Raw genomic sequence first — 57,671 nt, forward strand, 5'->3', positions numbered from 1 at the left:
TTTCGCGGTCGCCACCGGCCACATAAGCACCCACGCTGATCAGGTCGCGGGTCTGCTGATAACGCGACCACAGTTGCTTGAAATGCTGAGCCCGGGCCATGTGCTCGGGGCTGACCACGGCAGGCATGACCCGGCTGATGGAGGCTTCGATATCGATGGCCGGGTAATGCCCCTCTTCGGCCAGACGCCGGGATAGCACGATATGGCCGTCGAGCACACCCCGCGCGGAGTCGGCAATCGGGTCCTGCTGATCGTCACCTTCCGACAGCACGGTGTAAAACGCGGTGATCGATCCACCGCCCTTTTCGGCATTGCCGGCGCGCTCGACCAGTTTCGGCAAGCGTGCGAAAACCGACGGCGGATAGCCCTTGGTGGCAGGCGGCTCGCCGATGGCCAAGGCGATTTCCCGCTGGGCCTGGGCGAAACGGGTCAGGGAATCCATCAGCAGCAGGACATTCTTGCCCTTGTCGCGAAAGTATTCGGCGATTCGTGTGCAATACATCGCCGCGCGCAGACGCATCAGCGGTGCATCATCGGCTGGCGAGGCAACCACCACCGAGCGCTTGAGGCCTTCTTCGCCGAGGATGTGTTCGATGAACTCTTTCACCTCACGGCCCCGCTCACCAATCAGACCAACGACGATGATGTCGGCCTCGGTAAAGCGCGTCATCATGCCCAGCAGCACACTCTTGCCCACGCCCGTACCGGCAAACAGACCGAGACGCTGGCCGCGACCGACCGTCAATAAACCGTTGATGCAGCGAATGCCGACATCCAGCGGCTGGCTGATCGGGTCTCGCTTGAGCGGGTTGATGGTCGGGCCGTCCATGGGCACCCAGTCTTCGGCCTTGATCGGCGAGCGACCATCCAGCGGGCGACCGGCGCCATCCAGCACGCGCCCCAGCATGCTCATGCCCATCGGCAGGCGACCGGTATCGGCCAACGGCACAACCCGCGCGCCGGGCGCGATGCCGGCAACGCTGCCCACCGGCATCAGAAACACTTTGCCACCGGAAAACCCCATCACCTCGGCTTCGACTTCGACCGGGTGATGACTGTCATCGTTGATCACCATGCAACGACTGCCCATAGCCGCACGCATGCCCTCTGCTTCAAGCGTCAGGCCGACCATGCGCAGCAAGCGCCCCTCCACCACCGGCTGGGCAGGCAGGCTGATCGATTCGGCGTACGAGCCGAGCCGCTTGCCAAAACTGGTGCGTTCAAGGCGCATCGAGAGTGTCCGCTTCAGATTCTGCAGTGCGGGAGGCGCTGGCTGGCGAGGTCTCCAGATCAACACTCAAATCAGCCGCCGCAGGATGGGTGACCTGCTCGTGCAACTGATCGTGCATCTTCGAGATCGCCAGCGCGATGCGGGTTTCGACGCTGGCATCGATTCGGCTGTGCTCGGTTTCGATCCGGCAACCGCCCGGCAGCAGGTCTTCGTCTTCGACGATTTTCCACACCTTTTCATGACGCTCGCGCATGGCCTTGACCAACAGGAAGTCCTGAGGATTGATGAAAATTCGCAGGTTCTGTGCGCCCATCGGCAGCAGTTTCAGTGCATCGCGCAGCACACTGGCGATCTGCCCGGAATCGGTGACCAGTTCGCGCTGAATCACCTTGCGGGCGATGTGCTCGACCAGATGAATAACGGCCTTTTCGATCTGTGTGTCCTGCTCGGCGATCGGCTCCAGCAGATGCCCCATCAGTTGTTCGAGACTGGCGATTTTCGCCGCAAGTGCAACTTCAGCCTCTTGGCGAACCTTGAGCTGGGTGCTGTGAAAACCCTCTTTTTCACCGGTGGCAAAGCCTTCGTTCCAGGCTTCCTGGCGGATGCTTTCCAGTTCTTCCAGGGTCAGCGGCTGAACTTCGTCCAGCGGCACCTCTTCCATCTCGACCGGTTCATCGACAGGGTCCGGCTCGGGTTCAGGCTCGGGCTCCACATGCGGGTCGAAGCTGGGCAACGCCCAGATATCGAGTGACCCGGCGTCCTTGGCGCGAATGAGGTCGCTGGCCGATTCTTTATTGGAACTGGACATGAGTCGGCTGGATCCTTAGATCATTTCCTCGCCACCTTTGCCACCGAGTACGATCTCGCCGGCCTCGGCCATACGACGCGCAATGGTGAGGATTTCTTTCTGGGCGGTTTCCACATCGCTGACACGCACCGGCCCCTTGGCTTCGAGGTCGTCGCGCAGCAGTTCGGCGGCACGCTTGGACATGTTCTTGAAGATTTTTTCCTTGATCGCCTCGTCCGAGCCTTTGAGCGCCAGCACCAGCACGTCCGAAGACACTTCGCGCAACAGCGCCTGGATGCCGCGGTCGTCCACATCGGAAAGGTTGTTGAAGACAAACATGAGGTCTTCGATCTGCACCGAAAGGTCTTCGTCGACCTCGCGGATCGAGTCCATGAGCGCGCCTTCGATGGAGCTGTCGAGGAAGTTCATGATGTCGGCCGCACGCTTGATACCACCCAGGGTAGTACGCGACGTGTTGGCGTTACCGGAGAACTGCTTCTCGAGAATCTGGTTGAGTTCTTTCAGCGCCGCAGGCTGCACGGTGTTAAGCGACGATACACGCAGAATGATGTCCAGACGAACCTTGTGGTCGAAATGCCCGAGCACTTCGCCAGCCTGGTCGGCATCCAGGTACGCCACCACAATGGCCTGAATCTGCGGGTGTTCGAAACGGATCACGTCAGCAACGGCGCGGGGCTCCATCCACTTGAGGCTGTCCAGGCCGCTGGTATTGCCACCCAGCAGAATCCGGTCGATCAGGCCGTTGGCCTTGTCCTCGCCCAGTGCCTGAGTCAGCATTTTGCGGATGTAACCATCGGAACCGACGCCAAGGCTGGTCTGATCGCCGACGATGTCGACAAACTCGCTCATGACCTCTTCGACCTGCTCACGATGCACGTTGCGCATCTGAGCCATGGCCACGCCTACCTTCTGGACTTCCTTGGGGCCCATGTGCCGGAGCACCTGAGCCGCATCGGTTTCGCCCAGCGAAAGTAACAGTACAGCCGCTTTTTCAACTTTCGAGAGTTTGGCTACCATGGCTCGTTCATTCATCAGTGTTGATCCACTCTTTCACAACCTGAGCCACACGGCCAGGGTCCTCAGCTACCAGGCTCTTGATCGCATTCAGCTGTGCGTCATAGCCTTCGGTCGGGCTTGGCAGCAAGATGCTCTGCGGACCGCCCAGACTTACCCGATCGTTGGACAACTCGCCGTCCAGACCGCCCATGCCACCGAGTTCGGCGTCGCCACCACCGAACGCGGCCAGTTGTTGCTTGCTCTTGCCGTTGGTGATGTTGTTCAGCACCGGACGCAGCACGCCGAACACCAGGATCAGAATGAAGATCACCCCGACAGCCTGTTTGACGATGTCCCAGAACCAGGGTTGCGAGTAGAAAGACGCCTCAGGCAACACTTCGGCACGTTCGCTGGAGAACGGCACGTTGATCACACTGACGCTGTCACCACGGCTGGCATCGAAGCCGACCGCATCCTGCACCAGACGCGTAAAGCGAGCCAGATCCGTGGCGCTCCACGGCGCACGACTGACTTCGCCGTTGGCGGCATTGGTCTTGACCATGTCATCGACCACCACAGCGACCGACAGACGGGTCAGACGCCCCTGCTGCTGCTTGGTGTGGCTGATGGAACGATCTAGCTCAAAGTTCTTGGTCGACTGTACGCGCTTGTCGGCCGGAAACGGTGCCAACGCGGGCTGACCGGTCGCCGGGTCCATGATCTGTTGACCGTTGGCATCGAGTAATGGCTGACCGGCTGCGATTGGACCGGCAGCACCGGCAGCGCCACCGCCGGCAGTTTGCGGAGCGGTCGCCGGACCTGGCGGCTGATTGCTCAGCGCCCCCGGAACGCCGCCCGAGCTCGAACTGCTGGAGCGCTGTTCATTGACCGACTGCTCGCTGCGCAACGCAGGTTGATCAGGGTTGAAGCTTTCGGCGGTCGATTCGACGGCGCTGAAATCGACCACCGCCGAAACTTCGGCCTTATAGCGATCATTGCCCAGGATCGGCTGCAGAATGTTTTGCACGCGCTGAGTCAGCATGCCTTCCATGCGCCGGCTGTAATCGAATTGCTTGCCCGCCATGGTCAGCTCGGAGTTTTCCGCCTGATCGGACAGCAGTGTGCCTTTCTGGTCCACGACCGTGATCTGCGACTTGCTCAATTCAGGAACGCTGGTGGCCACCAGGTTGATGATGGCCAGCACCTGACTGGGCTCCAGCGAGCGACCGGCGTACAGCTCGACCAGCACCGAGGCGCTTGGCTTGCGGTCATCACGGACAAACACCGAGCTTTTCGGAATCGCCAGGTGCACACGCGCACCCTTGACGTTGTTCAGAGCCGAGATGGTACGGGCCAGTTCGCCTTCCAGACCACGACGATAACGCGTGGCTTCCATGAACTGACTGGTCCCCAGACCCTGATCCTTGTCGAGGATTTCAAAACCGATATTGGCGTCGTTCTGTACCACGCCCGCCTGAGCCAGCTGAATGCGCGCACGCTGCACGTCATCGGATTTGACCAGCAGCGCACCGGAATTGGGTTCGACGGTGTAGACGATGTTCGCTGCCGTCAGGGTGTCCATGATCTGTTTGCTGTCCAGACCCGCCAGACTGCCATAAAGCGGACGATAGTCCGGCTGCTGGGACCAGAGCACCACGGCAAAGCCGATGGCCACGCTTGCCGCCAGACCGACCATGAGGCCGACCTGACGCAGCATGGTCATTTCAGAAAGATTTTCCAGAAAAGACAAACCGAACAACGGTTTCTTATCGGAAGCGCCTGCTCGTGCAGGAACAGGATCGGCTGTTGCTTCGGCCATGACTCAGTACGTCCCTTAAACCGGCATCTGCATGATGTCTTGATACGCCTGAACCAGTTTGTTACGAACCTGGGTCAACGCCTGAAAAGACACACTGGCTTTCTGCGACGAAATCATGACGTCGGTCAGATCAATCCCACTCTTGCCCACTTCGAATGCACTGGCCAACTGGCTGGATGCCTGCTGGGTCTGCGCGACCTTGTTGACGGCCTGACCAAGCATGTCGGCAAAGCTGCTGGCTCCGGCTTCCTGCGGACCGGACACGGGTTTGGGGGCAGACATGGCATCCATCTGCATGGCCCGCATATCCAACATCAAGCGATTAAATTCAACACCTTGGCTCATGGACGTTTCTCTCGTAAGGCCCGCAAATTTTTGACACTCATTCAGCGGATACAGAAGACATAGCAACAACGGTGCCAGCTAGATGGCGGCAATTAGCCATACCCGCTACAGATGTCATGTCGCCTGCCATGAAACGGCTCTGGACCGGGCCTGCGGTCCAGTCCGTTTATATTTTCGGGGTTTAGCGGTCAGGCAGAATATCCAGGTTCGCAGACGCTTGTCCGCGCGCCGTCTCGCGGGTCAGGTGGCGAACAGATAGCCTTCCACATCCATCCCGGCGTCGCGCATCTGGGCCAGTTTGTAGCGCAATGTACGCGGGCTGATACCCAACCTTTCGGCAGCCTCTTTGCGCCGCCCGCGCTCGGCGCGCAACGTATCGATGATCATCTGAAACTCCCGTCGCTTCAGATCATCGCCGAGTGCGCCGACGGACTCTGCACCGCCGGAAGGATCCGCGACCGATATGACAGGCAGTGCTGGCACCGCCGTTACCGTTGCCGCAGGCGCCACATTGGCGACCGCGCCGGCAAGGCAGAAATCCTGCGCCTGAATCACCCCGCCCTGCTGCAGAATCAACGCGCGCTGCACGGCGTTGTCCAGCTCGCGCACATTGCCAGGCCAGGCGTAGCTGATCAGACACTGCTGCGCCTCGGTAGATAAACGCACCGGCGCGTGCTTCATTTTATTGACGTGCTTGGCCAGCAAGCGCTCGGCCAGCGGCAGAATATCGGCAGTCCTTTGACGCAAGGCCTGCCAAGCCAGCGGAAACACCGACAGGCGATAAAACAGATCCTCACGAAAGCGCCCCGCCGCCACTTCGCCCGCCAGATCGCGATTGGTGGTGGCCACGACACGTATGTCCAGAATGATCGGTTTGCGCGCGCCAACACGCTCGACCTCGCGCTCCTGCAACACGCGCAGCAGTTTGGCCTGAAGCGCCATGGGCATTTCGGAGATTTCGTCGAGCAGAATCGTGCCGCCTTCAGCCTGCTCGAATTTGCCCGCCTGCGCCGCGATGGCGCCGGTAAACGAGCCCTTCTCATGACCGAACAAGGTGGCTTCGAGCATGTTGTCCGGGATCGCCGCGCAATTGATCGCGATAAACGGTTTATCGGCGCGCGGTGAGTGCTGGTGAATGAATCGCGCCAGCACTTCCTTGCCGGTCCCGGACTCGCCGGAGATCAGCACCGTGGAATCACTTTTTGCCACACGGCTGGCGAGGTTCAGCAACTGGATGCTGGCGGGCTCGACCGCAATTGGCCCATCGCTGTCCGCAGGCCCGAGACGGCCCAGCGCATGCCGGGCGACCAGTGCGATCAGCGCCTTGGGCTCAAAGGGCTTGACTAGATAATCCGCCGCCCCCTGACGCATCGCGTCCACCGCTCGCTCGACAGCACCGTGCGCGGTCATCAGCAACACCGGTAGCTGCGGGTGCCGACTGCGCAGCAGGCTCAACAACTGATGACCGTCCATGCCCGGCATGTTGACGTCACTGATCACCAGACTGAAAGGCTGCGCATCGGCCGCGACCAGCGCTTCTTCGGCAGAACCGACCGCCTGATAGCCGTAACCTGCCAGCTCAAGGGTTTCCCCCAGTGCTTCGCGCAGCGAACGGTCGTCCTCGACCAGCAACACCTTGATCGACATCATTCGTTACCCAGAGGGCTGGCCGCCGGAATCAACGGCAAGCTGACAATCGCACAGGTGCCACGGCCGACCTGCGACAGATAATGCACACCGCCCTGATGCGCTCGCGACACGGCAGTGACAACTGCCAGACCCAGCCCGGTGCCGGTGGTCTTGGTGGTAAAAAAGGGTTCACCGATACGCGCCAGTGCGGCCTTGTCCATACCGCTGCCGTTATCGCTGAAGGCGATGCGCAGCGTATTGCCACGGCTGTAGGCATGAACTTTCAACAGGGTTCGACCGGCGCTGGCCTGGACTGCGTTTTCAATCAGGTTGAGCAACGCGCCGACCAGCGTGTCGCGGTTGCACAGCAGCTCGCCGTCAATGCTGTCGCACTGCCAGCGCACGGCTACGCCTTGCAGATGGGTAGCGGCCGCGTTCTGCAATGCCTGGAACAGCGCGCCCGGCGCCATGCGGTCGGTCAGCGGCAGTTCGCCACGCGCGAACACCAGCATGTCGCGCACCTGGTGCTCAAGCTCGTGCAAACGGTCCTTGAGCCGTCCGGCAAAGCGCTGCTGGGTTTCCACCGGTAATTCCTGCTCGGCCAGATGGCTGGCGTAAATCATGGCCGCCGACAGCGGTGTACGAATCTGATGCGCCAGAGAAGCGACCATCCGCCCCAGCGACGACAGGCGCTCGTGACGGGCCAGCTGTTCTTGCAGACGGCGGGTTTCAGTCAGGTCATTGAGCAGAACCAGTTGCCCAGGCTCGGCGTCCAGCGAACGAGTGGCAATGGACAGCCTGCGCCCGTCCTTCAATGAAACTTCATGCCCGTCGTCTTCACGCGGCGCGAAGCAGCGGTTGATGACATGGCGCCAGCGCATGCCCAGCAGCGGCTGCCCCAGCAGATCGATGGCCGCCGGGTTGGCCTCACGGACCACACCCATGCCGTCGATGACGATCACGCCGCCCGGCAACAGATCGAGCAGATTCTGCAGGCGATTGGCCAGACGCTCTTTTTCCGCCAGTTCCTGCAAGCGCTGAGCGCCGGCATAGGCCAATTCACCCTTGAGCTCGGTGACTCGCGCCTCCAGCACTCCGTAGGAGTCCGTGAGTTGCGCCGACATCTGGTTGAATAGCGAGAACGCCTGTTCAAGCCCCTGACGACTTTCCAGCTCCGGGGAATACGGAGCCTGAACAGCGGGGGCGGAAGTCAGTTGCGCGGCCTGGGACATAGTTCTGCTCTCTTGTGGCGGACCGTCAGTAAACGGTGTGTCACAAGAGACTTAGCAATCCTCGTGCCGAAAAAAAAACCCTGAAAATTCAGAGGCTTGATTTTTGGCACTGAAAACCGACGTCAATCCTCCGCCTGTTCGTCACCCTCACGACGGCTCATGCCGTACTTGCGCATCTTCTCCACCAGCGTGGTACGACGAATCCGCAGACGTTCGGCAGCGCGGGCGACAATGCCGTTGGCATCATCCAGCGCCTGCTGAATCAGGCCCTGCTCCAGACCACCGAGGTAGTCCTTGAGGTCCAGCCCTTCTGGCGGCAGCAAGGCACCGGACGCGAAGTTCGGCGTGTGGTTGTTGATGGCCACACGCTCTTCGATGTCGCTGCGCAGGCTGTCGACCATCTGCTCGTCTTCATCATCGACGTAGCGAAACTTCTTCGGCAGCTCCGCCACACCGATCACGCCATACGGGTGCATGATCGCCATGCGCTCGACCAGGTTGGCAAGCTCACGAACGTTACCCGGCCAGGCATGCCGGCACAGCGACATGATCGCGGCCGAATTGAAACGGATCGAGCCGCGCTTTTCGTGCTCCATGCGCGAGATCAGTTCGTTCATCAGCAACGGGATGTCTTCGACCCGCTCACGCAGCGGAGCCATTTCAATCGGGAATACGTTGAGACGGTAATAAAGGTCTTCGCGAAAACTGCCGATCTCGATCATGTTTTCGAGATTCTTGTGCGTCGCGGCAATGATTCGCACGTCGATGCTTTGGGTCTTGTTGCTGCCCACGCGCTCAAACGAGCGCTCCTGCAGCACGCGCAACAGTTTGACCTGCATCGGCAACGGCATATCGCCGATTTCATCGAGAAACAGCGTACCGCCGTTGGCCAGTTCGAAACGCCCGGCACGGCTGGTGATGGCGCCGGTGAAGGCGCCTTTTTCATGGCCGAACAATTCGCTTTCAAGCAGCTCGGCCGGGATCGCACCGCAGTTCACCGGCACGAACGGCGCGTCGCGACGCTTGGAATGGTAGTGCAGGTTACGGGCAACCACTTCCTTGCCGGTCCCCGACTCGCCGAGAATCAGCACGCTGGCGTCGGTGTCGGCCACCTGCTGCATCATTTGCCGCACATGCTGAATCGCGCGACTGGTACCGACCAGGCTGCGAAACAGATTCGGCTCACGATGACGACCACGCTCGCGAGCCTGATCGTACATTTCACGATAGACCTGGGCACGGTGCAGGGAGTCGAGCAATTTGCTGTAGCTCGGCGGCATTTCCAGTACGGAAAGCACACGCCGACGCAGATCCTCCGGCAGCTCGACCGCAGCATTTTCGCTCATCATCAACACAGGAAGGAACTCATCCCACGCTGCGATGGTCTTAAGCAGCCCTTGCAGGGTGCCCGGTGCGCTGACGCTACCGACCAGTACGCACAGCACTTCCCGCGTGGAGGTCAGAGAGCCGACCACCTGCTGCCAGTCCTGGCTTGAGCAGGAAAGGTTTTCTTCGCCAAGAAAATTCAGGATGACCGCCAGATCCCGGCGGCGCTGGCTATCGTCATCGATTAGCAGAATCTTGATTTCACGCCACATGCAATAGCAACTTCCCTAGGGAGACGCTGATTTATTCTAAAACCCAGCTGTTGCCCCCAGATAAATCAAGGCCTCCAGAGCGTTGCAGGGACGAAAAATCGAATAAATCAGCGTCTCCCTAGTCAACTCAATGCCCACCAATTGGGACAACTTGGCAATCTCAGCAGATATAAACCTTGAGACGCCAGAAAATAGTAAACATCACTAGTTAAGTCAAAAAAACGGACACAGTCAAATTTATGGCGAAAATCTCGTCCAGCAATAAAAATGACAATTAAACATTAACCGAAGAGATGGTATACCTTCGTCGCATTTTTGGCATTGTGGATTTTCGACATTTCATCGACAACGGCTTGACGCTCGCCGGTTGCAACATCGATTAATTGTCTGTAAACGCCCAGCAGCTCTTCAAGGTTGCTGCGCAGTGCCGGTTCATCGGCAGGCGGCTCGCCCACCGCCGCGTCGACACACTCACGACAGGCCTGATCAAGCTTGCCGATCGCCTCCCAGTCGCGCTCGGCCAGTGCACCTACCAAGGCTTCACGGGTTTCTTCGATACGCTTGAGCGCAGCACTCATTTTTATTCTCCTCGAAAGCAGCAGGTTATTGCAGGGTACCGATCGCGTCCCAGCCTTCCTTGACAGTGATCAGCAAGCCTGCGACCTCATCAAGAATCTTCTGATCGTTACGGGCACTGGCCTCGGCCAGGCGCGCCATCATGTAGTGATAGAGGCTGTCCTGCCTGACCAGGCTTTCGCTGGGCGTGCCCTCGAGGTTCAGCCCTTCGCGCAACCCGCCAACGATGCCGATGGCCTTGCTGATGAACACACCCTTGTTGGCGAAGTCGTTGCGCGCCATTGCGCCTTTAGCCTGAGCGATGCGGTCAAGGCCACCTTCCATCAGCATCTGCACCAGACGATGAGGGCTGGCTTCCGAAGCCTGAGCCTGGGCGCCGATTTTTTGATACTGCCGCAACGCTAACATCGGATTCATAATGACCTCGAGACGCACTCAGAAAGTTTGATACTCAGGCTATCGACGTACAGCGCCTAAACTTTAGCCCAAAAGCAAGAACCCGACGCAGGGTCGGGTTCTTGGCACTTCGGTAAAAAGGCTTATGACGCGCTCTTTTGAGCGTTCATCGCCTCGAAGATCGACGTGATGCTACTGCTCGACGCTCTGAGCTGACCGACCAGCAGGTCCATCTTGTTGTACTTCGCCTTCAACACCTCAGTCAACGAGGTGATACGCAGTTCCAGCGCTTCCTGATCCTTGGCCAGCCTTGCATTCACCTTGTTCAGACTGGTCGTCTTGGTGGCCAGAATGCCATCGGCCTTGGTGTAGGGTTCGAGCGCTTTACTCATGCGTGCGATCAAACCGCCATCCACCAGCGTGCCGTCAGCTTTTTTAGCGCCGGTGCCATTAAACAACGCCTGGATCTGCCCACCAAGCTTTTTGTCGACCAGTGCCGTGGTCAACTGAGCTGTATCCAGTGACAACTTGCCGTCAGCCTGTTGGGTCTTGATCCCCAACTGAGCGAGAGAGCCAAGACCGGAATTCGATGTGGCGGTAGCAATCTGGTCACGCACCGCTGCCAGCAAGCCACGCGGCGTCGCATCACCGGTCAGAGACGCAGGTGTAAAGGCACCGTTGGCAGCGACAGAGCCCTTGGTCAAAGAACCGACCAGCGTGACCAGAGTATTGTAGGAGTCGACGAAAGACTGCAGCGACGTCTTCAAGCCTTCGGTATTGGTGGCCACCGTGATAGTGGTGGTTGACGCAGCCGCTGTACTCGGCGCAATCAGATCAAATGAAAGACCGGAAATAGCGGTGCTTACTGTATTCGTCTTGCTGGTCAGGCTCAGACCATCAATAGAGAACACGGCATCCTTCGCCACATCGATAATCGCTCCCGCACCAGGAATCGGATTACCACTTGCATCGGTCGCCGTACTGGTGTCCTTCATCAGCTTGGTGCCGTCAATGTTCAACGCTTCCTGGCCCGCTGCACCCTTGACCGATATATCACTGCCCGCGCCGGTAGTGGTCGAACTGAACACCAGCCTTGAGCCGTTGTTGTCATTGATGATGTTGGCAGTAATACCTTTGCCCTGCAGCGACGAGTTGATCTGGTCGCGCACCTCTTGCAGGGTGGAAGCCTGACCAATCTCAACCTTTTGGGTAGTGCCATTCTGAGTGATTTCCAGAGTACCACTCGGAATGGCACTGGCTTGCGCCGAAGTAAGCGCAGCTGTGGAGACCTTCGAAGCAGAAGCCAGGTTGGTGACATTAATGGCATAGGTGCCATTGACGGCCGTGTTGCTCGCCGTGGCCTTGACCATTGCATCGTTGGATGACGTAGCGGCAAAACCCTGAAACGCAGGCGTGCTGCTACTGAGCGTATCCAGAGTCTTCTGGAACGCGGCAAGTGCGGACGTCAGCTGGCTAACGCCTGACAGCGACGCTTTGGTAGCAGATGTCTGCTGGTCGATCTGGGTCTGTTTCGGCGCTCTTTCAGCCGCCACCAGCCCTTCGACAATTGCAGTGATTTGCAGACCTGACCCCAGGCCTGTGGTAGGTACAATCGGACTTGCCATGGTGCTTCTCCCTTCAAAAATGTCGCGGGCCGTACTGCCTTTTCAAGAGGCTCGTAACCCGACAACAAATACCGTACCGGCGATCAGGCCTTGGCGCGGAACAACAAACTGTTCGCATCACTCAGGCTATCGGCCAGTTTCAGGATTTCTGCATTGGGAATCTGTCTGACTACTTCACCGGAGTCGCTTGCAATCACCTTGACGATCACTTTGCCAGAGTCTTCGTCGATCGAAAACTCAAGATTACGATTCACCGTATGAAAGAATTTCTGGATATCCTCGGCGGCCGCCTTGACCTTGGCGTCGTCTGGAGAACCTTCTTTATCCTTAGGCAGATCAGAACCTTTACTTTCGGCCGTGGCAGCAACACGCTCTACGGGCCTGGCATCGGCAGGCTTATCGACCGACGGGTCGGCCACAGCAGCCTGACTTGCCGGTTGAACGGCCGGATAAGACAAGGTCAATTTCACACTCATATCCATGACCATCACCTCTGAAAGTAAAAAAGCGAGAGAGCACTGTTAAGCACTCCCCCGCTAAAACTCATGCCGATATTACTGAAGCAGTTTCAGTACAGCGGATGGCAGCTGGTTAGCCTGCGCCAGAACAGAGGTGGAAGCCTGTTGCAGAGTCTGTTGCTTGGTCAACTGTGCAGTTTCAGCAGCGAAGTCGGTATCTTCGATACGGCTCAGTGCCTGACTGGCGTTGGCGTTGATGTTCTGCAGGTTGGAGATGGTGCTGGTCAGACGGTTTTGTACAGCACCCAGATCGGAACGGGTGTTGTTGATGGTCGACAGAGCCGAGTCGATTGCAGCGATCGCGGCGGAGAAGTTGGTCTCTGCAGCAGCACTGTTGGAACCGACGATGGTGATTGCCGAACCGACACCCATGGTGTTTGCGTCAAAGCTGGCGCTCAGAGTGACCGAAATCTGGTTCGAAGCGCCGGAGTCTGCACCCACCTGGAAAGTCATGGTGCTGGCCGAACCGTCGAGCAGGTTCTTGCCGTTCAGGTTAGTACTTTGAGCGATACGGGTCAGTTCCAGACTCATCTGCGCGAATTCTTTGTTCAGCGCATCACGACCTTCTGAACTGTTACTGTCGTTTCGCGATTGAACAGCCAGTTCACGCATACGCTGCAGAATGCTGACCGACTCTTGCAGTGCACCTTCAGTGGTCTGCACGATCGAGATGCCGTCGTTGGCGTTTTTCATTGCCACTGTCTGGCCGCGGATCTGCGAAGTGATCTTGGTTTGCGTTACGCTACCACCAGCATCATCCGAGGCGGTGTTGATTTTCTTACCGGTGGACAGACGCTCCATCGATTTCGACAGTGCGTCAGAAGCGCGGCCCAGGTTCTTCTGGACGTTCAACGATGTTACGTTGGTGTTTACTGTTAAAGCCATGATGAATTCCTCGGTGGTTTGGTACTACGTGGCTTCCGGCCCCTGCAAGCTGCCGGGTGTGCCTAGAGAACCTTCGTAATAGTTATCGTCGCAATAGCAGGTTGCTTGAGTGTTTTTTTTTAATATTTTGCCATCACACTGCCACCCCTTATAAAACAAGGGCTTGGCGCATAAGCACACGCCTGGAAAGCGAGAAATTCATCAATACTAAGAAGGGAGGACAAGCAGGGTCGTCAGGGACCAAAGTTCAAACTGTGACGTGGTTCACTCTTTAATATAAAAGCGCCTGAGGAATAATCCGCAGGCGCTTTTTTGTGGGGCTTTGTCGACTCAGCCTTTATAGATAATGGCAGACCCCCAGGACAGTCCTACCCCAAAGCCACTCAGGGCGACCCGCTTCCATGAAGAGCCCAGCACGTGCTTTTCAATCAGCAGCGGAATGCTCGAAGACACGGTATTGCCTGTCTCGACCATGTCTTTGAGAAACTTCTCGGGCTTGTCCTCGAAACGACGCGCAACGGCGTCGACAATTGCGGCACTGCCCTGGTGAATGCAAAAGGCATCGATATCATCAGGCGTCAGGTCCGACTCGGCCAACAGCTCATGCAGATGCGCAGGCACTTTCAACAAGGCAAAATTGAACACCTGACGGCCGTTCATGAAGAAAATGCCGTTGCTGACCTTGAGGTGCGGCGCGCCGGAACCGTCGGTGCCGAACTTCGCCTTGCCCAATTGCCAGTCAGCGCCCTCGCCCATCCAGGTGGCGGTGGCCGCGTCGCCGAACAGCATGGTGGTGTTGCGGTCTTCCGGATCGACAATTTTCGAATACGGGTCGGCGGTGATCAGCAGACCGTTCTTCAGGCCTGCCGCCTCCATGAAGCCTTTGAGCGCATAAATACCGTAGACATAGCCGGAACAACCCAGAGAAATATCGAACGCGGCGACATTGGTCGACAGGCCCAGTTTGTCCTGGACGATGGCCGCGGTATGCGGCAAACCTTCCTCGTCGCCGTTCTGAGTGACGACGATCAGCACATCAATGCTTTCGCGCTGAAGCTGCGGGTTGTTGGCAAACAGCGTATTGGCCGCTTCAACGCACAGATCGGAGGTTTCCTGGCCAGCGTCTTTGCGCGGCAGGAACGTGGAGCCAATCTTCCCGAGGATGAAGTCTTCATCCTTGCCGAATCTGGCGCCTTGAGCGTAGTTATCAACACCTGCAACAGGCACGTAACTCGCTATGCTTTTAATGCCAATCATCATGGCTTCCCGATGAGTAAACAGGTCATTTTCCGTCCTGACAAAATCAGGGCGCTACCGAATAGAGGTGATTTACAGACATTTTCAGGGCGCTTGGCACGTTAAAGCAAGTCAGGCGCATGTCGCTCCCTGTAACACACTACAGTGAAGATGCACTTTATGACCTGCAGGTCACTCCAGTTTGCATGCTTTGCGTCAATTTGCGTCGGGGAAAAGCGCGCGCGAGCCTGACAGGCGGCCCCTTGCGAAGAGGTTTGAAAAGCAGAGAACCGGCTGCAAAGCAGCCGGTTTCACACGCGCAGGCGGCTCAGCCAGCCAGAGTGAAGCCCGGACCGTCGAGATCCAGATTGGCGTTGTAGGCTTCATCCTGGGCGAACTGCGCCGACCATTTGTCCATCAGCGCAGCGCGCGCGTGCTCCGGCGCATGCACGACACCGGAATGCACCACCTGAACATGCGGCGTCCACACGGTGAGGTAACCGGCCTGAGCGGCCTTGAGGCACAGATCCACATCGCCCAGCGCTTCAGCGAATGCGTCCTCGTCCAGCCCGCCCAGCCCGTTATACAGTTCCTTGGCAATCATCAGGCACGCCGATGAAACGGCGGAATAATTCTGCTCCACCACCAGGCGCTGCATGTAGCCGGTGGATGTCTTCGACTCGCCGACAAAGCCAGAACCTACGCCGCCATTAAGGCCCAGAATCAGGCCGGCCTGTGTCACCGCGCCTTCACGGTCAACCAGCTTGGCGCCCACCACACCCACTTCCGGGCGTTGCGCCTGATTGAGCAGGGATTCGATCCAGCCGACGTTGACGATCTGACTTTCAGCATCCAGCAGGATCAGGTATTCGCCCGTGGCTTCCTGACTGAGCAGATTGCGCAGGGCCGCCGGGCTCATGCGCTGCGCGGCGCGGAGCACGCGCACGCGACCGGAAACCTGTTCCTGCCTGTCGAGCCAGGTCGACAGTTCGGCAGACGTGCTGGCGTTGTCACCGATCAGCACTTCGTAACGCTGATAGCGGGTCCGTTGCAGGACGCTTTGCAGGCAGCGTTGCAAGTCAGCCAGGTTGTCCTGGCTGTGCAGCAGGATCGACACCTGTGGCCGATGGGTGTGGCGATAATCGATCTTGTAAGTGCCGGGCTGCACTGAAGTGACTTCAGCCTGATAACCCCGCTTGCCAAGGTGGCGCTTGAGCGCTTTCTGTTCGTCGGGATTGTCTTCCAGCGCAGGGGCATCACAGATCAGCAGCGGCTCGCTCAGATGGGCCAGGCCGCTCATGCCGCCCAGCTCGATCAAGCGCAGCAGCAGATCGAATTCCAGCGCCTTGGGTAATTCACGCGAATAGCCGCCCGCCTCCACCAGCACATCGCAGCGGATCAGCCAATGGCGTGCCATCAGGGCGGGCAGGCTTTGCAGCAGGTCCAGATTGAAACCCGGGCGGAACACCGGGGCCAGGGTGCCGTTGGATTGACGCTGGATTTCGTCGACCGCCACCGCGCGGCACTCGGCCGCGTCAACCAGCTCGGCACTGGCCAGCAACAGGCCGCTGCGGGTGAACTCTTCACCTGCCTGGGCCAGCATCAGCCAGTCGCTGGGGGACTGTTTGATGATCTGATTGATCTTGTCGACGTAATTGCTTTCGGTGACTTTCACGAAATGCAGGGTGTTGTGCAATGTGGTGACTGCCGGCAACTCTCCCGTCGTGAACACCACCACTTTGAACGCCTTGTAATGGCTGTTGATCAGGCTGTCGAACGTTGCCTGGAGCTTGAACATGTCTGCGTCCAGGTCCAGCAGCAAAATACCGATCTGCGAGCCGGCCGGTGCACTGGCGAGCTTTTCGGTGATCTGCTTGACGGCGTCAGGGGTCGGATTACGCGAATCGAGCCAGTTGAGAAGCCGGCCAGAGGCCATACCATCGAGCAGTCGGCCGTTGTCAAAAGCGCAAGCGGCCTGCAAACGCTCACCCCAGGCAGAAACAAGCGCCAGCTGCTCCTCGCTGTGTTTGTCTTCTTTGCTGCTGCTCAGTTCTCTGGCAAGGCTCTGCACGAGGCCTAGATTGAACGCGTAGGTCTCGTAGGCCTGCCACAGACGGCTGAGTTTCGTTTCAGCATCCGGGTTGCTTTGCTCGCGCAGCAATTCGGCCTGTTTGAGCAGAGCCGCTTCAAGCGCCTCCATCTGCAATCGGCCTGCCGGCATGACGTGAATCAGGAATTCGATGTGGGCCAGCTCGTCGAACAGTGGCTGGTTGTAAAACGGCAATTCAACGAACTGCCGAGGTTCGAACAACGCGTCCGACTGCTCAAGGGCAACGTTCCAGACCGCGCTGATGAGTTTTTCATCCGCCTGAAACCCCTCAGTCTTGAGACGTTCCGCCATGGCAGCGAGCCCGGCCAGGATGTGCTGTACGCCTTGCGTGCCATTCAGGCCCGATTCGTCGCCCAATACCGAAACCAGTTTCTTGGCAAATGCCTCTCGGGTCGCCTTGGCTTTGGGATCAACATGCCTGACCGCAGCGACAATGCCAGCGCCATGGCGCTGCTCTGCGTCCTTGCCCGGCGTGAAATGCAGCGCATACGGAATCGGCAGAATGCGCAGGCGCGCAGCCGCCGCCAGATAACTCATGTGACCGATTTCCTGCCAATGCAGCTCGGTGTCTTCAGCAACCGAAGCGAACCACTGCTGCGCCAGTTCAGTCCGCGTCACTGCGCTGAGCAACGACAGGCCCTGGCCCATGAAACTCGACACGCGCTCGCCAGCGTCATCGGACGCATAGTCTTCGCAGGTCTTACGATCGCGACGGAAATAATCCACTTTATCGACATGGGCTTGATAGTTCAGGCTGTAGCCCTGACAGGCGCCGTAGGTCTGATTGGCTTCAAGAAAGCTCAAAGCAGCATTCAATGCGTCTGCCAGCAGGAAGCTGTCGACCGGCGCCTGGACCACGAACGGTGTGGTGACATGCTTGAGGCCCTCGGCAATCCTGGCGCTGAGGCTGGCCTCGGTCAGCGCTGGGTGCTGCACATAAAGCAGGCCGGAGGTGCCCGCAATATCGGCATCCGGCTGGCCGGATGCGTCGACCACCACCACGCTGCAGGGAAAGTCGCTGTAATACTTCAAGGCGCGGCGCAGAAAATCCGGCTGCTCCTTGGCCACCAACAGCAAGGTCAGACGCTGATTCAGAGCGGTGTGTTCATTTCCCGAATGGTTTTGCATGATCTTTCCTTATAACGAATCGAGTGCGCCTTCAACCCGCAGCAGGCGTTGAAGCAAGAGCGTAACGTGGCGCCAGCCAGCCATCCGCTGGCGCGTGATCAAACGATCGGATCAGTCCGGCAGCCAGCCGTTAGCCCAATATTGCAGGTTTTCACCGCGCAGCATGAAGTCGCGTAACACGGTCTCGCACAGTTCGTCGCCCATACGGTAACTGGCATCGGGATCGGAGAGGTGCATGCGAATCGCCTGCAACCACTCGTCCGGGCTGTTGGTGTACACGCGGGTGGCCGGCAGATGGCCGCGATAGGCCTCGGTGTCGGAGCAAATGACCGGGTAGCCGCACGCGCCGTATTCCAGCAGCCTGAGATTACTTTTGCAGTCGTTGAAGATATGGAATTCCAGCGGCGCCAGTGCCAGATCGAGATTCAGGCTGGCCAGCTTGGCCGGATAGGTCTTGAGGCTGACCGCAGTATGAAATTCGTGAATGAAGGGCTTGAGGATATCCGGGCACATGCCGAAAAACACCCACTCCACCTCATCGGCCAGCTCACGTACCACATCGACAATCAACTCCAGGTCGCCCCGATGGCTGGTGCCCCCGCCCCAGCCGATACGCGGCTTGCCGGAACTGCGGCGCTGACTTCTGAGGTTGCTCCACAGCTGGGTCGCCAGCATGTTCGGCACCACCCGGATATCGCTGTGCATGCTCGACAGCACCTCGGCCAGCGGGTGTGTCGACACCACCACACGGTCGCACAGGCCGATACCCTTGCGCAGCATCGCACCGATATTGTCGGGCATGTTGCGCCTGTGCTCGTTGCGCTCGGGTACATCGGCAATGTAATCGTCGAGTTCGAAAATACGCATGGCGTTCGAGTAGTTCTTTGCCAGCTCGATATCCGGAACCTTGGCTTCGGTGTAGCGGCCCTGAAAGACAATCACGTCGGGAGACTGGCGCTCTATCTCTACCGGCGATGCAGTCTCGTAGGTCATGCGACCCACTACCCGCCCGGCGGCCATCAGCTCCAGCAGTGGCTGGCTGACCCGGTAATGCCCCACGGCCGAAGAGTTGACCGCCATGCCGAGAATGGAAGGCAGATGACGGCTGCAGAACGGATCCCAGCCCACCAGCAGACCAGGGTTAAGAGCGAACGACAGCGTTTCGTTGAGATGCAGGTTAGGGTTGTACGCCTCATCCCTGGCCATTTTCGGCAACCATTTCTGGAAGAACGATTTCTGCTCGTTATCCAGCGCCTGACGAGATGCCTCGTTGCGTTCAGCGGCAGCAGGCTCGGACAGTACCAGTGCAGAATCGGGTGTGCCGACGATCAGGTAACCCTCGCGCCTGACCCGCAAACACAGGTCCAGATCCTGCAGGCCCTGAGTGAAGGTGGCGGCTTCCATCTGGCCCACGGTGTCGAATACTTCTTTGCGCACCATCAGGCAATTGCCGCTGACCGCACTCCAGTTCTGCGTCAGTTGCAGACGCTGCATATAACCGCGCGCCTGCGCCGGAAAGTTGATGAAGGGCCGCCCGGCCAGACCGTCCATGCCCATCACCATGCCTGCGTACAGAATAGTGCCTTGCGGGTTGAGAATACGCGGGCCAACGATGCCGACTTCCGGGCGCTGAGCATGGCTGACCATTCCCTGCAGCCAGCCGGCCTGATAAATAACGGCGTGCGGGCTGAACATCAGCAGGTAGTCACCACGGGCATGGCGGGCAGCATGGTTCTGCGCCGCGGCTTCGCTGCCCGCGTCAGACAACGAGAGAATCTGCAGCTTGTCACTGCCCAACTGGCCCATTGCTGCAAACCAGGCTTGCGCCTCGGCGCTTTCGCTGGCGTTGTTGACGATCAGCACTTCGTAATGCGGGTAGCTTGTGTTGCTGAGAAGACTGTCCAGACAGCGTTCCAGAGCAGTCAACTGATCCCTGGCGGTGATGATGATCGACACCAGCGGCAGCGACGGATGCAGGTATTCGACGCGATTCAGCAGCGGCAGATGATCATGGTGAATCACATGCTCCCTGCCGATACGCGTCAGGTGCGCCGATACCAGCGGTTCGTTGTGTTCGATGACCTGAGGCAGCGACAGCCAGTCGGCAAACGCCAGGCGCGATTCGACCTGAACTTCGGCGATGTGCTCGATGGTCTGTGGCCCTGCACCCTCGACCAGACGCCAGATGACATCATGCGGGGCCAGTTCATCGTGGGCCGGATCGAACCCGCCCATGTCCAGCAAGTTGCGGCGTTCAAATGCCAGCGTGCGCCCGACATAAGGATAGGCGCGCAGCAGGTCGAGATTGAAACCGGGTTTGAAAATCGGCTCTCTGGATTCGTCGTCGACCAACGCCCCTTCATCGCTGTAGATGCACAACAGGCCGGAGGTCTGCGCGATGCGCTCGGCCAGCACCAGCAGCGCAGGCTGCGTCAGGCGGTCGCCGGCCCGCAGCAGATAAACCCAGTCGGCGCTGTCCAGCAGCGGCAATACGTCATTTAACTGCCGCGACCAGTCTGGCTGCAGAGAGAAACGCAGCACCTGCGGGTCATCAACGTTAGCATTGGTCAGCACGACTACTGAGTCGGCGGCGTAATCCTGTTCGGCAATGCTGCGCAACGTGATGTCCAGCCCTTCGACGTCGCCCTCGGGATCGATGATCACCGGGACAATGCGCGGCTGCCAGGCCCAGCTTCCGATTCGTCGCTCGAGCAGCTTCTTTTGCGGAGCAGAAAATTGGCGGCACGACAGCCACTCGGCGTACAGTTCTGCGTAGCTGTCACTGCGGCTGCCGACCCGGCTCATCATGACGCCTTGACGACTGGCCATCACCCCATAAAGGCCGACCTCATCCCACTCGCGCGGCTCTTCGAGCGCCATTCGCAATGGCAGGAAACGAACCCAGCCGTCGGCAGGTGCGCCTTCGCCACTGCGTGCCTTGAGCATTTCGTTCAGCCAGCCCCATTCGGTGGTAGCTTTTTGCAGCATGTCTGGCCGACTACTAAAGCTACCCGGGTATAGCCGCTCGACGCTCTCCACATTGTTCAGCACAATCAGGTTGCCACGTCGCAGCAGGCAGATAAACAGCGTGAAATCCAGCAATGCGACAAAGCCCTGTCCTGGCACAGCAAGGGACGGCAGGTATTCCAGCACGTCGGCACGGCGCATCAGCGCGCCGCTGAAACCGCCCAGGTAGTTGCGTGGCGTGCGCTCGAAAATCGCCAGCATGTCCTCGCCTTTGAACACGGCGTCGTACGGCACCAGACCGACGTTTTCCATGCGCGCCGGCAGTACATAATCATCGACGTCCACCAGATGGCGTTTGCTGACAACCAGCTGAACATCCTTGTACGTATCCAGGGTTTGCGCCTGATGCGCAACGCAATGGGTGTAGAGGCGGTCATCATCGCAGAGAAACTTGATGTACTCGCCATCAGCTTCTTCCAGGCACTTGAGCAGATTCCCTTGAAAACCCAGACACCGAGGGTTGCCCACGTAACGCGCACGATCACTGCCCGCAGAAACCAACTCGTCAAAAATCACTTTGATCTCATCGGTACGGCAATCGTCACAGACAATGATTTCGATATTGCTGTAGGTCTGGTCCAGAGCACTTTGCAGCGCAGCACGGAAGAAACGTGGATTGAGGGCGGGGATGACGATACTGACGAGGGGGACTGAATTCACTATTACAGACTCGTGAGCGGCGGAGAACCCGCCAGTCGGCCGGTCCCCCTCACCGCTGATAAAAGACGGCGCATGCTCAACGTCAGAACTCAAAGCTGACTGAACAGGTTCAACTTGGACAGCAGGGTAAACACCTGCTGAGACGCATCGAGCATGGTCTTCTGCAGCGTCAGCCGGGTGGTCGCCTCGACGATGTCTGCGTTCACGTAAGTGCCCTGCTCGATCGTGTTGTTGGCTTTGAGCAGCTCGTTGGTGGTCCCCTGGGCACTCGCGGCAAGCTGGCGCGCGCCGCCATTGGCACGCGCGGTGGAAGCTTGCGCGATGCCACTGGTGATGTTGCCCAGCGCCGAGTCCAGTGACGCCTTCATCTTTTGTGTCGCCACCAGATCTCCGTCAACTGGCGTCGACAAGGCTTTGATCGCCGCCGTCAGTGTATTGAGGATGTTTTCGTTCTGGTGAGTACCAGACTCCACAATGAACTGATCACCGGCGGCAGGTGTACCGCTGAGGTTGAAATTGACCCCGGAGGCGTTGGCCGTAGAGCCGCTCATCGTGCCACTCGATACCGGTTTACTGCTGCTGGTCAACGGTGATGCAAACAGATCGTAATCGGTGGCGCTGGTGAACTTGAGAATTGCGCCGCCGGTAGGGAAAGTATTGTTGAAGGCCGTCCGGTCAGCTGCCGTGTTGCCCACGGTCGAACTGCTGACGTTAGCGGTAGAGGTATTACCGGCACTTCGCGACGTCGAAACGCTGTCTGGCGTCGAAGACAGTTGATAGCTGCGATTGGTCAGTGCAGCATCAGCCGTGGCTTCCGACACTCTGTCAGCCGCTGGCAGGTTGACGTTGAGGGTCATTTCGACACCGCGAAAGGTAAACGTCTGCGCCTCGAACGTGCTGTTGCCAAACTTGCCGGCAGACGACGCGTCGGAGCTCACATCAGTGCCGGTGGAATCGGTGATCTTGAATTGCGTACCACTGAGGAAAGTCAGTGTGTAGGGTTCGCCAGCCTGATAACTCGAGTTATAGGTCGGGGTCGACGTCACCTGGCCAGCACTCAGGCCGATCTTGCCGTCATCGGTCGCCGGGGAAATCAGTGTCGCAGACGTGCGCGTGCTGTTAACCGACTGCTCGAATGCTTCGTAGCCCGTGGTGTTACTGGCCATTACCAGACCATCGCCGACCGCCAGGTTGACGCTGGTCTGATCGCCTTTGTAACTGTAAAAGCCATCGGCGTTCAACGAGTAAGGCGGCGTCGAGGACTTGGAACCGGCCAATATATATTGACCATTGGCGTCCTTGCTGTTCATGAGCGCCAGAAGCTGACCCTGATACTGTTTGAGCGACTCAGCCTTGGTGAGACGTTCAGAGTCGGTATTGACGCCGTTGGACGCCGATATGATCTCTTCACGAGCAGACTGCATCGTATCGATGATACTGGTCAACGCCGTCTCGGTGCTGACCACATTGGTGTTGATCGTGCCTATGTTGGCCGCGTACTGGGTCAGCATGGAGTTCTGCTGAGCCAGTTGCAAAACCCGGGAGGCACCCACCGGGTCGTCGCTCGCCGTATTGAGCTTGATACCGCTGGAAACCTCTTCGCTGGTCTTGTTGAGGTTTGCGTAGTTACGCTGATAATTGGTGTTCGTGGCTTCGTAGAACTGGGTAGTCGAGATACGCATGGCTCACAATTCCTTAAAGGCTGTTGATCAGCGTGCTGAAGATGGTTTGTGCCGCCTTGATGATCTGCGAAGAGGCGGTGTAATACTGCTGATACTTGATCAGGTTGGACGCTTCTTCATCGAGCGACACGCCCGACACCGAATCGCGTGACGCCTTGGCCTGACCGACAACGGCAGCCGTGGCCGTGACGTCGTTCTTGCCCTGACTCGCCAGCGTGCCGACCACAGAAACCAGGTCAGCGTAGGAGCCGGACAGGCTGGTACCCGCGCCGCCATTGGCGACGCCGACGGTCTTGGCGGTCTGCAAGCCGACCACTGCCAGCGCATTACGGTTGTCGGACGAGCCCGAACCGGTGATGCCGACGCTGAACGTATCGTTGACGACCGGCGAGCCGGAAATGGTCATTTCCAGTTGAAACGCAGTCTTGCTGCCGGGCGTTGTCGTGGTATCGGTGTAGCCGACGTTCAGTTTGAGCGTGTTGGTCTGCCCCTGAATGATCGAACCGCCCACAGCGTTACCGTTCTGATCGAGCACTGCGCCGCCACTCGCATTGATCAGGCTGTAGCTCTGCACGCCAGTGCTGCTGACCGCGCCCATCACCAGCTTCATGGGGGTGGAATCTTTGAGCGCGTTGCGCAGATCGGCGGTTCGGGTGCTGCTGTAAATATCTGACTTGGTGTTCAGTACCGGCTGGGTAAAACTGCCGGTGCCGGCGTTGCTGGCACCCGCTGTCGCCGTCAAAGGCGCGGCGGCCGCAATATCCTTGGCGTCGGTCATGACCACCGAGATCCCCGACGCGCCAGTGCGTGTCGGTATGACCTTGAAGCTGTCGCCGGCCGCCAGGGTATTTCCGTTGAGGCTCACACTGAAACCGTCGAACTGCTTGGGCGGATTGTCACTCAACGCACCGGCACCGACGCTCTCGCCATTAGGCAGGCGACGCACCGTAAAATTGGAGGTGTCGCTGAAGGTGACTTCGTAATCGTCGGCCGTCAGCTTGCTGGTATCGCCAATCGTCACATTCAGATTGCCGGAGCCAAGACTGTTGGCGGTCTTGCCGATGCTGCGCTGAGTGATCGCATCCGCACTGTTGATGCTCGAATACAGGTTCGAACCAAAATTGCCCTTGCTGTCGATACCCTGGTTCAACTGGCTGTTGACCTGGTCCGAGAGCACCATCGCTGTACGGCCGAGCTCGTTGGTCGCCGGCACCAGCACTTCGCTGCGATAACGCAGCAGACCGCCAATCGAGCCGCCAGTGATGACCGAGGTCACGTCTGTCTGGGTCTGGCCGTAGGCAACTTGCACATTGAACTGCAACGGGTCGGAAGGGCTGGGCGAGGCCGACATCTTGTAAGACGTCCCGCCACTCACCAGTGATTGCCCGGTGCCCGTGTAGAGATCGTAATTGCCGTTGTTCTCGACAACCTTGACGCCCACCAGCTCATTGAGCTGACGCACCGCTTCGCTGCGTGAATCCAGCAGCGTATTGGGTGTGGAATTGCCCACGGACGCCTGAGTGATCTGTTTGTTAAGGCCCGCCACCGTGTTGGTCAGCTCATTGACCTGCTTGGTGAAGGTGGTGAGCTGAGCGTTGACGTTGTCGTTCTGCGAGGACAACTGCGATGCGACCGAGTTGAAACGCGCACTCAATGCGCCCGCCTGGGTCAGGAACGACGAGCGATCCGAAGCCTGGGTGGCGTTGGTAGCGATGCCCTGCATTTTGGAGAAGAAGTCTCCCAACTGCACGGCGACGCCCGACGCATTGTCGGACAGCAAGGTATCCGTCTTGCCGGCCTGACCGGAGTAAGCGACAGCGTCCGCGCTGAGGGCGGTGCTCGATTGCAATTGGGTGTCCAGATAGCTGTTGTAGATGCGACGTACGTCAGACAGCGTGGTGCCGGTGCCGAGGTAGCCGACACCCTGCCCCAGAGCGATCTGCGCCGACGCTGTGGTCAGTACCTGCTGACGCGAGTAACCCGCGGTATCCACGTTGGCCGTGTTGTTACCGATGGTGTTGATCGCAGCGCTACTGGCATTGATACCTGAGAGCCCAATTGAAATCAGCGACATGATTAAAACCTTATAAAGTCGTGGAAGAGCCCGTTGCAGCGGCGTACGTCTGGTAACTCTTCATCTGCTTCGCAATCTGCGAAATCTTGCTGGCATAGTCCGGGTCGGTGGCGTAACCAGCCTTCTGCAATTCTTTTACAAACTGTTCCGGTTTATCGGCCGAGTTGACCACTTCTTTATAACGATTGTTGTTCTGCAGCAGACTGACCAGGTCGTGGAAGCTGTCGGCATAGGAGCCGTAGGAACGGAAGTCCGCCGTTTCCTTGACCATCTTGCCATCACGGAACTCACTGGTGATGGCGCGTGCTTCTGCACCTTTCCAGCTGCCTGCGGCCTTGATGCCGAACAGGTTATGACTGCTGCTGCCATCCTGTTGACGCATGATCGATTTGCCCCAGCCGGTTTCCAGCGCAGCCTGCGCCACCAGCATGACCGGGTCGACGCCGATCCGCGCTGCGGCTTCCTTGGCCAGCGGCAGCATGGTCTCGACGAACTGATCGGCGTTGCTGAACGCACGCTTGGCCGGCGCCAGCGGTGGCTGGGCCATCGAGCGCACGTATTGCGGCGCAGGCGCCAGGTTGGGGTCGAGCGTCCAGTCGCCATTGTTGCCTGTGATGCCGGACGCCGCGCGAGCCGGTGCAGGGCTGTTGCTCACAGCGGTGGCCGCCGTAGGTACGATGCCGGCCAACAGCCGATCGGTCAGCTTGCTCGGCAAGGACAGACGACGCGAATTGAGCGCCGCCATGTCGTTGCGGCCTTCGCCGGTAGCCGACGCAGCGGTAGCCACCTGATCCGCCGCCGCCGAGCGCGTCGCCCAAAGCGGACGCTGGTAAATACTGGTCGCCAGACCGGTCTTGGCAGGTGCCGCGTCTGTCGCCGTTGCAGCCTTGGCGGCGTCGGCCGGATCGGTCGGGGCGGCGTGGTGGATACCCTTGTCTTTCGACAACTGACGCATCAGCACGTCCTGCAGACCAATGCCGTTGCCACGGGTGGACAGCGTGACCGCCAGTTGCTGGTCATACATGTCCTGATACTGCCGCGTCGCCGCGGTGTTCATCGGGTTGTCCTTGGCCAGCACTTCGTTGGCCGAGCGCATGGCCTTGAGCATCTGACTGACGAACAGCGATTCGAACTCGCGGGCCACCTTCTTCTGGTTTTCCACACTGTCCTTGTCGCCATGCTTCAGCGCCGCCAGACGGTTGACGTCGGTGTAGGCACCGGAGTCGACCGCTGAAGAAATTCCGCCCTTTGGCATGTCCATGCGCGAGTCCTCAGATGACGATCAGGTCGGCTTGCAACGCGCCGGCCTGTTTCAGGGCTTCGAGGATGGCCATCAGGTCGCCGGGCGCAGCGCCCACCTGATTGACCGCACGAACGATCTCATCCAGCGTGGTGCCTGGACCAAACTTGAACATCGGGTGCAGCTCTTGCTGGGCGTTGACCCGCGAGCGCGGCACGACCGCAGTCTGACCACCGGACAAGGCGCCCGGCTGGCTGACAATCGGGTCTTCGGTGATGGTCACGGTCAGGCTGCCGTGTGTCACAGCAGCCGGCGAAACCTTGACGTTCTGGCCGATAACGATCGTGCCGGTCCGCGAATTGATAATGACCTTGGCAGCGGTCTGACCCGGATCGACTTCCAGATTCTCCAGGATCGACAGGTAGTCGACACGCTGGCCCGGATCGAGCGGCGCAGTCACACGCACCGAACCGCCGTCCAGCGCCTGAGCAACGCCCGGGCCGAGCAAATCGTTGATCTTGTCCACGACGCGCTTGGCAGTGGTGAAGTCGGAACGGTTCAGGTTCAGGGTCAGGGTGTTGCCCTGATTGAAGCCGCTCGGTACCGAGCGCTCGACCGAAGCACCACCAGGAATACGCCCGGACGACGGCACGTTGACGGTGATTTTCGAACCGTCACGACCTTCCGCATCGAAACCGCCAACCACCAGGTTGCCCTGAGCGATGGCGTAGACGTTACCGTCGACACCTTTCATCGGCGTCATAAGCAGCGCACCGCCGCGCAGGCTCTTGGAGTTACCGATCGAGGAGACGGTGATGTCGACCGTCTGACCCGGTTTGGCGAACGCAGGCAGGTCCGCGTACACCGCAACCGCCGCGACGTTTTTCAGCTGTACAGTGCCGGAACCGGCGGGCACCTTGATACCGAACTGCGACAGCATGTTGTTGAAGGTCTGCAGCGTGAACGGCGTCTGGGTGGTCTGGTCACCCGTACCGTTGAGCCCCACCACCAGACCGTAGCCGATCAATTGGTTGGCCCGCACGCCGGAGATGCTTGCGATGTCTTTCAGGCGTTCGGCGTGGACGCCGAACGCTGTGGACAACAACAAGGTCGCCGCTATCAGTTGCTTGAGCTTGATCATGTTTATCCCGCTATCAGAAAGGGAACAACGGGCTGAGGAAGAACCGGTCGAACCAGCCTGGCTGGCTGGTATCGGCGAAGGCTCCGGTCCCCGAATAGGTAATACGTGCATCGGCAATACGTGTGGACGACACGGTGTTGTCAGTCGCAATGTCATCGGCGCGAACCAGCCCGGCGATCCGTACCAGTTCATCGCCGGTATTGAGCGTCATCCACTTTTCGCCGCGTACCGACAGAATGCCGTTGGGCAGCACATCCGCAACCGTCACGGTGACCGAACCGGTCAGGCTGTTGCTCTGTGCGGCCTTGCCATCGCCATTGGTGGTGCGAGCACCGTTGTAGCCAGCGTTCAGGCTCAGGTCGTTACCGCCAATCGGGTTGTTGGTGGTCAGCCCCGAACCGAACAGCGAGGTCAGGCCGATACTGTTGGTGCTGTTCTTGGACATTGCAGACGTCGCCGCCTTGCTCGCCGCCATACGCTCGGAAAGCGTGATGGTGATGATGTCGCCGACCCGGAACGCTTTGCGGTCGCCGTAGAGATTCTGCTCGAAGCCGGCCTGATAGATCGCGCCATTGTTCGAAGCCGCCGACATGGGCGTGCGTGGTAACACCGGAGCGTAATAAGGGTCATTGGGCTTGGCCGTCGGCGCAACGCAGCCAGACAGCAGGGTGATCCCGCACAATGAAGCGATCAACACTGAAAAACGCGGAACACTAAGGCGCTTCATGACACTTGAAACCTCGCGGTGTAACAGGCGCTTATCAAGGCGCCCCTTCGGATTGAGCGGTTTTGCCGGCATCAGCGCCTTACAGGTTCTGAGTCAGGTTTTGCAGCATCTGGTCAGCGGTAGAGATCACTTTGGAGTTCATCTCGTAAGCGCGCTGAGTGGTGATCATGTTGACCAGTTCTTCGACGGTGCTCACGTTGGAGTTTTCCAGGGTGTTCTGCAGGGTCGGACCCAGGCCGTTGAGGCCCGGCGTGCCGATCTGCGGCGCGCCGCTCGAACCGGTTTCCAGGTACAGGTTGCCGCCGATGGCCTGCAGGCCAGCCGGGTTGATGAAGTCGGCGGTCTGAATGTTGCCGATGATCTGCGGCGTGGCCGTTGCGCCCGCCAGGGTGACCGACACCGTACCGTCCTGGCCGACCGTAAAGGTCTGCGCAGCCTGCGGCACGACAATCGCAGGCTCGAGCGCGTAACCATTGGCGGTCACGATCTGGCCATTGGCGTCGAGGTGGAATGTACCGTCGCGGCTATAGGCCACGGTGCCGTCCGGCTGAGTCACCTGAAAGAAACCGCGACCGTTGACCGCCAGGTCCAGCGGGTTGTTGGTGGTCTGCAGGCTGCCGGCGGTGAAGTTCTTCTGGGTACCGACGATACGCACACCGGTACCCAGTTGCAGGCCGGACGGCAGCTCGCTGTCCTGAGTGGACTGAGCACCTGGCTGACGCTTGATCTGATACAGCAAGTCCTGAAACTCGGCCCGATCACTCTTGAAACCTGTGGTCGAAACGTTCGCCAGGTTGTTGGAGATGGTGGTCAGGTTGGTGTCCTGAGCGGCGAGGCCGGTTTTGGCGACGTATAGTGCAGGAAGCATGTGTGTTCTCCTCAAGCGCCGGTTTGTCGGCGCAAGCTGTCATTGATTAGCCAAGTTGCAAGACGCGAGCCATCGACTGATCGTCTTCTTCGGCGGTCTTCATCATCTTGACGTGCAATTCGAATTGACGGGACAAGGCCAGCACTGAGGTCATTTCCTCGACTGCGTTGACGTTGCTCGCCTGCAAAAAGCCGGATTCGACCTGAACGGTGGCGTCTACATCGGCAGGCCGACCGGTCTTGGTGTGGATCAGGCCGTCAGGGCCCTTCTCCATGGTCTTGAGGTCCGGTTTGACCAGCTTGATGCGGTCGACCTGGGCCATCACCTGCGGGCTCTCGCCCAGCGAGCGAATGCTGATCGTGCCGTCAGCGCCGATCTCGATCTGCTGTTGTGGCGGCACGGCAATCGGACCGCCGTTGCCCATTACCGGCAACCCGCTGCCGTCGCGCAACACGCCCAGGGCGTCGATGTTCATGCCGGAACTGCGGGTGTAGGCTTCGCCACCATCGGGCGTCTGCACCGCGATCCAGCCATCACCCTTGACGGCGATGTCCAGCTCGCGGCCGGTCTGAACCATGGCACCGCCGGAAAAGTCAGTCCCCGGACGTTCGCTCATGGCATAGGCACGCGACGGCATAACCTCGCCAAACACCGGCATCGAGCGAGCCTGTTCAAGGTCACGCATGAAACCGTTGGTCGAGACGTTTGCCAGGTTGTTGGCGTGAGCCTTCTGCGCAATCGCGTTTTCGGATGCACCGCTCATGGCGACGTAAAGCAACTTGTCCACAGTCTTCCTCCTCCGACAGACGCTTGCCGCCTGTAGCTGTTCTGAAAGGGTTAAAGCAATTTTTGAACCAACTTGTCAGGCTCGATACAAATGCTTGATTTACCAGCAAAAACAGGCACTAAGCGTTTACCTCTCGGCAAAGTGCCACCCAATAGCGGCGGCGGACTGCCGCCCACCTCACGCCAACCCCGACGCAACGCCAAAAAAACTTCGCAGATGCACGCAGACAACCTGAGTGACAGTGATAGTCTGCCTGTCATCACTGACCTCAGCGGGTAATCGCCATGTCTTTTCGCGGCTGCATTGTCGGCCTCGTGGCAGCCAGCCTGACCACCCTCGCCCTGCTCGCCCAGGCTGCGCCTGCGCATTACTACAAATGGCAGGGCGACAGCCGGATCGTCTGTGCCCAGACCAGTCCGGGTCCGGGCTGGAAACAATTGAAAGGTCACTTCATCAAGGCCGACTGCTCGATCTGATCAAGTGGACTGAATCAGCGTCTGCATCAGCGTGACTTCGGTGGAAATCGCCTTGGAGTTGGCCTGATACGCCGTCTGCGCCTGAATCAAGGCAATCAGCTCATCCGCCAGCACGACATTTGAACCTTCCAGCCCGCCACTGACGATGCTGCCCAGCGTACCGACGCCCGGCCTATCGTATTCAGCTACCCCGGAATCAGCGGTCGCTGTCCAGCGGGTATCGCTGCGCGGTTGCAGACCGTGGGGATTGGCAAAACTGGCGAGCACGACCTGCCCGATGTCCTTGGTCATGCCGTTGGTGAAACCGGCCCGCAAAATGCCGTCGCGCCCGACGTCCAGACTTTTCAGCTCCCCCGCCGAGTTACCGTCCACGTACGCTGAAGAACGTGAACTGGCGGCGTTGTGCTGAAGCAGATGGGTAAAGTCGATGGTAATGCCGTCGGCACTGCCCGCCGCCCCATTGGCGATCCAGCGTTCGCGACTTGTGCCTGGATCGACCACCATCGTCGGCGACCAGCCCGTGAGCTGCAGAAGACTGCCATTGCTGCTGCTCAGGCCGGGGCTGCCGGTCAGCGACGCCACCGAGCCATGGGCATCGAACACGATATTGGCGGTCAGCGGCGTTGTGGATTCAGGCAGTTGCGGGTTTCGGTCGTCAATCAGCACGTGCATGCGCCAGCTGTTAGTGCCGTCTTTCACGAAATACTGTTTCAGCTCATGCGCATTGCCCTGGCTGTCATAGATCTGATTGCCGAACATTCTGCTGTAGGTGTTCAGGTCTGCGGGGTTGAAGTCCGGAACCGGACGGTGCATGACCGCATCGGCTGGATCAAGCAAACTCACCCCGGCATCGTCCAGCGGCAACGAAACCACCCCGCCGTTGGCAGAACCGTTTGCCATCCACGCGCCATTGACCTCCTTGGCCGGCACCCAGCCCTGCAAGGCAAATTCGTTGTCCGAGACTTTGCGCAGGTGCTGGCTGTTGCCGCTGTACGACAGCGAGCCGTCCGGCTTGAGTTCGAGGCTGACCTGCAGCGGCGCCACGCTGTCGGGATCTACCGGGTTGCGCCCATCCACCAGCACATGCATGGACCACCGGTTATCTTCGGTCTTGACGAAGTACTGCTTGAGTTCATGATCGGCGGCGGGCACCGGACTGGCCCCCGCATCCTGAATGGTACGCGTGGTGACCCGCGTGTAGCTCGCCGGGTCGGCCGGGTCGAACGTCGGCAAACGGGCGAGCGAAGGCAGCGAGGCATCCAGATTGATGTTTTCAGCCACGCGGGTCGTGGCCCGGGCGGCGACGTTAGACGTGTCGATCTGCAAGTCCGTGCGGATCCCGCGGATAATCTCGCCCCTGTCACTCGCGGCATAACCCTGCAAGCGCCCGCCGTCGCTGTCGACCACGAAATTCTCGGCATCTTTCAGAAAGGCGCCGGCCCGCGTATATGCCAGCGCGCCCTGATCACTGACCACGAAAAAACCGTTGCCCTGAATACGCATGTCCAGCGGATTACCGGAGCTGATAACGGTTTCACCCTGATTGAAATTCTGCTGCACCGAGGCAAGCCGCACGCCATCCCCGACAGCATTAGTCCCAGCCCCCAGTTGCGCAGATGCATACAACGCCGAAAACTGCGCACGCGACGACTTGAAGCCCAGTGTGCCGACGTTGGCAATGTTGTTACCCGCTACTTCCAGCCTTTTGTTTGCCGCATGAATACCGCTGATCGCTGTATTGAATGACATGAGTACTCCCTTGCCTTGACGGCAATTCATAGAGGAGATTTATTCTCACATCATCGTGCGTAGGACGTTTCCAAGTAGGTTGAGGGAGCAATCTGTAACTTTGAGTTCTGCTCAAATAACAAACTACCTTTATCCATCGCCCATAAAAAAGCCCCTTTTTACAGAGGCTCTTTTACCAGTGGCAAACGACGCTTGTTACGTCATCTGAATAGTGGTCTGCATAATAGTGCTTTGTGTCGAGATGGTTTTCGCATTTGCCTGATAGTTGCTCTGCGCCTTGATCAGGTTGACCAGTTCCATGGTCAGGTCGACGTTGGACTCTTCCAGCGCCTGGCCGGTGATGTAACCCAGCGTGCCCGACTGAGGAGCGCCGCTGACCGGAACACCCGAGGCGAACGTTTCACGCCAGTTGGTGCCACCGGCCTGTGCCAGGCCTTGTACGTTAGCAAAGCTGGTCAGTGAAGTTTGGCCGATCACCTGAGACTTGCCGTTAGTGTAAGTGGCGAACAGATTGCCGGTCGCGTCGACGTTCATCGCGCTGAGCTGGCCGGTGGCATAACCATCCTGATCCTGCTTGAGCAAGCCCGACACCGAAGCGGTCTGGGTGATGTCGGACATGTCCAGCTTGATGGACGCTGCGCCAGTCGCGCCATTCGCTGCCCAAGTGGCTGTCGTGCCCGTACCCACCTGTACGCCCGGCACCCAGTCACTGACCGAGAACGTACCGTCGGCGTTGAACTTGACGTTGGCGCTGTCGGTTGGAACGGCACCTCCGGCGGTGGTGACCAGGTTGCCCGACGAATCGAACGTCAGGTCATTCTTGTCCGGCGTGGTGGTCGTCGGGTCGGAGATGCTGCGCCCGTCCATCAACGAATACATCGACCAGGTGTTGGTGCCGGTCTTGACGAAATACTGATCCAGGGTATGAGCATTGCCCTGAGTGTCGTAGGTCGGGGTGCTGTATTTGGTGTTGTAGCTCTTGGTGTCGGTCGCGTCAAAGGTCGCAACGGACGGCAAGGCAGTCGTCGAATTCAGGTTGGCCGAGTTGGTGATCGTGGTCGTCGCCTTGGGCTCCAGGTTGGAGGAATCCACACGCAGATTGCTGAGCGCGCCGGTCACGACATCGCCGTCGGCGTCAACGTTGTAACCTTGCAACTTCATACCGCTGCTGTTGACGACAAAGCCTTCCTTGTCGGTGTGGAATGCACCGGCACGAGTGTAAAGCTTCTCGCCGTTGTTGCTGAGCATGAAGAAGCCGTCGCCATTAATCGCCAGGTCCAGGCTGTTGGCCGTTCCGGTGGTCAGGCTGCCCTGCGAGAACTGCTGGGAAACGGCGGCAGTCATGACGCCGCTGCCGACGCTGCTCTTGCCCGATGTACCACGGATCGACTGAGCGTATTGATCAGCGAATTCAGTCCGCGACGATTTGAAACCGGTGGTCGCCACGTTGGCAATGTTGTTGCCGGTAACGTCGAGACTCTTGTTTGCAGCATAGAGCCCACTAAGGCCGATATTGAAAGACATGTTTCACTCCTGCGCCGTAGCGGCTCTACAATCCGATGGTTTGAACTTTGGACAAGGCAACACTGCCACTGGCCAAATTAAGCGTTGTTTCTGCACCATTGACACCCAGCGTGACACTGTTGACCGTGGCGGGCAGGTAAGTTGAAAGTTGTGTGTTCTTGCCGTCGATCGCGCCTTCAGCCTTGAAGGTGTAAGTACCCGATGGCATCGCTGTACCGCTTGAGTCCGTACCGTCCCAGGCGAAGCTGGTGGTGCCGGCTTTCTGCGCACCCAGATCGACACTGTCGACCAGATTGGATTGCGCGTCGTATATTTTGACCGTCGTCAGCGAACTCGCACCCGGCACCACGATCGAGCCGGTCAGGCCCTTGGCGGTGTCGACGGCAGTGCTACTCGAGTCGATGATTACCGAACGCCCCACCAGTGACGAGGCCTGCAAGGCCTGAGACGACTTGTAGCTGCTGGCAATCGTGTCAACCGTCGTCGTCAGGTTCTGCATGCTTTCGAGGCTGCTGAACTGCGCCAGCTGTGCCACGAACTGCGTGTTGTCCTGCGGGTCCAGAGGGTTCTGGTTCTTCATCTGTGTAACCAGCAGTTGCAGGAACGAATCCTTGCCCAGCGTGCCGGTAGAGTCTGTCTTGGTCGGTGTCGGGTTTTGCAGCGTATTCAAAAATGTCGATAAAACGCTGTTTGATGTAGTGCTATCAACGGCCATAACGTTCGCCTTCTATCACTGACCGAGGGTCAGAACCTTCTGCATCATGGATTTAGCGGTGTTCATGATTTCAGCGTTAGTCTGGAACGAACGACTGGCGGAAATCATGTCGGCCATTTCTTCCACGACATTGACGTTGGGGTAATAGACATACCCGTCCTTGTCGGCAGAAGGATGATTAGGCTCGTAGCGCGCTTCGAGGTTGGAACTGTCTTCGATGATGCCATTGACCTGAACACCCTGCCCGGCTTCACCCTGATCCTGGAACAGCGAACCACCTGTCGATTGCTGCCCCTGCATCACGGTGGCGAACACCGGGTGACGGGCGCGGTAAGTCTGGTCCATGCTCGAGGACACGGTCTCGGCGTTGGCGATGTTACTGGCCGTGGTGTTTAGACGCGTGGTCTGGGCACTCATGGCGCTACCGGCAATGTTGAACACATTGGCTAGTGACATGGATTATTCTCCGCGAAGGGCTGCAACCAGCCCTTTGAACTTGCTGTTGAGCAAGGTGAAGCTGGCCTGAAAGCCCATGGCGTTCTCGGTATAACTGGCCGTCTCGACCTGCGAGTCAACGGTGTTCTGGTCCAGCGAAGGCTGCGACGGCGTGCGATACATCAGCGTGCCATCGTTATTCCCCATGCCCTCGGCTTCGATATGACGGCTGTTGGTCTTGTTCAGCGCGAAATGACCGTTCTGGGTCTTGTCGGTTTCGGCAGCCAGCACCGAAGAAAACTCCAGATCGCGAGCCTTGAAGTTCGGGGTGTCGGCATTGGAAATGTTGTTGGCCAACACCTCTGCCCGCTGCGCCCGGAAGTTGAGGGCCTTTTCATGTATGCCTAGCGCTTTATCGAAGCTGATGCTCATTTCGGGAAACCTTTGCCGGTTGACCTGATTCTGTTGTTACTGACAAAGCAATCGGCGTGCCATGTTGCAAAACCCAATGTTTGCAAGGGTTGCAGGCAGTACAGAAGTAGCCATGCCAGAAAAGCGGCAAGGCATTTCCGCTGTGGAGAGGCAAAGCGGCAAGGGCGGTGCCGTTTTTTTGCCAGTATCGGGCAGGACTGAAGATGGATCGTTCTGCCATTGCGCTAGGGAGGTGTGACAATGACCGATATACTCGGGCGCTCAGGGAACAGGTATTAAAGGGAGCTTTATCTTGATCGACTCGATTGGCATGAACAACAAACCGGGCGTCGATATTTCAAAAACCGCTACGTCGCCCTCTTCTATCGGCCCGAATACTGCTCGCGCATCCGCCGCCGTTTCAGGCGAAACGCTAGCGTCAGGCAAGTTGTCTTCCCTGTCCGTGCAACTCAGCGAAAGCGCAACGCGTGCGGCGTCCAGAGATGCGAGCCTGAGTCATAAAGAGTTGAGTGAGAAAGCCAGCCAGCTGACCGAACAACTGGTCGGAAGCAGCTACGACATCAATAAAGCCAGACATGATGCAGAAGTTCCGCAGAGCAACGACCCTGACCGCCTAGAGCGCGCCAGGAACGCTACCGGGTTCATCCACGGCAGTGAAAAAAATCCGTTTTCAGGCATGCCCCGAGACCAGCTTTCACTGATCGCCTATGACGAAAGTGACCATTTTACCGTCAACGAGAAAAAATCGGCCTGGCTGGAGTCATACCGTCAGCAACGCGTCTGGCGCCAGCAAGTTGTGGCTCAAGGAAGCGCGGAATACAGCGCGACCGGCAAACTGACTGATTTTTACACCTCGGTGCTCGACCACTATAAAGGGCTTTCAACCATCGAGCAGTCGCAATACCCCTCCAGCTATGCAACAAAGCTTCAGGACTGGATTGATCTGGACTACAACTACAAAACGAGCACGGCTGAAGGTAATACTGATGCCACAAGCCTTCTGGACAAGGTCCTGAATCCTGAAAGTGAACTGTTTAAAAGCCAGGGCGATGGCGGCCTGTAACGGCATAGCCAGACTGAACCACGCGCTCTTCGAATGAAGTCCGGGCGCACCTGTTCAACCGCTTGCCCGGACAACACCTCAATCAGAGCCCCAACTCACTCAAGCCCGGATGTTCATCCGGCCGACGCCCCAACGGCCAATGGTATTTGCGCTCGGCTTCGGTGATCGGCAGATCGTTAATGCAGGCAAAGCGCCGTTGCATGAGGCCGTTCGCGGCGAACTCCCAGTTTTCGTTACCGTACGACCGGAACCAGTTGCCCGAGTCGTCGTGCCATTCATAGGCATAACGCACGGCAATGCGGTTATCGGTAAAGGCCCAGAGCTCCTTGATCAATCGGTAGTCAAGTTCCTTGCGCCACTTGCGCTCGAGAAAAGCCTGCGCCTCGGCGCGTCCGTTGACGAACTCACTGCGGTTACGCCAATAGGTGTCTTCGGTGTAAGCCAGCGCAACTTTCGCCGCATCGCGGGAATTCCAGCCATCCTCGGCGCCGCGGACTTTCTGGATAGCCGTCTCCAGGGTGAAGGGCGGCAACGGGGGTCTTCCTTTATCACTCATATCAGGGTCCTCAGAACGGTTTGTAGGGCAGGAATTTGCCGTCCAGGGTGATTACCGCACGCTCTCCCCCTTCCGGATCTTCGACTTTCCTGATGTCGAGTTTGAAGTTGATGGCGCTGATGATGCCGTCGCCGAACTGTTCGTACACCAAGGCTTTCAGCGTGGTGCCGTAGACCTGAACCATCTCGTGGAAGCGATAGACAGTCGGATCGCTGGAAACGTCTTCCACGTTGCCGCGCAAGGGGATGGTTTGCAGTTCAGCAACGGCGTCTCTGTCCAGCCCGAGACGCTCGGCGACCACTTCGGCAACCGCTTGCGGCAAAGGATGCTGGCCAAGCAACGCAGCGGTGACGTACACCACGCTCAACCCCGTATCGTCGGCGAGCGACGCCCAGGTCAGGTTCTTTGCGGTCTTGGCTCGCAGCACACGTTCGGTCAGATCCTGGCGCGGCGTTCTGGACATATTGCTGTGTGGCATGACCCTCTCCTGATAAGTTGACTCGATAACAGCATCAGCAATACCACACTAATATCCAGAACGAAAAAAGAGACCCGAAGGTCTCTTTGATGACAAACAGTCAGGCAACCGTCACTTGGCCTTATAGATAATCCCCGGGCTGCACTGGACCATCTGGTAGTGATCAGGCAAACCATTCAGCGCTTCGGAAGCACCGAGAAACAGGTAGCCACCCGGCTTGAGCGTGCCGTGGATGCGCAGCAGGATGTCTTTCTTCACTTCGGCCGAGAAGTAGATCAATACGTTACGGCAGAACACGATGTCGAACTTGCCCAGCGCTGCATAGCTGTCGAGCAGGTTGAACGAGCGGAATTCCACGCGACTCTTGATCGGCGCCTTGACCGCCCAGCGGCCCGGACTTTTCACGTCAAAGAAACGTTGCAGACGTTCAGGTGACAGACCGCGGCCAATCGCCAGGCTGTCGTACTCCCCCGTCTTGCAGTTATTGAGCATCAAACCCGAAAGATCGGTGGCGACGATCTGCGCGCCTGATTTCAGTTGGCCGGGGTTGGCGCGCTCGAATTCGTCGATGGACATCGACAGCGAGTACGGTTCCTGACCCGACGAGCAGGCTGCCGACCAGATGCGCAGGCGCTGGCCAGGGCTGGCCTTGATCTGCTCGGGCAGCACCTTGTTCTTCAACACCTCGAACGGGTACGTGTCGCGAAACCACAGGGTTTCGTTAGTGGTCATGGCATCGACCACCTGCTCACGCAAACCACTGCGCGGCTGGGTCTGAATACGCTGGACCAGCTCACCCAACGACTTGATGCTTTGCTGCTCCATCAATTTGTTGAGGCGGCTGGACACCAGGTACTGCTTGTTTTCCCCAAGCAAGATGCCACAGGCTTTTTCCAGAAATACCCGGAACTGATCAAAATCCAAATTACCCGTAGACAAGGTGCCGCCTCTCAAATCATGTGAATCACCGGGAACGACGCCCCCCGGATGGTTATTCTGCTGCCTTGATCCGCGCAACCACCCTGGCCGCCAGGTCATCAGGCCGGAACTTGGCAAGGAAGTCATCAGCGCCGACCTTCTTGACCATCGCCTGGTTGAACACCCCGGACAACGAGGTGTGCAAAGTGATGTGCATCTTCTGCATGCGCGGGTCATTACGGATCGCTGCTGTAAGGGTATAGCCATCCATCTCCGGCATTTCAATGTCGGAGATCATCATCAGGAATTCTTCTTCCGGTTTTTTGCCTTCTTCGACCATCTTGCGCAGGTAATCCAGCGCCTGACGACCGTCGTTCAGCGCAACCACTTCAACCCCGACGGTTTCCAGGCATCGGCTCACCTGCTTGCGGGCCACCGACGAGTCGTCGACCGTCAGAACGCGCATCGAAACAGCCTTGTGCTGAACATCGGCATCGATGACACCGACCGAGATTTCTTCGGAAACCGGCGCCACTTCGGCGAGAATTTTCTCGACGTCGATGATTTCCACCAACTGATTATCGACACGGGTCACGGCGGTCAGGTAGTGATCGCGCCCGGTGCCCTTGGGTGGCGGATGGATCTCTTCCCAGTTCATATTGACGATGCGTTCGACGGAGTGCACCAGAAAACCCTGAACCTTGGTGTTGTACTCGGTAATGATGACGAAGGAATTAACCAGCGAGATCATCCCGGTCGAGCCGGTCGCCATGGCCAGATCCATGATCGGGATGGTGCCGCCACGAATATTGGCGACGCCCCGGACGATCTTGCTCGATTTGGGCATGACGGTGAGTTTGGGGCATTGCAGTACTTCTTTTACCTTGAAGACGTTGATCCCGTAGAGCTGCTTGCCGTCGAGACGAAACAAGAGCAGCTCCAGGCGATTCTGACCCACCAGCTGAGTTCGCTGGTTTACCGAATCCATTACACCTGCCATGCCGAACCCCCTTACCAAAATGACCGCCGCCCACACACCTGATCAATAAGCGGCACGGGCTTTGCTATTTATATTCCCATGAACGCAAAGACGACAATTTCTCGACACTTCGCATTAGAAACCCGCAGGCTTCTGTGCGCAATCGCTCTGCTCTGCCTTTGCGGCGCGGGCAACTTCGCCCGTGCAGAGAATTTCACACTGCCTGAACAGCTTATCGGCGTCACCCAGGGGTTTCTTGAGTTCACAGTAGAAGACTATTTGGCAACCAACCAGATTGACGGGCGTCACGACATCCAGGTCAAGCAACTCGACCCGCGGTTACGGATGGGCGCCTGCGACAAGGATTTGACAGCCACGCTGGAGAGTCCGCGCCCGGTTGGCCGCGTGACTGTGCGGGTTCGCTGTGAAGGCTCATCGCCGTGGACCGTGTTCGTGCCGGCTCAGGTGCAGCTGTTTCGCAACGTCGTGACCGTGGTGCGGCCGCTGAAACGCGATGCCATTGTCACTGAAGAAGATGTCGCGATGAGCGAGCGGGATGTCAGCAGCCTGGGTCAGGGATTTCTGGCGTCGCTGGATCAGGCTGTCGGCCAGAAGGTTGTTCGACAGATGGTCATCGACCAGGTCATCACGCCCGTGGCGCTGGAACAGCCACAAATGATTCACAAGGGCGATCAGGTGGTGATCATTGCCCGTACCGGTACGCTGGCGGTGCGTATGCCTGGCGAAGCGATGTCCGATGGTGGTTTCAACGAGCAGATAAGGGTGAAAAACCTCAATTCCCAACGGGTGATCAAAGCCAACGTCACCGGTCCAGGACAGGTGGAAGTGGCCATGTAATGCATTGATGCTGGCGTAGCACGTGCGTTTTTTCTAGACTGCGGTGAATGTCCGACGGTGGAAAGCATCTATTGAGAAGCTTTATCACAATCAGCCTAAAGTTTGATCGGGGTTGGCCGAAAACAAGGCAAGCGTCCAAACACCCAGAGGTTTTTCAATCATGGTCATAGATTTTAGCCGCCTTAACAATTCACAGTCTGTCGCCAGTACGTCGCGTACCGGGGCCAGTAAAGACACCAGCAAAACCGATGCGCCAGCACCTGCAGCCACCGCAGGCGTGAAAAGCACCGGGGAAACGTTTTCCTTGAGCAGTGAGGCTCAACAGTTGCACAGCATCACGGACAAACTGAACGATCTGCCAACCGTCAACAGTGCACGCGTCGCCGAGCTCAAGCAGGCCATCGCCGACGGTAGCTACAAGGTCGACAGCAACCGTGTTGCCAGCAAACTGTTGAATTTCGAAACCCAACGCTAAGCCACGGCTCGCGCTGGATATTCTGGACGCTTAAAAACCAGAGCATGCGATGCAAGACACTACTTTGCTGCAGATGATTACCGACGACATGGTCGCTGCCCGTCAGCTTCTCGAGTTGTTGCAGGCCGAAGCCCTGATTCTCAACGGCCGCGACATGGGCGAGATGGAGCAGGTACTGGCGCAGAAGCAGGCGCTGGTGATTCTCCTCGATCAGCATGGGCGCAAACGCAGCCAGATCCTTGCGGGGGTCGGACTGCCTGCCAATCGTGAAGGCCTTCAGTTACTGGCCAGCCAGTCGGATATCGGCGAGCAATTGTTGACGGCCAGTGATGAACTGAGTGCATTGATCAATGAATGCCAGACGTTGAATAACCAGAATGGTAGTCTGATCCAGTTGCAACAGATCAGCACCGCTCATCAGCTTCGGATACTCAACGGCGGCGATACGCCGACGCTTTACGACAGTCGCGGCTCGACTGCTCTGAGAGCCAAGCCGCGCCCTCTGAGTCAGGCGTAACTTCCTGTATCAAGGTATTGAGCGTAGTGGCAGAATGCCTGTTGTTGCGTTGCCGTAGTATTTTGCCTGGAGATTCAAGAACGTGAATGGCTCAAGCGCGGACGATGCTCCGCAGCCCCCGAAGGTCCTTAATACACCTTTGGAAATCGCAGCGAACCTGCGGCTGCTCGTCGAGAGTCATGATCCTCTGATCATTACCTTTCACGAGCGCGCCCAGCGCTTCCAGAGCTACCTGCTCGAAGTCGACCGTGACAGCAACACCATGGCGCTCGACGAAATGATCCCCCGTGATGGCGAACGCTTCATCGGTAATGGCGAGCCCTACCGTGTGGAAGGCTTTCATGACGGCGTACGCATTGCCTGGGAAAGCTCCGCGCAGATGGACATCGTCGAGGCTGACGGCCAGCGCATGTACCGTGGGCCGATGCCCGATGAAGTGATCTATCACCAACGTCGCAACGCATTTCGCGCCGCACTCAAGCTGGCTCAGCTGGTGGACGTCGAAATCGGTGGCGAGCGCCTGAAATCGACGCTGACCGGCAAATTGCTGGATATTTCCGCGACCGGCTGCAAGTTGCGCTTTGAAGGTGATGTGTCTGACCGCATGCAGCTGGGCCAGGTCTATGATCGTTTGGTCGCCAAACTGCCGTTTGGCGCCATGACTGCGCCGGTGGAATTACGTCATCTGCACTTCGAAGAGCGCTTTCATACCACCTTTGCCGGCGTGCGCTTTCACAACATGAGCGGGCTGGTACAGCGCCAGGTCGAACGTTTTGTCTACCAGTTGCAGCGTGAAGCGCGTCGCTTCGATAAAGACGACGACTTCTGACAGCCCGGAACCTGTGCGGGTGATTGCGGCAGCTGTGCCGCAGTCACCCAGCCCTCCTGCTACATTCAGGCCTTCCAGGTCTCGTTCTCGCCCTCTCGCTCCTCTTCGACAACCTCAGTCCTGGCATCGGCCACTGACTCTGCTTCTGGCTGCAGATCCGGCTCAGTCTCGTCAACCACTTCGGGCTCGACGGCTGTCTGCATCTGCTCTTGCACCACCTGCTCATCCACCCGCGGGTCAAGCGCTACCACCAATGGCGAACTGGACATGCTGTCTGGCATCGCAACGTGATGCAGTGGAGCGTTCTCCACCTGATGCAGGTGAGTAACAGCCTTGGGCCGGATCAGCAGCACGAGAATCGCAGCAGCGCCGCAGACGAACACATACAGCATATGGCCGCCGAACACTTTCATGACCACACCCGCGGCCAGCGGGCCGATGCTTGCGCCGATACCGTAGGTCATGAGCAGCATTGCAGTCAGCGAGACCCGTCGCTCGGCCTCGACGTGGTCATTGGCGAACGCCACAGCCAGCGGGTAAAGACAGAACTGCATCAGCGAGGCCAGGAAGCCGACGCCGAACAGCACCTCGACCGGCACGCTGGGGAACACCGCCAGCGGCAATGACGCCACCACCAGCGCGGCCGCAAATACCCGCATCAGCACGGAGCGGTCATAGCGGTCCGACAGCAGGCCCAGCGGCCACTGCACCAGAAACCCGGCGAGAATGCAGCAGCCCATGAACAGACCGACCTGCTCGGTGGACAGACCCTGCTCAGCCGCGTAAACCGGCGCAAGGCCATAGAACGAACCGATGATCAGCCCCGCGCCCAGCACCGCCGTCAGCGATTGCGGTACGCGCTTCATGAAGAACCGCGGTTCCAGTGGCGCCGGATGCAAGGGCGCCGGGTGAATGGCGCGGGTCATGGCGACGGGCACCAGACACAGCGCAAAACACAACGCCACCAGCATCAGCAGCTCAGGCCCGAGTTGCGGGTGAACCACCAGCACCAGTTGGCCCAGCACCAGCCCCAGGTAGGACGCGATCATGTAGCCGCTGAACACCATGCCGCGCTGTTTGGCTTCGGCCTGTTCGTTGAGCCAGCTCTCGATGACCATGTATTGACACATCATGCCCAGACCGACGATCACCCGCAGCACCAGCCAGGCCGGCAGCCAACTGATCAGCCCGTGCCCGAGCACCGCCGCACCGACAATCCCGGCGCAGGTGGCATACGCACGAATATGCCCGACGCGGCCGATCAGGCGGTGACCGATCTTGCCACCCAGGACCAGGCCAAAATAGTTCGCGGCCATCAACGCACCGACCCACAGGCTGTCGACCTGATCGGCCGCCAGGCGCAGGGCCAGATAGGTGCTCAGCAGACCCGAGCCGATCAACATCATCAACGAGGCAAAATAAAGCGCTCGAAAGGATTTCCAGATTTGGCGCATCAACTTTCCAAAAAATAGGGAGTCGCCCGAATGGGCGAGCCAGACACTGCGATTCTTGAATCCGGGCAGCCACAACGTGCCGTTCCCAGGGGGTTATCTCGTCAAAAAAACTGCTCAGCTCCAGGGCCTTCGACGCAATGTAGCCTTCGATGAATTCATGACCAAACAGTTCCTTGGCCAACTGACTGCTTTTCAGACGCTCAAGAGTGGCCTGCAAGGTACAAGCAAGTGACAATTCTTGCGACACCTCGATTTCACCCCGCATCGGCGCGCGCGGTTCAAGGGCATTCTCGATAGCGTACGGCCCGACCGCCAGACTCGCAGCCATGGCCAGACAAGGAGTGGCGTCCGCGCCAGGCAAACGATTCTCCACCCTTCTGGCTGCCGCTGCACCCGACGGGAGTCGTAGGTCAGCGGCGTGATAGTCGTAGGATCAGGGCAAGCGGCAAGCCAAAGCTTACCGCTTGAAGCTTGAAGCTCTGCAACTCAAAGCACCGGATTGTGGAATGGCACTCCAGTCACTTCGATGAACTCCTTTCGGTACTCCTCGTTCTCCGGATCGACCACCAGGGCCTGACGCAGAAACTCGACGCCCTCGGCAAAGTGGCCCAACTGGCGACTCAGAGCACCGGCGAGATGCAGTTTGGTGGCATCGAAAAAATTGAAAGACAGCAGAATTTTGGTCAGCGTCAGAGCATTTTCCAGTTTGCCGGCCATCAACAGCTGATTGAACTGCGTATTGAAATCAGCGACGTCCTGCCACTTCTCGGCCGACAGCCCTTCTACCTTGCGCAACACGAGGGTGTGGCCGTTGCCTACTTTCGAATCGGTCTCTTCAACGCACTCGATGTACCAGCAGCCCAGACCCGAGGTGTTCACGTGATTGACGGCGCGGATCATGCTCTGCAAGGAAAACACCTGATAGTGACCGCGCCATTCGCCTTCAGCGACGGTGGTCATGTCGACCTTGTTTTCATAGTCTTCGATCATCTGCGCCAACGTCGTCAAACGACGCGCGCGATCGGTCCGCGCGGCCGTGCGTTTGGGGAAGATACAGAAGAACACGCCGCCGTTCTTCAGCACCCGGAGCGCTTCGACGTAAGCGGAAAACAGATTGGGAACGTGCTCGATGACGTGCGAACTGATGAGGTAATCAACCGACGCATCTGCGGTATGAATGTATTGAAAGTCGCCGAGCATGTCGACTTTCGACACATCGCCCGAGACTTTCATCTGCTCGACGAAGTACTGCTGATAATCTTCCATATCACGAGGGTGCAAAAACTCGACACCGTTGCAAGGCGCAACATTCAGGCAACTGGCCAGGTTGAAGGCGTTATGAGCGGCAGCCCCCAACTCGATACCGTGGCCCTGGCAGTACTTCTTAGCTAACAGCATCACTCACCCATCGCTCGTCGTGATTTGGATACAGCCTGTGAGGATGTCGGCGGTGCCTGGCAAAACTTTAGCCATCAGCGCCCGTACAGCAGTTTGCCACCGACCATTGGCGCAAATATTGCAGTCAGCTGTAATCACGTGCTCATGCACGATGATTTACGTCAGCAAGTGCCAAGCTCACCCTGCGATTGCTGACGCAAGCCATCAATAATCAGGCTCAGGCCATAGAAAGTCAGAGGATCACCATGATCGATGGTCAAAAGGTTGGCTGCGGAATCGTTACGTATAACCGGCCTGCGCTGTTGAAAAAACTCTACGATTCACTGCCCGCCGACCTCATCGACAGCATCGTCATCATCAATGACGGCGATGTATACCCTGAACACGCTGCCTACGATAGCGACGTCCTGTTCAATAATGAAAGCAACCTCGGAGTGGGGAAATCCAAGAACCGCGCATTGTCGCGACTTCTGGACGCTGGCTGCGAACATCTGTTTCTGATCGAAGACGACATCTACATCAAGAACCCGGAAGTGTTCGAGCTGTATATCCTGACTTCGACACTGACCGGCATCCAGCATCTCAACTACAGCCAACACGGGTTGATGAACAAGACCGCCACGGGCGAAGCCAATCCGGTGTGCAAGATCGATTATGGCAACGGTATCAACCTGCCGTTGTACCGGCATTGCGTCGGCGCGTTTTCCTACTATTCCAGACGCAGCCTGGAAGCGGCCGGCTTGATGGACGAGACGTACCACAACGCCTTTGAACACGTCGATCACACCCTGTCCATCATCAATCAGAACATGCACCCGCCGTTCTGGTTTTTTGCCGATATCGACAATTCGGAGGCGTATCTGGGAGATGAGCTGTGGACGCTGGCGAAATCAACGATCTCGTCCGATGCCCGGCACCGCAAAAACGCGCTGGATGCCATTGAGCACTTTACGCTCAAACACGGGTGCGAACCGGTCAAACACCCGTTGGCGTCGAATGAGGAACTGATGGACAGCCTCAACAGCATAAAACGCAACTTCGGGCTGAATATCTGAATGATCGCGGGGCCCGCTTGCGGGCAGGCTCCCTGGCTCAAGGCAGCGTCATGCTGAATACCGCGCCGCCCAGCACCCCGCCATTGGCGATTTCGATCCGCCCCTGCAGGCCATTGCGTACATGCAAACGCGCAATGTGCGCAGCAAAATAAAGGCCCAGCCCGGTGCTGCCACTGCCCTGATTGATGCCCAGCACATAGTCGGTCTGCTGCTCGATCAGGTAAGCCGGATAGCCAGGGCCATCGTCGTTGACGGTGATCTTCAGTTGGCCGTCTTCATCGGACACACTGACGAATATCTGCTCGCGGGCAAAACCGGTGGCATTGACGATGATATTGCCGACCACCGACCCCACCAGCTCACGGTCGAAAAACCCCAACGGGCTCACCACATCGATGGCATAACCGGCGGCAATGCCACGGCTGCTCAACACCTCCTGATGATGCGCCAGCTGCGCTTCGATAAAATCGTCAAGCTCGTGGTAATCCGGGCGCAACGGCATCTGATTGACACCGAGTTTGTACAGGCCCAGCAATTGCACCAGCATGCCGTTCAGATTGGCGAACTCGTATTCGATCACGCCATGTTCCGGCGTATCGCGCTGCCGGCTGGAAAGCTTCGCCAGCCACTCACTGTGCGCCTGGGTCAGCGTTGCCAGCGAGTTCTTCATGTCGTGCACGGTGGAGGCTATCACCATGGAGAAATCAAGCCCCTGCTCCCTATCTTCGCTCATGCGCCAAACGCCCTCTCCCTGAGTTTTTGATAACGCTCGAAACGCGGATCGCTGTCCGGAATCTTGCCGACCATGGTCAGGCTGGCCCGGCACTCGTCCAGGCCGGCCTGGCCCAGATTCTGGCCGGGGTGGAGCAGCGACTGCGCCATGTTGAGCGCAATACTGAGATTCTTCGGCTGCAACGCCAGTGCCTGACGAAAAAACGTCTGCGCCTCGGTCAGATTGCCAGCCTTGTAGCTGCGTACGCCTTGCAGGTTCAGATCACTGGCTGCTTTGTTGGCACCCAGAATGGCAGGATCGTCAGTCATGCTGGCAACACTTTTCATCACCGCCGGGTCGTCGCCATAGACTTGCGCGCAGCTCTTCAAAACACCGGCACCCGCCTCTTCCTGGCCCAGTTGCTTGAGCTGCGCGGCCACCATCAACGACGCTTCGGCGCTGAGAAACAGCTCCGTTCCGTCGAGTCGGGCCATCGCCTGCTCGGTGAGTTTTGCGGCCGCTTCCGGGTCCGAATGCTGCAGACTGGAGGCCTTCATCAGGCGCGTGCGCACTTGCAGGCCTTCGTCGTTACCGTGTTCCTTGGCGACGTCACCCAGGGCGTTGTTGATTTCAACCCGGGTCCGCGCATCGAGCCCCTGCTCACCGCCCTTGCTGATCAAGGCATGCGCCAGCCCCAGATTGGTCTCCGGGTCCTTGAAGCGCGAATGCTGCCCTTGGGACACCGCCTGACGATAGGCCTTGGAAGCGCTTTCGAAATCCTCGTTGCCCAGCGCCAGTTTGCCCAGCAGCCGCTGCCGACGAACCGCCAGCGGCGACAGACGCACCGCGCTTTCCAGCACTGCCTGAGCCCGCTTGGCATCGCCGAGCGCGACCAGCACGTCAGCCAGCCCGTCGAACAGCGCAGGCATGATCGGAAAGGCCTTGATCGCCTGCTCGTAGACAACCTGCGCCTCGGCAGCCTTGCCACGTTTGAGCAACAGGCTGCCCAGCGCGCCATACGCCCAAGGCGTGGCGCGGTCGGCCAGAATGCTCTTGAGGAAGGCCTCCAGCGGTTCGTTCTGCTTCAGATCGCGCAAGGCCTCGGCCTTGTGGCGCAGGCACAGGGGCGCGTAACGCGGGTCCTGCTCGATCAAGGTGTTGCAAGCAGCCAGCACTTCAGTCGGGTTGCGACGGTCGAGCGCCTGCAAAATCGGCTTGAGCAGGGTCTTGCGCTGCACCAGCTTTTCCAGACGCTGAGCCAGCCCGGCGCGATTGAACGGCTTGGTCAGGTAGCCGTCCGGCTCCCACTCCAGCGCACTCATGACCATGGCCTGACTGTTTTCGGCGGTGACCATGATAAACACGCTTTGGTGACTCAACAGCCGCTCGACCATCAGGTCTTCCAGCACCTGCTGACCGTTCTTGCGACCGTCACCCAGATTGAAATCATGCAACACGAAGTCATAACGCTTTTGCGCGCACATGCGCAGCGCCTCTTCACCGGTGTCGGCGGTATCCACTTCCTTGACGCCCAGTTCACGCAGCATCGACCTGACTGAACTGCGAAAATCAGAGAAGTCATCAACGATAAGAAAGCTTTTTTGGTTGTGCGCCAGCATCCGGATTCCTGCACAGGAGAGGTAAAAATATGAGACCCACGGCCCGAGCGCGACCCGGACCCGGCTCAGCAGCCCGCTTTTCGGGGCCTGCTTGATCACTGATCGCTGACTGATGCTCAGGCACAGCTGCCGCCACCGCCCCGCAATACAGAACAGGACTTGTGGCAACACTCAATTTTTCGACCATCCGGGCAGAAACTATAGGGCGAACATGCACGTCGCGCCGCATCACTACGCCTGTTGACGGCTGATTTTGCGAGCTGGATCGAATGTGCAGGAATAATGCGGGGGGAGTTGCGGACGGATTAACGACAGTGCCACGCCGAACGGCATGCCGACACTTCAGGCCGTCGGCATGCTTGCACGGAGGGTTAAACCCAGCCGTCGTTCTTTTTGCGGCCTTTGGTCAGGGCCGGAAGGATCAGGCCGACCAGCAGCCCCGCACCGGCGATGCTGCCGCCGTAGACCATGTAACGCATCATCACCTGCTTGTTCTCGTCACCGAGACGCGCCTGAGTGGCACGTAATTCAGCCTGAGAGTCCGCCAGTTGCTCGTTCAAGGTCTTGGTGCGCGCTTCCAGCTCATCGACCAGCTTCTTGCGTGCATCCAGGGTTTCTTGCATGCCTTGCACGCGGGTCTTCCAGGTGTTGTCGATGCCCGCCAGTTGCTCGGTCAGTTCAGCAACCTGCTGCGTCAACTGCGGCACGCGTTCGGCCTGACCGGGGACGTCCTGCAAGTCACTGCTGGGGATCCACACTGTCGCACCACCTTCGCCGCGCACCTGGCTGAACTTGCCCGAGCTGGTGAGCAACTCGACCTTCTGCCCGGATTTCAGCGTGCCGACGATGCGATGGTCATCCGTTGGCCCGCTGCGTACGTAAGTGGTGAGGCTGTCACTGACCCAACGCTCGTTGTTTGCCGCCTGAGCACTGCCAGGGACGATCACGGTTAGCACAGCGCCGAACAGGCCGACACCCAGCAAACGACGCGACGCGCAGAACAGGCCAAGGGCACGAGAAAGAAGTGCAGAAAGATGACGAGACATGGCGATAATTATCTTTATCCGGAATGAAAATAAAGCCTCGTTGAACGGGCCGGCTAACGATGGGAACGGCAGGCGATCAAAGGTTTTGCAACTCCTGCCCGGACGGATTGTCTGCCAATGACACGCAACGAAAGCGCGTCGGTTCCCTTTTTTGCAGGCCGTCCAGAAAAAACCATCAGCTAACAGACTCCTCGAAATGGGTCAGGTTCACTGTCGCCCTGTCCGCGCGTCAAAATTCAGCCGCACGGTCGCCGTGAGCAAGTCCCTGCTTTCAAACGAATTCGCCGCTGGCACAGCATTTAATCTGCCAAATCAGGGTCCTGCACTGCGCAATATTTGCTTTCCCGTCCAAGTGCTGTAGAAAAGGTCTGACAGGCGTGAGTGTCCCGGACACCCACCATCCTGATGCTCGACTGCATCGCTCTAATGGAAAATAGAATGCTCCCAAGACAAGTGATTAACGCCACCGTAAGCCCCAAAGGCAGCCTCGAAACCCTGTCCCAACGTGAAGTGCAGCAACTCAGCGCTGCCGGGTCAGGCAGTACCTACACCCTGTTTCGCCAGTGCGCCCTGGCCATTCTCAATACCGGCGCCCACGTCGATAACGCCAAGACCATTCTTGAAGCGTATGAAAGCTTTGAAGTACGTATTCATCAGCAGGATCGCGGCGTGCGCCTGGAGCTGCTCAACGCTCCGGCCGATGCCTTCGTCGATGGCGAAATGATCGCCAGCACCCGCGAGATGCTGTTCAGCGCCTTGCGCGACATCGTCTACACCGAAAGCGAACTGGACAGCCAGCGCATCGACCTGAGCAATTCTCAGGGCATCACCGATTACGTGTTCCACCTACTGCGCAACGCCCGCACCCTGCGTGCCGGGGTCGAGCCGAAGATGGTGGTGTGCTGGGGTGGTCATTCGATCAACACCGAGGAATACAAATACACCAAGAAAGTCGGCCATGAACTGGGCCTGCGCAGCCTGGACATCTGCACCGGCTGCGGCCCCGGCGTGATGAAAGGCCCGATGAAGGGCGCGACCATCGCCCACGCCAAGCAACGCATTGTCGGCGGTCGCTACTTGGGCCTCACCGAGCCGGGCATCATCGCGGCCGAAGCGCCGAACCCGATCGTCAACGAGCTGGTGATCCTGCCGGACATCGAAAAACGTCTGGAAGCGTTCGTGCGTGTCGGTCACGGCATCATCATCTTCCCGGGCGGCGCGGGCACCGCTGAAGAGTTCCTGTACTTGCTGGGCATTCTGATGCACCCGGACAACAAGGACGTGCCGTTCCCGGTGATCCTGACCGGCCCGAAAAACACCGAACCGTACCTGCAACAATTGCACGCATTCGTCGGTGCCACGCTGGGTGCAGAAGCGCAGCGTCACTACCAGATCATCATCGACAACCCGGCAGACGTCGCGCGGCAGATGACTCAGGGCCTGAAAGAAGTGAAGCAGTTCCGCCGCGAGCGCAACGACGCGTTTCATTTCAACTGGTTGTTGAAGATCGAAGAAAGCTTCCAGCACCCCTTCGATCCGACCCACGAGAACATGGCGAAACTGCAACTCAACCACGACGTGCCGACCCACGAACTGGCGGCCAATCTGCGTCGGGCGTTCTCTGGTATTGTCGCCGGCAACGTCAAGGACAAGGGCATTCGCCTGATCGAGGAGCACGGCCCTTATCAGATTCAGGGCGACCCTTCGATCATGGGTCCGCTGGACAAACTGTTGCAGGCGTTTGTCGATCAGCACCGGATGAAGCTGCCAGGTGGCGCGGCTTATGTGCCGTGCTATCAGGTTGTGGCCTGATCCCACAGCAATAACCGTCAGGCAAACGGGGCGCTCTTGAGCGCCCCGTTTCTATTTCTGCTGACGAAACTCGCGAGGCGACTGGCCGGTGGCGCGTTTGAAGAAGCGCGAAAAATAAGCGGGCTCGGAAAACCCGAGGCTGTCGGACACCTGATTGATGGTCATGGTGGTGTAAATCAGATTGCGCCTGGCCTCCAGCACCAGTCGCTGGCTGATGACCTGTAGCGCCGACTGATTGCACAGCCGTCGACACAACGCATTCAAATGCGCGGCACTGATGCCAATGGCCTGCGCGTGCTGCTCGATGGACCAGTGTTCGCGAAAACTCGTTTCCAGTTGCTGCATGAACGCCTGCAAATGCTCACGGCCGCGATCCAGTGCATGAATGTCTTCGCCAGCGTGTTCGCGGCTGCGCCGACTCAGCCAGACCGCCAGCACATTGATCAACGAATGCAGCATCAGATCACGGCCGGTCCTGGGTTGCCGGTACTCGCGAGCGATGGCGCTGAACAGCGTGTCGACGTAATGGCCGTCTGCCCCAAGCTCGTAGCAACGTGCCGTGCGCATGGCCGAACTGTCGAGCGCCGTCTCCAACTGCTCCACCAGCGGTCTGGCCAGGCTGAGAATGTGCCCCTGAATATTTTCCGCGAACCTGAACGTGTGCACGCTCAATGCCGGAACCACCTGCAGCGACGGTGTCTCCACCTCGCGAGCCATGTCCTCGACCTTGAGCATCGCCTTGCCCGATTGCACATACAGCAACTGCACCAGATCGCCATGCCGATGCGGCTTGATCTCCCACTCGTGCATCTTGCTGCGCTCGGGAATCGACTCACAGTGAATCAGATCCGGCGTCGGCCAGGCCGTTGTTTCGCCGTAGAGCTTGAACACCGGTATCGTTGTAATGGCAGATCTGGCCATGTCGCCCTCTCCGTCCCGACCCTCGAAAAGTCCAGACAATGTACCGGATAATGCCTTCTTATCTCGACATCATCCATTAAAAATGCAGGAGACAAAAACAATTGCATCCCGCTGGTCACGGCTGGCAGGGATCACCCGAGAGGACACTGTTCATGAAAACCCAAGTCGCCATTATCGGTTCAGGCCCTTCCGGGCTGTTGCTGGGCCAACTGTTGCAGCGCGCCGGCATCGACAACGTGATTGTCGAGCGTAAGGACCCCGACTATATCCTCTCGCGCATCCGCGCAGGCGTGCTCGAGCAAGGCATGGTCGACCTGCTGCGCGAGGCCGGGGTCGGTGAGCGAATGGACGCCGAAGGCCTGATTCATGATGGTTTCGAGCTGGCGTTCGACGGCCGTTGCGAACGCATCGACCTGAAACACCTCGCCGATGGCAAGACCGTGATGGTCTACGGCCAGACCGAAGTGACCCGCGACCTGATGACAGCGCGCGCCATCAGCGGCGCACTGACCGTCTATGACGCTGCGGACGTCGAAGCCCATGACCTGAAAACCGACCGCCCTTACCTGACCTTCGTAAAAGACGGCGAGACGATGCGCCTGGACTGCGACTACATTGCCGGCTGCGACGGTTTTCATGGGGTTTCCCGGCAATCGATTCCGGCCGAGGCACTTAGCGTTTTCGAGCGCATCTATCCATTTGGATGGCTGGGTGTGCTCGCCGACACGCCGCCGGTCAACGAAGAACTGGTGTACGCCAACCACCCGCGCGGCTTCGCCCTGTGCAGCATGCGTTCGGCGGTTCGTACCCGCTATTACGTGCAGGTCAGCGCTGACGAAAAAGTCGAAGACTGGCCGGACGAACGCTTCTGGAGCGAACTCAAAGCCCGCCTGCCCGAGCATCTGGCCGAACGGCTGATCACCGGTCCGTCCATCGAGAAAAGCATCGCCCCGCTGCGCAGCTTCGTGGTGGAGCCCATGCAGTACGGCCGGCTGTTCCTGCTCGGCGACGCCGCACACATCGTCCCGCCGACCGGCGCCAAAGGCCTGAACCTGGCGACCAGCGACGTCAGTACGCTGTACCGCATCCTGCTCAAGGTCTACCGCGAAGGCCGCACCGAGCTGCTGGAAAAGTACTCGCAGATCTGCCTGCGCCGAGTATGGAAAGCCGAGCGATTCTCATGGTGGATGACCTCGGTGCTGCACAACTTCCCGAACACCGATGCGTTCAGCCAGCGCATCCAGCAGACCGAACTGGACTACTACGTCGGCTCAGAGGCCGGGCGCCGGACCATTGCGGAGAATTATGTGGGCTTGCCGTATGAGGCGATTGAGTAGGTCGGCGGAAGAACGCCCGTCGTGCCACTACGCGCGGCCCGGAAGAACGCTTATCGTGCCAATGCTCCGCGTTGGCATGCCGTTCCTGACGCTCTGCGTCATCTGTCCTTGCCCAATGAGAAGTGTTAACGACCGCACGCCTTGATGCGAAAAATGCTGCGCATGCACCAGCCTGGCAAAAACAGGCAACGACATACGCCTCAAGCTCTGCGGAGGATAAGAACCGCTTGCGCACAGGTGCGCATACGTCTGCGCGCTATTCAGGGCTTTTTCGCCTGAAACTGATCATCTTCTTCACACTTGAGCACTATCTCTTTGTTTTAAAAAAATAAAATCATTGGCGGCACGTATTTTGGAACGTAGCTCTCACTTATCTCGGGCGAAATGACCCGTTTTCTGCGCAGAGAGCACCTCGCATGACCGAAAAATACGGCACCCGCCAACAGCGACTGGCGACCCTTTTCCCCAAAACACCCGCCACGGCCACCAGCCTGTGCCCCTTCCGAGGACCCAACATCGCCATCGTGCCGGTGCGCTATGCGCTGGATCGTTCGCGTTACGACGTCGCGCCCGAAAAGCTCAAGCCACTGCCGAAAGACGGCAAGTGGACACGCCTGCCAACCTTGAAAACACGCAGCTACACCCTGCGCCAACTGTACGACGGTTACGTTTACGTGTTCGACGAAACGGCTGATACGCTGCATGAATACGCGGTCTCAGCCATCGACGGCCATCTGAGCCGCATCGTCTGGACCGACGCGCACATCGGCAGCGACCAGCGAAACGGTGCCAGCGGTGGTCAGCCCTTTCTGCTTTACCCACGCGATAACCGCCTGCACATCGCTTTTTCGCCCGTGCAGTGGACGTGGCGTCTTTGCGAGCACATGCGCTCCAACCCGCCAAGCCGCGCGCTGTGGATGAAAGCGCTGGACCTGAAACGCTACTGCATCAGCATGGCCGAGCCCGACACCCTGCCGCTGAACCGCATCGCCGAAGCAGTCGCGGATATTGACGAAGGCAAGGTGGCTGACGATGGCCGTTTTGCAGATTCGGCGATTCCGACTGTACAACCCTCATCAAGCGATGAGGTCGCGTCAGTGTTCTCACCGCTCGGCGCAGACGTTTTCTGGCGGGGCAGCGTCGACGATCAGGACAGTTCGCTGCTTATCGCCCTCGACGACCCGCTCGCGGTTTTCAACGACCTGGGCATGCAACTGGCCGCCGATCAGGCGGCTTTTCGGGAATGGCAAAGCGCGCACGAACACAAGATCCAGATCGCCCAGACCGTCACCACGCTGTGCGGCGCAGAAGGCGAACCGGAGAAACTGCCCGCCTCGGTGCGTGGCGATGCGCTGCTCACACACCAGTATTTGAGCGAGATTGAAGCTTACTTTGAGCAATGCGATTTTGAAGAGGCGCAGATCGGCGGCAACACCGTCCCCGGAGGCCTGCTGTTGCTGCCGGACGTGTTCAAGAGCCCGGACATGCGCAGGACGATTCAGGCGCGTTACGGCACAGCACGCCGACCGATCAGGGCGCGCAGGCCTGGAAAGATCGCCACAAATGGCGGCGCGAAGTCGATCTGAGCGGTGCGCGTCAGTATCTTTTGCAGCACCTGCCGAGCGGAGACACACTCCTGCAACAGGTGCGTGACACGCAAAGCGATTTTCAGCACTGGGCGACCCAACTGGGCACCGAACCGCTCAAACTGTTCATCGACACCACAAACCCGAAAAACCTGCTGTATTTGCAGATGATCATGCTCAACCTGCAAATCATCTACGCCCAGGATGACGCGGCCACAGCCTGGCTCGCCGAGCAGGAAGCCAACACCAGCAGCCTGTTTGGCACCTTGCGCTATGGTTTTTCGCCCGCGCTGAAACACGCCCTGCATCAAGAAGCCGATGCACTGCTGAACGGCTTGGGCGACGTCACCAATCTGGCCACCCGCATCGGCGAACTCAACGGCGCGCTGAATCATCAGGGTTTTGCCGACAAGCCGTGGATGAAGGCGCTGAAACAGCCGGTTCAAGACACCTTCAAAGCCCTCGGCGAACTGGCTCGCGGCGCAGGCAAAGCGACACTCGAAAGCATCCTGCTGGCCTGGGTGCCCATCGACAGCCGCCTCGCGATGGGCAAACAGCAAAACATCGTCGCACTGATTCGTACGCTGCTGATCGGCCAGGTGCTGCTCGACTCGCCGGCGCACATCGCGATCAATCAACACGTCATTACCCAATTGAAACAGTGGCTACGCCAGTGGCGGGTGCTCGACCAACAGATCCGTGATACGCGCCGCAGCTGGCAGTACCCAACTGCCTACAAATCCCGAAAAAGCATCGCGCGCGACCTGGCGGCCCATCAACAGAAACTGCGCGCGCACGAACTGGGCCTGCCCGCCCTGCTCGACTTCCAGAACAACGAGTACGCAAAACAGTTGCAGAACGAGATTCGCCAATACGCCCAGACCGGCAAAGCAATCAGCAAAGACTGGCTCGCCCAGGCCAAACGCTGGCTCGACAACCTGGGCGGTATTGCAGGCTCGATCACCTGGGGCGTGATCATGCTCAACTTCATCAACACTGCCCTGACTTATCGTGACCTGACCACGGATGGCGATTTCAGTGTAAAGGATATCGGCAAGGTCACTTACGGATTGGGGTACAGCTTCAACCTGTTGATGGCGGTGTTTGTCGAGGCGCCGTGGGCGATCATCAGTACGGCGAAGCCACTGGTTATTGGCGGATATGACGTCGGCATTCTTGACCAATCAGCGGCTTATTGGAAAGCACGGGGTAATGCAGTTTGGGGGGATGCGATACGTGGGTTTCGAAGTTCGATGGTGGCGATGGGGGCGTTTGGGGTGGCAGCGGCCACATTGGAGTTAAAAGACATTTCTGGAGACTTTGACGCCGCTAGGTTTTGTACGAAAAGTCGAATGGGGTAGAATTGCCGCCATGATTGGCTGGAGGCCCGCATGGCAAAGCGTTACGAACTCTCCGACGCATCATGGGAATTGATCAAGGATCTGGTTTCTCCCGAGCAGAAAATGGGTCGCCCACGTAGTGATGATCGCCTGGTACTCCACGGAGTCCTTTGGATTTTGTGCTCGGGTGCCGCCTGGCGTGATCTGCCGGAACGCTTTGGGCCTTGGTCGACGGTGTATCAGCGTTTTCGTGACTGGCGCGATGACGGCACGTTCGACCGGATACTGGAGCGCTTGCACATTCGACTCAACCAGGAAGGACTGATCGATCTGGACACCTGGATGATCGACTCCACGGCGGTACGTGCAACCCGAGCCTCTTCAGGCGCCGGGAAAAAGGGGGGCCTGAAGAACCGCTAGACCATGCTTTGGGGCGCAGTCGAGGCGGCCTGACAACCAAGATTCATATGGTTTGCGACGCTAATGGCGTGCCATTGCGGTTCATGCTTTCACCGGGACAAGCCAGCGATATTGCCCACGCCCAGCCGTTGCTGGATCAGGTGCGCATTCCCGGTAAGCCGGGGCGCCCACGAAAACGCAGTAGATGGTTACTGGCTGACAAAGGCTATGACGCGGAACACCTGCGTTACTACTGCGACCGTTACCGAATACAGCCTGTGATTCCGCTACGCGCTATGCCACGCAAACCCCGACCTGGCTTGCCCCGACTTTTTGATTGTCCAAAATATCGGCAGCGCAACATCATTGAGCGGATGTTTGGCTGGCTAAAAGAGAACCGCCGAATCGGCACTCGCTACGACAAGCTGGCCAAGAGCTACGCAGCCATGGTCACGCTGGCATGCAGCCTACGTTGTATGCGGCAATACTTTTCGTACAAAACCTAGAACATCAGAAGATAAAACCGCAATTGCTGTAAAGGGCATCTCTGTGTTTGCAATGGGGGCAGGTTCAACAATTCAGCTGATCGCAGGAGTATTTCCTGCCAGCAAATTTGCAATGACTGCAATGAGCTCATGGTTCAGTGTCGC

General features: G+C 58.5%; 48 protein-coding genes and 3 pseudogenes (2 of these 51 only partly in view). 12 read left to right on the plus strand and 39 right to left on the minus strand.

The features are described 5' to 3' along the window. The 23 genes from fliI to BLT55_RS13015 all read right to left on the minus strand — a co-directional run. Positions 1–1,231 carry the 5' portion of a flagellar protein export ATPase FliI gene (gene fliI / locus BLT55_RS12905; protein ID WP_055001197.1) on the minus strand. It extends 128 nt beyond the left edge of the window, so the window shows 1,231 of its 1,359 coding nt (coding positions 1–1,231); it begins with the start codon at positions 1,229–1,231; its stop codon lies off the left edge, out of view. Next, a complete protein-coding gene (fliH, locus tag BLT55_RS12910) occupies positions 1,221–2,039 on the minus strand; it encodes a flagellar assembly protein FliH (RefSeq protein ID WP_055001198.1) in 819 nt (272 codons plus the stop codon). The genes fliI and fliH overlap by 11 nt, the downstream gene beginning before the upstream one ends. Before the next feature lie 15 nt (positions 2,040–2,054). Further along, the gene (gene fliG / locus BLT55_RS12915; protein WP_005890098.1) at positions 2,055–3,071 is read right to left on the minus strand and encodes a flagellar motor switch protein FliG; all 1,017 of its coding nucleotides are present in this window, start codon (positions 3,069–3,071) and stop codon (positions 2,055–2,057) included. Then, the gene (gene fliF, locus BLT55_RS12920; RefSeq protein WP_055001199.1) at positions 3,064–4,854 is read right to left on the minus strand and encodes a flagellar basal-body MS-ring/collar protein FliF; all 1,791 of its coding nucleotides are present in this window, start codon (positions 4,852–4,854) and stop codon (positions 3,064–3,066) included. Before fliF ends, fliG begins: the two co-directional genes overlap by 8 nt. Positions 4,855–4,869: 15 nt before the next feature. Then, positions 4,870–5,199 (minus strand): flagellar hook-basal body complex protein FliE, encoded by a 330-nt coding sequence (fliE, locus tag BLT55_RS12925; RefSeq protein ID WP_007252088.1) that lies wholly within the window; start codon positions 5,197–5,199, stop codon positions 4,870–4,872. Positions 5,200–5,439: 240 nt separating this feature from the next. Next, positions 5,440–6,846 carry a sigma-54-dependent transcriptional regulator gene (locus tag BLT55_RS12930; protein WP_055001203.1) on the minus strand — a complete coding sequence of 469 codons (1,407 nt, stop codon included), beginning with the start codon at positions 6,844–6,846 and terminating at the stop codon, positions 5,440–5,442. Further along, a complete protein-coding gene (locus BLT55_RS12935; protein ID WP_055001200.1) occupies positions 6,846–8,060 on the minus strand; it encodes a sensor histidine kinase in 1,215 nt (404 codons plus the stop codon). Before BLT55_RS12935 ends, BLT55_RS12930 begins: the two co-directional genes overlap by 1 nt. Positions 8,061–8,182: 122 nt before the next feature. Further along, positions 8,183–9,658, minus strand: a complete 1,476-nt coding sequence (fleQ, locus tag BLT55_RS12940; protein ID WP_007252085.1) for a transcriptional regulator FleQ — start codon at positions 9,656–9,658, stop codon at positions 8,183–8,185. A 281-nt stretch (positions 9,659–9,939) separates the two neighbouring features. Beyond that, positions 9,940–10,236 (minus strand): flagellar protein FliT, encoded by a 297-nt coding sequence (gene fliT / locus BLT55_RS12945; RefSeq protein ID WP_007252084.1) that lies wholly within the window; start codon positions 10,234–10,236, stop codon positions 9,940–9,942. A 25-nt stretch (positions 10,237–10,261) separates the two neighbouring features. Further along, entirely contained in the window at positions 10,262–10,651 is a 390-nt protein-coding gene (fliS, locus tag BLT55_RS12950; RefSeq protein ID WP_007252083.1) for a flagellar export chaperone FliS, read from the minus strand. A gap of 122 nt (positions 10,652–10,773) precedes the next feature. Further along, positions 10,774–12,255 (minus strand): flagellar filament capping protein FliD, encoded by a 1,482-nt coding sequence (gene fliD / locus BLT55_RS12955; protein WP_055001201.1) that lies wholly within the window; start codon positions 12,253–12,255, stop codon positions 10,774–10,776. An 83-nt stretch (positions 12,256–12,338) separates the two neighbouring features. Next, entirely contained in the window at positions 12,339–12,737 is a 399-nt protein-coding gene (locus BLT55_RS12960) for a flagellar protein FlaG (RefSeq protein WP_007252081.1), read from the minus strand. Between the two features lie 72 nt (positions 12,738–12,809). After that, positions 12,810–13,658 (minus strand): flagellin domain-containing protein, encoded by an 849-nt coding sequence (locus tag BLT55_RS12965; RefSeq protein ID WP_007252080.1) that lies wholly within the window; start codon positions 13,656–13,658, stop codon positions 12,810–12,812. A 330-nt stretch (positions 13,659–13,988) separates the two neighbouring features. After that, on the minus strand, positions 13,989–14,915 hold the full coding sequence (locus BLT55_RS12970; protein WP_054080229.1) for a ketoacyl-ACP synthase III: 927 nt from the start codon (positions 14,913–14,915) through the stop codon (positions 13,989–13,991). A 307-nt stretch (positions 14,916–15,222) separates the two neighbouring features. After that, complete coding sequence (locus tag BLT55_RS12975) at positions 15,223–18,132, minus strand: TIGR00180 family glycosyltransferase (RefSeq protein ID WP_074800512.1); 2,910 nt, start codon at positions 18,130–18,132, stop codon at positions 15,223–15,225. A 111-nt stretch (positions 18,133–18,243) separates the two neighbouring features. Continuing rightward, on the minus strand, positions 18,244–21,819 hold the full coding sequence (locus tag BLT55_RS12980; protein WP_055001205.1) for a glycosyltransferase: 3,576 nt from the start codon (positions 21,817–21,819) through the stop codon (positions 18,244–18,246). An 89-nt stretch (positions 21,820–21,908) separates the two neighbouring features. Further along, complete coding sequence (locus tag BLT55_RS12985) at positions 21,909–23,501, minus strand: flagellar hook-associated protein 3 (protein WP_055001206.1); 1,593 nt, start codon at positions 23,499–23,501, stop codon at positions 21,909–21,911. Between the two features lie 13 nt (positions 23,502–23,514). After that, positions 23,515–25,575 (minus strand): flagellar hook-associated protein FlgK, encoded by a 2,061-nt coding sequence (gene flgK / locus BLT55_RS12990; RefSeq protein ID WP_055001207.1) that lies wholly within the window; start codon positions 25,573–25,575, stop codon positions 23,515–23,517. A 10-nt stretch (positions 25,576–25,585) separates the two neighbouring features. Beyond that, positions 25,586–26,836: a flagellar assembly peptidoglycan hydrolase FlgJ gene (gene flgJ / locus BLT55_RS12995; RefSeq protein ID WP_055001208.1), complete on the minus strand. Its 1,251-nt coding sequence runs from the start codon at positions 26,834–26,836 to the stop codon at positions 25,586–25,588. A gap of 10 nt (positions 26,837–26,846) precedes the next feature. Continuing rightward, positions 26,847–27,956 carry a flagellar basal body P-ring protein FlgI gene (locus BLT55_RS13000; RefSeq protein ID WP_007252072.1) on the minus strand — a complete coding sequence of 370 codons (1,110 nt, stop codon included), beginning with the start codon at positions 27,954–27,956 and terminating at the stop codon, positions 26,847–26,849. A gap of 13 nt (positions 27,957–27,969) precedes the next feature. Next, on the minus strand, positions 27,970–28,683 hold the full coding sequence (gene flgH, locus BLT55_RS13005) for a flagellar basal body L-ring protein FlgH (protein ID WP_042914008.1): 714 nt from the start codon (positions 28,681–28,683) through the stop codon (positions 27,970–27,972). A gap of 79 nt (positions 28,684–28,762) precedes the next feature. Beyond that, positions 28,763–29,551 (minus strand): flagellar basal-body rod protein FlgG, encoded by a 789-nt coding sequence (gene flgG, locus BLT55_RS13010; protein ID WP_005890056.1) that lies wholly within the window; start codon positions 29,549–29,551, stop codon positions 28,763–28,765. A 46-nt stretch (positions 29,552–29,597) separates the two neighbouring features. Continuing rightward, complete coding sequence (locus BLT55_RS13015) at positions 29,598–30,338, minus strand: flagellar basal body rod protein FlgF (protein ID WP_007252070.1); 741 nt, start codon at positions 30,336–30,338, stop codon at positions 29,598–29,600. A 284-nt stretch (positions 30,339–30,622) separates the two neighbouring features. Here BLT55_RS13015 and BLT55_RS13020 point away from each other — a divergent pair, with 284 nt between their 5' ends. Then, positions 30,623–30,814 carry a hypothetical protein gene (locus BLT55_RS13020; protein ID WP_007252068.1) on the plus strand — a complete coding sequence of 64 codons (192 nt, stop codon included), beginning with the start codon at positions 30,623–30,625 and terminating at the stop codon, positions 30,812–30,814. Here BLT55_RS13020 and BLT55_RS13025 read toward each other — a convergent pair whose 3' ends face one another. The 5 genes from BLT55_RS13025 to flgB all read right to left on the minus strand — a co-directional run bounded on the left by BLT55_RS13025 (position 30,815) and on the right by flgB (position 35,669). Next, positions 30,815–32,563: a flagellar hook protein FlgE gene (locus tag BLT55_RS13025; protein ID WP_055001209.1), complete on the minus strand. Its 1,749-nt coding sequence runs from the start codon at positions 32,561–32,563 to the stop codon at positions 30,815–30,817. It lies immediately after the preceding gene. A 195-nt stretch (positions 32,564–32,758) separates the two neighbouring features. Then, positions 32,759–34,087, minus strand: a complete 1,329-nt coding sequence (flgE, locus tag BLT55_RS13030; protein WP_055001210.1) for a flagellar hook protein FlgE — start codon at positions 34,085–34,087, stop codon at positions 32,759–32,761. Positions 34,088–34,112: 25 nt separating this feature from the next. Next, positions 34,113–34,802, minus strand: a complete 690-nt coding sequence (gene flgD / locus BLT55_RS13035) for a flagellar hook assembly protein FlgD (RefSeq protein ID WP_055001211.1) — start codon at positions 34,800–34,802, stop codon at positions 34,113–34,115. Between the two features lie 15 nt (positions 34,803–34,817). Beyond that, the gene (gene flgC, locus BLT55_RS13040; protein ID WP_002554316.1) at positions 34,818–35,258 is read right to left on the minus strand and encodes a flagellar basal body rod protein FlgC; all 441 of its coding nucleotides are present in this window, start codon (positions 35,256–35,258) and stop codon (positions 34,818–34,820) included. Between the two features lie 3 nt (positions 35,259–35,261). After that, positions 35,262–35,669 (minus strand): flagellar basal body rod protein FlgB, encoded by a 408-nt coding sequence (gene flgB, locus BLT55_RS13045; RefSeq protein WP_007252064.1) that lies wholly within the window; start codon positions 35,667–35,669, stop codon positions 35,262–35,264. 292 nt (positions 35,670–35,961) lie between these two features. On the opposite strand from flgB, the gene BLT55_RS13050 reads away from it, so the two are divergent. Continuing rightward, on the plus strand, positions 35,962–36,732 hold the full coding sequence (locus tag BLT55_RS13050; protein WP_082438185.1) for a hypothetical protein: 771 nt from the start codon (positions 35,962–35,964) through the stop codon (positions 36,730–36,732). Between the two features lie 82 nt (positions 36,733–36,814). Here the strand turns inward: BLT55_RS13050 and BLT55_RS13055 are convergent, their stop codons facing one another. The 4 genes from BLT55_RS13055 to BLT55_RS13070 form a co-directional block, all read right to left on the minus strand. Continuing rightward, positions 36,815–37,288: a nuclear transport factor 2 family protein gene (locus BLT55_RS13055; protein WP_055001212.1), complete on the minus strand. Its 474-nt coding sequence runs from the start codon at positions 37,286–37,288 to the stop codon at positions 36,815–36,817. Positions 37,289–37,298: 10 nt separating this feature from the next. Continuing rightward, complete coding sequence (gene cynS, locus BLT55_RS13060) at positions 37,299–37,766, minus strand: cyanase (RefSeq protein ID WP_055001213.1); 468 nt, start codon at positions 37,764–37,766, stop codon at positions 37,299–37,301. Between the two features lie 111 nt (positions 37,767–37,877). Further along, positions 37,878–38,705: a protein-glutamate O-methyltransferase CheR gene (gene cheR / locus BLT55_RS13065; protein WP_007252060.1), complete on the minus strand. Its 828-nt coding sequence runs from the start codon at positions 38,703–38,705 to the stop codon at positions 37,878–37,880. Between the two features lie 52 nt (positions 38,706–38,757). Continuing rightward, the gene (locus BLT55_RS13070; protein WP_007252059.1) at positions 38,758–39,684 is read right to left on the minus strand and encodes a chemotaxis protein CheV; all 927 of its coding nucleotides are present in this window, start codon (positions 39,682–39,684) and stop codon (positions 38,758–38,760) included. A 78-nt stretch (positions 39,685–39,762) separates the two neighbouring features. On the opposite strand from BLT55_RS13070, the gene flgA reads away from it, so the two are divergent. From flgA to BLT55_RS13090, 4 genes are all read left to right on the plus strand, one after another. Beyond that, positions 39,763–40,521: a flagellar basal body P-ring formation chaperone FlgA gene (flgA, locus tag BLT55_RS13075; protein ID WP_055001214.1), complete on the plus strand. Its 759-nt coding sequence runs from the start codon at positions 39,763–39,765 to the stop codon at positions 40,519–40,521. Positions 40,522–40,681: 160 nt separating this feature from the next. Beyond that, a complete protein-coding gene (gene flgM / locus BLT55_RS13080; RefSeq protein ID WP_007252057.1) occupies positions 40,682–40,996 on the plus strand; it encodes a flagellar biosynthesis anti-sigma factor FlgM in 315 nt (104 codons plus the stop codon). A gap of 49 nt (positions 40,997–41,045) precedes the next feature. Continuing rightward, positions 41,046–41,513, plus strand: a complete 468-nt coding sequence (locus tag BLT55_RS13085) for a flagella synthesis protein FlgN (RefSeq protein WP_007252056.1) — start codon at positions 41,046–41,048, stop codon at positions 41,511–41,513. A gap of 82 nt (positions 41,514–41,595) precedes the next feature. Further along, positions 41,596–42,342 (plus strand): flagellar brake protein, encoded by a 747-nt coding sequence (locus BLT55_RS13090; RefSeq protein WP_055001215.1) that lies wholly within the window; start codon positions 41,596–41,598, stop codon positions 42,340–42,342. A gap of 65 nt (positions 42,343–42,407) precedes the next feature. On the opposite strand, the gene BLT55_RS13095 is transcribed toward BLT55_RS13090, so the two are convergent. The 3 genes and pseudogenes from BLT55_RS13095 to BLT55_RS13105 all read right to left on the minus strand — a co-directional run bounded on the left by BLT55_RS13095 (position 42,408) and on the right by BLT55_RS13105 (position 45,194). After that, positions 42,408–43,796: an MFS transporter gene (locus BLT55_RS13095; protein WP_007252054.1), complete on the minus strand. Its 1,389-nt coding sequence runs from the start codon at positions 43,794–43,796 to the stop codon at positions 42,408–42,410. A gap of 58 nt (positions 43,797–43,854) precedes the next feature. Continuing rightward, positions 43,855–44,229, minus strand: a pseudogene (locus BLT55_RS13100) (glutamine synthetase family protein); the annotation flags it as partial. Positions 44,230–44,282: 53 nt separating this feature from the next. Beyond that, complete coding sequence (locus tag BLT55_RS13105) at positions 44,283–45,194, minus strand: class I SAM-dependent methyltransferase (protein ID WP_055001216.1); 912 nt, start codon at positions 45,192–45,194, stop codon at positions 44,283–44,285. Between the two features lie 245 nt (positions 45,195–45,439). Between BLT55_RS13105 and BLT55_RS13110 the strand changes: the two genes are divergently transcribed. After that, positions 45,440–46,249, plus strand: a complete 810-nt coding sequence (locus BLT55_RS13110) for a glycosyltransferase family protein (RefSeq protein WP_055001224.1) — start codon at positions 45,440–45,442, stop codon at positions 46,247–46,249. A 37-nt stretch (positions 46,250–46,286) separates the two neighbouring features. Here the strand turns inward: BLT55_RS13110 and BLT55_RS13115 are convergent, their stop codons facing one another. The 3 genes from BLT55_RS13115 to BLT55_RS13125 form a co-directional block, all read right to left on the minus strand. Continuing rightward, on the minus strand, positions 46,287–46,982 hold the full coding sequence (locus BLT55_RS13115; protein WP_055001217.1) for a sensor histidine kinase: 696 nt from the start codon (positions 46,980–46,982) through the stop codon (positions 46,287–46,289). Continuing rightward, positions 46,979–48,580, minus strand: coding sequence for a tetratricopeptide repeat-containing response regulator (locus BLT55_RS13120; protein ID WP_055001218.1), 1,602 nt, complete (start codon positions 48,578–48,580; stop codon positions 46,979–46,981). Before BLT55_RS13120 ends, BLT55_RS13115 begins: the two co-directional genes overlap by 4 nt. A 371-nt stretch (positions 48,581–48,951) precedes the next feature. Continuing rightward, positions 48,952–49,626 carry a TIGR04211 family SH3 domain-containing protein gene (locus BLT55_RS13125; RefSeq protein ID WP_055001219.1) on the minus strand — a complete coding sequence of 225 codons (675 nt, stop codon included), beginning with the start codon at positions 49,624–49,626 and terminating at the stop codon, positions 48,952–48,954. Positions 49,627–50,064: 438 nt separating this feature from the next. Between BLT55_RS13125 and ppnN the strand changes: the two genes are divergently transcribed. After that, a complete protein-coding gene (gene ppnN, locus BLT55_RS13130) occupies positions 50,065–51,438 on the plus strand; it encodes a nucleotide 5'-monophosphate nucleosidase PpnN (RefSeq protein ID WP_055001220.1) in 1,374 nt (457 codons plus the stop codon). 51 nt (positions 51,439–51,489) lie between these two features. Here ppnN and BLT55_RS13135 read toward each other — a convergent pair whose 3' ends face one another. Beyond that, a complete protein-coding gene (locus BLT55_RS13135) occupies positions 51,490–52,359 on the minus strand; it encodes a helix-turn-helix domain-containing protein (protein ID WP_055001221.1) in 870 nt (289 codons plus the stop codon). A gap of 152 nt (positions 52,360–52,511) precedes the next feature. Here BLT55_RS13135 and pobA point away from each other — a divergent pair, with 152 nt between their 5' ends. The 4 genes and pseudogenes from pobA to BLT55_RS13160 form a co-directional block, all read left to right on the plus strand. Then, positions 52,512–53,696 carry a 4-hydroxybenzoate 3-monooxygenase gene (gene pobA / locus BLT55_RS13140; protein ID WP_055001222.1) on the plus strand — a complete coding sequence of 395 codons (1,185 nt, stop codon included), beginning with the start codon at positions 52,512–52,514 and terminating at the stop codon, positions 53,694–53,696. Between the two features lie 416 nt (positions 53,697–54,112). Next, positions 54,113–56,616, plus strand: a pseudogene (locus BLT55_RS13145) (toxin VasX); the annotation flags it as partial. Positions 56,617–56,673: 57 nt separating this feature from the next. Next, positions 56,674–57,527 (plus strand): IS5-like element ISPs1 family transposase gene (locus BLT55_RS30965; RefSeq protein ID WP_104442776.1). Its coding sequence is split into 2 segments (ribosomal slippage): positions 56,674–57,016 and positions 57,016–57,527, totalling 855 coding nucleotides; the frame shifts between segments, so codons are not numbered across the junction. A gap of 28 nt (positions 57,528–57,555) precedes the next feature. Beyond that, positions 57,556–57,671, plus strand: a pseudogene (locus BLT55_RS13160) (hypothetical protein); its annotated part runs 751 nt beyond the window's last position; the annotation flags it as partial.

Origin of the sequence: Pseudomonas cannabina (assembly GCF_900100365.1) — a bacterium.
GTDB classification, from domain to species: Bacteria; Pseudomonadota; Gammaproteobacteria; order Pseudomonadales; family Pseudomonadaceae; genus Aquipseudomonas; species Aquipseudomonas cannabina.

Bases quoted from the DNA above. Each gene is read 5' to 3' on its own strand.
- fliH (WP_055001198.1), bottom strand. From the start codon at position 2,039: ATGTCCAGTTCCAATAAAGAATCGGCCAGCGACCTCATTCGCGCCAAG.
- fliG (WP_005890098.1), bottom strand. From the start codon at position 3,071: ATGAATGAACGAGCCATGGTAGCCAAACTCTCGAAAGTTGAAAAAGCG.
- fliF (WP_055001199.1), bottom strand. From the start codon at position 4,854: ATGGCCGAAGCAACAGCCGATCCTGTTCCTGCACGAGCAGGCGCTTCC.
- fliE (WP_007252088.1), bottom strand. From the start codon at position 5,199: ATGAGCCAAGGTGTTGAATTTAATCGCTTGATGTTGGATATGCGGGCC.
- BLT55_RS12930 (WP_055001203.1), bottom strand. From the start codon at position 6,846: ATGTCGATCAAGGTGTTGCTGGTCGAGGACGACCGTTCGCTGCGCGAA.
- BLT55_RS12935 (WP_055001200.1), bottom strand. From the start codon at position 8,060: ATGTCCCAGGCCGCGCAACTGACTTCCGCCCCCGCTGTTCAGGCTCCG.
- fleQ (WP_007252085.1), bottom strand. From the start codon at position 9,658: ATGTGGCGTGAAATCAAGATTCTGCTAATCGATGACGATAGCCAGCGC.
- fliT (WP_007252084.1), bottom strand. From the start codon at position 10,236: ATGAGTGCTGCGCTCAAGCGTATCGAAGAAACCCGTGAAGCCTTGGTA.
- fliS (WP_007252083.1), bottom strand. From the start codon at position 10,651: ATGAATCCGATGTTAGCGTTGCGGCAGTATCAAAAAATCGGCGCCCAG.
- fliD (WP_055001201.1), bottom strand. From the start codon at position 12,255: ATGGCAAGTCCGATTGTACCTACCACAGGCCTGGGGTCAGGTCTGCAA.
- BLT55_RS12960 (WP_007252081.1), bottom strand. From the start codon at position 12,737: ATGGATATGAGTGTGAAATTGACCTTGTCTTATCCGGCCGTTCAACCG.
- BLT55_RS12965 (WP_007252080.1), bottom strand. From the start codon at position 13,658: ATGGCTTTAACAGTAAACACCAACGTAACATCGTTGAACGTCCAGAAG.
- BLT55_RS12970 (WP_054080229.1), bottom strand. From the start codon at position 14,915: ATGATTGGCATTAAAAGCATAGCGAGTTACGTGCCTGTTGCAGGTGTT.
- BLT55_RS12975 (WP_074800512.1), bottom strand. From the start codon at position 18,132: ATGCAAAACCATTCGGGAAATGAACACACCGCTCTGAATCAGCGTCTG.
- BLT55_RS12985 (WP_055001206.1), bottom strand. From the start codon at position 23,501: ATGCGTATCTCGACTACCCAGTTCTACGAAGCCACGAACACCAATTAT.
- flgK (WP_055001207.1), bottom strand. From the start codon at position 25,575: ATGTCGCTGATTTCAATTGGGCTCTCAGGTATCAATGCCAGTAGCGCT.
- flgJ (WP_055001208.1), bottom strand. From the start codon at position 26,836: ATGGACATGCCAAAGGGCGGAATTTCTTCAGCGGTCGACTCCGGTGCC.
- BLT55_RS13000 (WP_007252072.1), bottom strand. From the start codon at position 27,956: ATGATCAAGCTCAAGCAACTGATAGCGGCGACCTTGTTGTTGTCCACA.
- flgH (WP_042914008.1), bottom strand. From the start codon at position 28,683: ATGAAGCGCCTTAGTGTTCCGCGTTTTTCAGTGTTGATCGCTTCATTG.
- flgG (WP_005890056.1), bottom strand. From the start codon at position 29,551: ATGCTTCCTGCACTATACGTCGCCAAAACCGGCCTCGCCGCTCAGGAC.
- BLT55_RS13020 (WP_007252068.1), top strand. From the start codon at position 30,623: ATGTCTTTTCGCGGCTGCATTGTCGGCCTCGTGGCAGCCAGCCTGACC.
- BLT55_RS13025 (WP_055001209.1), bottom strand. From the start codon at position 32,563: ATGTCATTCAATACAGCGATCAGCGGTATTCATGCGGCAAACAAAAGG.
- flgE (WP_055001210.1), bottom strand. From the start codon at position 34,087: ATGTCTTTCAATATCGGCCTTAGTGGGCTCTATGCTGCAAACAAGAGT.
- flgD (WP_055001211.1), bottom strand. From the start codon at position 34,802: ATGGCCGTTGATAGCACTACATCAAACAGCGTTTTATCGACATTTTTG.
- flgC (WP_002554316.1), bottom strand. From the start codon at position 35,258: ATGTCACTAGCCAATGTGTTCAACATTGCCGGTAGCGCCATGAGTGCC.
- flgB (WP_007252064.1), bottom strand. From the start codon at position 35,669: ATGAGCATCAGCTTCGATAAAGCGCTAGGCATACATGAAAAGGCCCTC.
- BLT55_RS13055 (WP_055001212.1), bottom strand. From the start codon at position 37,288: ATGAGTGATAAAGGAAGACCCCCGTTGCCGCCCTTCACCCTGGAGACG.
- cynS (WP_055001213.1), bottom strand. From the start codon at position 37,766: ATGCCACACAGCAATATGTCCAGAACGCCGCGCCAGGATCTGACCGAA.
- BLT55_RS13070 (WP_007252059.1), bottom strand. From the start codon at position 39,684: ATGGCAGGTGTAATGGATTCGGTAAACCAGCGAACTCAGCTGGTGGGT.
- flgA (WP_055001214.1), top strand. From the start codon at position 39,763: ATGAACGCAAAGACGACAATTTCTCGACACTTCGCATTAGAAACCCGC.
- flgM (WP_007252057.1), top strand. From the start codon at position 40,682: ATGGTCATAGATTTTAGCCGCCTTAACAATTCACAGTCTGTCGCCAGT.
- BLT55_RS13085 (WP_007252056.1), top strand. From the start codon at position 41,046: ATGCAAGACACTACTTTGCTGCAGATGATTACCGACGACATGGTCGCT.
- BLT55_RS13095 (WP_007252054.1), bottom strand. From the start codon at position 43,796: ATGCGCCAAATCTGGAAATCCTTTCGAGCGCTTTATTTTGCCTCGTTG.
- BLT55_RS13105 (WP_055001216.1), bottom strand. From the start codon at position 45,194: ATGCTGTTAGCTAAGAAGTACTGCCAGGGCCACGGTATCGAGTTGGGG.
- BLT55_RS13110 (WP_055001224.1), top strand. From the start codon at position 45,440: ATGATCGATGGTCAAAAGGTTGGCTGCGGAATCGTTACGTATAACCGG.
- BLT55_RS13115 (WP_055001217.1), bottom strand. From the start codon at position 46,982: ATGAGCGAAGATAGGGAGCAGGGGCTTGATTTCTCCATGGTGATAGCC.
- BLT55_RS13120 (WP_055001218.1), bottom strand. From the start codon at position 48,580: ATGCTGGCGCACAACCAAAAAAGCTTTCTTATCGTTGATGACTTCTCT.
- BLT55_RS13125 (WP_055001219.1), bottom strand. From the start codon at position 49,626: ATGTCTCGTCATCTTTCTGCACTTCTTTCTCGTGCCCTTGGCCTGTTC.
- ppnN (WP_055001220.1), top strand. From the start codon at position 50,065: ATGCTCCCAAGACAAGTGATTAACGCCACCGTAAGCCCCAAAGGCAGC.
- BLT55_RS13135 (WP_055001221.1), bottom strand. From the start codon at position 52,359: ATGGCCAGATCTGCCATTACAACGATACCGGTGTTCAAGCTCTACGGC.
- pobA (WP_055001222.1), top strand. From the start codon at position 52,512: ATGAAAACCCAAGTCGCCATTATCGGTTCAGGCCCTTCCGGGCTGTTG.